The following is a 57,671-nucleotide window of genomic DNA, read 5'->3' on the forward strand; positions in this document are numbered from 1 at the left end:
CAAGTCGATAGATTCCACCATGTCGCCGGTCGAGCCACCAGATGTACCCACAATGTGCGTTGATTCGTAATGCACGTTGTAGAAGTTAAACGGTACTTTGAATTTTTTATCCGTAGGGCCAGCGAAGAAGTTCAAGCAGCCATCGTTACCCAACAGCTCATCGGCTTGTTCTAGCACTTGCGATACCGCTGCATACACCATCACATCGTCGTAGCCTTTACCATCGTTCAGCGCTTTCAGATAAGTCACAGGATCATCGACTTGAGCTGTGTTCACGTAATGCAGTTCAATGCCCTGCTCTTTTGCTTTCTCAACTGGAATTAAGCACTCTGCTCGGTCCAAACGTGCGGCGTCGATGTCTGTTACCACAATCAACTTTGGCTTCACCGGACCATTAATCGCGTAGTCAATCGCGCCAATCCCCATAGGGCCAGCACACGCTAGTAGCGCTAATGCTCCGCCCTCTTTGATGCCCATATCGTGCTCGTACACGTATTGCGTCGTGTGGTAACTCGCATGGTAAGCACCGATGATGCATGACATTGGTTCAGCCAAAGACGCATCTGCAAAGTAGTCTCCGTGGTAAGGCAGCACACAACCTAAGTCGATAGCAATTTTAGGAATGATAGAATACGTTGCGTTGCCACCAAAGGTTTCGTAGCTGTAACCCGCAGAGTAACCGCTAGGCAAACCCATTGCTGGTTGCAGTACAAAGTAATCGCCTGCTTTGTATTGGTCTTTTAGGTTCTCACCGACTTCAACAATCACACCTGCGTATTCATGACCCGTCATCACTGGCACTTCACCGATGTTCTCAGGTACGCGTTTGTGTTTGCTACCCAACAATGCTGCTTTGTAAGTGGACAGGCAAATGCTGTTTGAAATGTTTTTAACCAGAAGTTCATCGGCTGAAATGCTTGGCAAATCAAAGGTTCTTAGTTGAACGTCTTTCTCGCCACAGATAACCGCTGCCGTTGTTTGTACCATGATTTCTCTCCTAAATGGGGTGGTAGGTGCCACCCCATACTGCATTGTTAGGCTGGTTGCTCAGTCGCGACCGCTTGTTGCTTAATCGTATCCATCAGCTCATTGAGCGCTGGGTCATTGAGGAAGTTCTTAATCGTTACCACTGGCAAGCCTGTTGCTTTGATGGCTCGACTTTCCAAGCTTTCGTGCGTCACGACAATATCGGCTTCACTTGGGACTTTTTCGATGGCGAAGTTCTTCACTTCAATATCAATCCCGGCTTGAACTAACTTGCGTTTGAAGGTTGAAGCGCCCATCGCACTTGAGCCCATACCCGCATCACAAGCGAATGCGACAAATGAAATTGGTTTGTTTACTTCTTGTGTTGCAGCAGCAACTGGTTTGATTGTGCCTTCTGCTTTCATGTCTTTCATATCAGAGACTGATTGTTCAAACTCGTCTTCTTTGTCTTCGGCTTTGCTCATCTTCAGAATCGCACTTGCGACAAGGAAGGAAACAATCGTTGCAGTTGTGACACCTGCGATGGTCGCTAGGAAGCTGCCTTTCGGAGTCAATGCTAGGTAAGAGAAGATTGAGCCTGGACTTGGACCTGCTACCAAACCTGCATCAAGTAGATTGAAGGTTGCGATACCTGTCGCTGCACCCGCAATCATTGCCAAGATCATGATTGGCTTCATTAGCACGTACGGGAAGTACAGCTCATGAATACCACCGAAGAAGTGAATGATGATGGCACTTGGCGCAGAACGTTTAGACAGACCTTGACCAAACTTCGCGTAAGCCAGCAGCATACCAAGACCTGGACCTGGGTTAGATGCCACCATAAAGAAGATAGATTTACCTGTTTCAGCGGCCGCCTGCAGACCTAGTGGGTAGTAAATACCTTGGTCGATAGCGTTGTTTAGGAACAGCACTTTCGCAGGCTCGTTGATGATAGCGAGCAGAGGAAGGAATCCCGTTGCCACCAAGGCTTCGATGCCTGATTTTACAAACAAGTTTGCCGCTGTTACTGCAGGGCCAACAATCTCGTAGGCGAACAGGCACAGGATCATGCCCACAATACCTAATGAGAAGTTGTTCACCACCATCTCAAAGCCAGAAGGAATACGGTGTTGGATTCGCTTATCCATTTGTACCACAACCCAAGCACTGAGTGGGCCCATGATCATCGCGCCAACGAACATTGGGATGTCCGCACCAACGATAACACCCATGGTACCAATGGCACCGGCTACCGCGCCGCGTTTATCACCAACAATCTGACCGCCAGTATAACCGATCAACAGTGGTAATAAGTAAGTTATCATTGGACCAACGAGTTCCCCAAACGCTTCGTTTGGCATCCAACCTGTTGGGATAAAGAGTGCAGTAATAAAGCCCCAAGCGATGAAGGCTCCGATATTTGGCAGCACCATGGCGGTCAAATGACCCCCGAAGGCTTGCACATTGGCTCGCATGTTTGCTTTCACGTTATGTTCCTTTTAGTATGCTTTTATTATGTCTAGCACTTGTTCCTTAGATGAAGCTTGTGCCAGTTTTGCAATGTTCTCTTCGTCCACAAACATCTCGCTCAGCGCTTGAATCACCTCAATGTGGGTATCAGAGTCTTTTGCAGCTAGGGTAATAAGAATGTTGGCAGGACCAAGGTCCGAACCAAAATCAACTGGTGAAGGGAAAATATGAATGCCCAAGCCCGTTTTTAGGACACCGGTTTCTGGGCGAGCATGTGGCATCGCCAGTCCAGGGCACAACACATAGTAAGGACCATTTTCTTCGGTCGATTGGATTATGGCATCCGCGTATTGCTGAGAAACGTAACCTTTGTCTTCTAGGTATTGCGTTGTCTTTTTAACTGCATCTTGCCATTGGTAAGCGCGGTCATTAATAACATCTACTAGTTCGTGGTCGATTAATTCATACAGCATTTTTAAACCCTATCAACAGTTCGGTTTCGATGGGTTAATTATCAATAAGAGTCGTAGAACCGCGCAAGCACGCCTCTTTTGTGCAACAAATCACAATTAAATGGCTGTCAATTTGTTTTAATGAACATAGCTCAAAAATAGACAAAGAAAGTTAGCAACAAATTTTCTTTCAGCAACATGTCAATAGGCATAATTTGAACCTCCGCACCTATCCAAACATTTCTAGAAATTCGCAATAATTTACCTCGATCACATTACGACTCTTGACTCGCTATTTATCGTGATTAGATTCAAACTTCATTTTCCACTAATTCGGCGCTAGTGAGTTTCAAACAGGGATAATCATCACACTTGTTTGCTAAAAGAAATCGAAACGTTGCTTAGTTTCAACATATAGCGAGCAGAAGGTCGGAAGAGAAAAGACACAAAAAACCCGCCGAGTGGCGGGTTTAAAATGAAATGCGTAATATCGCGCTTACGACTTATGACGTTTTGCCACCAGCGTAAACTTATAGTCGGTCGATTTAAAATAGTTGCGACTGTATTCAAACACCACATCCCCTTGCAAGAAACCACGCGTGCGCTTTTCGATGATCGGCTCAGCCGGATCAATATCTAGCAGCTCTGCAATGTCTTGCGGTGGCAGTACTGGGATGATTTCTTGTTCACTGCGATCAATCACCATGCCCTTCTCTTTCTCGATAAAGTGGTACTTAGAACCTTGCATCACTTGGTAGGTGAGATCAGGGAACATGTCTGTCGGCAGCCAAGTTTCTTCTACTGTGATTGGGTTGTCGTCAAGGTAACGAACACGTTTCACGTAAAAGACTTTGTCATCTTCATTGATGTTCAGCGCATCCGCCATCGTGAGCGATGCTTTGGTAATCTCGAACGCGACCACATCACTGTGTGTCACTGCATTTAGGTGCGCCCACTTCTCTGCAAAGCTGGTCTGCTGGTAAATGTCGTAGTTAACCTTGTTCTCTTTCACATAGGTACCACTACCCTGCACACTTTCCAGTTCACCATTTTCAATCAGCAATTTTAACGCTTGGCGAACCGTGACTCGGCTACAGGAAAATTCTTCGCGTAACTGAGCTTCGGTAGGAAGAGCCGTTCCTACTTTGTATTCGCCATCGCTGATCTTCTCGCGAATCGCATCCGCGATCTGGCGATACATTGGCAGTCTTGCCATGTTTACCTCTATAAAAACAATACAAATGACCAATCAAGTGAACTTGTTTGAGACAACTCAAGAACCGAGCACACTGGTGTGAACTATCATTGCAAGAAAGACTTGGTTTATGAGCTCTATAATACGAATTCAGGTCAACATGACAAGCACTTGTTCGCATATCGGCATACAAAAACAAGCCAAACCAATACAACAATAATACATATTTTAATTCAACTGCGATCCTGATCACGGATCATTTGTATTCAAAAGGTATTATTCACATCATTGTTGAATGCACAACAATGTCGAATGTGACAATGGGACAAAAGTTATGAAATTAACCTCTCTTACAAACCCATCGCTGATAAACCTACAAACGACGTTCGAAAGTCGTGACGCAGCGATTCGTGCACTTGCCGACCAGCTAGACCAGCAAGGCAAACTGCATAACAAGGAAGAATACCTACAAGCAGTGTTTGCTCGTGAAGAGCAAGGCCCGACGGCGCTAGGCGAAGGCTTAGCAGTACCGCACGGTAAGACAGATGCAGTAAAAGAGGCGGCGTTTGCCGTAGCCACACTAAAACAAGACTTAAAGTGGCAAGGTCTGGATGAAGACGAAGACGTAAACCTAATCTTCCTAATCGCAATTCCAAATGCGGAAGCAGGTTCAACACACATGCACCTGTTGACCGAACTGACCACAACGTTAGTGGATGACGATGTTCGTGAAGCAGTGCTCAATGCTACAAATGTAGAACAAATTTTCGCTTTGCTTGATGGTCAAGCAGAGCAAGAAGAAAAACAAGACCAATTAGATACAAATGCACCAACTATCGTTTGTGTGACGGCTTGCCCTGCGGGTATTGCACACACCTACATGGCAGCAGAATACCTAGAGAAGACAGGTAAGAAGCTGGGTTACAACGTGCATGTTGAAAAGCAAGGCGCAAACGGTATTGAAGATCGTCTGACTGCTGAACAGCTCAACAGTGCAACAGCGGTCGTTTTCGCGGCTGAAGTGGCAATCAAAGAGTTAGAGCGTTTTGACGGTATTCCTCGTGTAGAAGTGCCAGTTGCTGAGCCAATCAAGCACTCTGAGCGCATTCTTAACGAAGCGGTTGAAGCAGGTAAAGCAGGTCGAAGCGCTGGTGCTGCAGTTGCAACCAACGACAAACCGAAGAAACTACCACTTAAAACTGAACTGAAACAAGCACTTCTATCAGGTATCTCTTACGCAGTTCCTCTTATCGTTGCTGGCGGTACCGTACTTGCTGTTGCCGTGCTATTGGCACAAATGTTCAACCTACAAGATTTGTATGCAGAAGAAGGCTCTTGGCTGTGGATGTACCGCAAGCTAGGTGGTGGTCTACTGGGTACATTGATGGTTCCCGTACTGGCGGCATACACCGCTTACTCATTGGCAGATAAACCAGCACTTGGTCCAGGCTTTGCCGCAGGTATCGCTGCGAACCTTATCGGCTCTGGCTTCCTTGGTGGTGTTGTCGGTGGTTTGATTGCTGGTTACGTCATGCGTTGGGTAAAAGAAAACGTACGTCTAAACCCTGCGTTCAATGGCTTCCTAACTTTCTACCTATACCCGGTTATCGGTACTTTGGTTGCTGGCTCATTGATGCTGTTCGTTATCGGTAAACCTGTTGCTTGGCTAAACCAAGGTTTGACGGATTGGCTAAACGGCATGTCTGGCACCAACGCCCTACTGCTAGGCGCAGTAATTGGTTTATTCGTATCGTTCGACCTTGGTGGTCCAGTTAACAAAGCAGCTTACGCATTCTGTCTCGGTGCAATGGCGAACGGTGTCTACGGCCCATACGCTATCTTCGGTTCGGTGAAAATGGTCTCAGCGTTCACAGTAACGGCTTCAACCATGCTTGCACCTCGCCTGTTCAAAGACTTTGAAATCGAGACGGGTAAGTCAACTTGGTTGCTTGGTCTTGCGGGTATCACTGAAGGTGCGATTCCGATGGCTATCGAAGATCCAATCCGCGTTATTGGCTCGTTCCTACTTGGCTCTGTCGTAACAGGCGCAATGGTGGGTGCTGCTGGCGTAGGTCTATCGACTCCAGGTGCAGGTATCTTCTCAATCTTCCTACTACACGATGCAGGTCTAGGCGCATTCACTGCTGCGGCAATCTGGTTTGGCGCTGCGCTGATTGGTGCAACTATCTCGACCATCACTCTCATCATGTGGCGAGCACACGCAGTAAAAAAGGGCAAATTTGTCACTGAGGCTGCTGCTCAGCCATAACCCGAATCACTCATAGATTCGCTCAACACAAACTTTGGGCGTGGGATTTCTGCGCCCTAAATATTCGTCGGCAAACATAAACGCCGCAAAAACGAATAGAAAACAATCAAATTTAAAACAAATTAACGGCAATTATTGCCTAAGACGGTAAAAGTTATGACTACATCTCGCGTTCATATTACTCCTCACATGCACTGGGATCGTGAATGGTACTTCACTACAGAAGAGTCTCGCATTCTGCTAGTGAACAACATGGAAGAAATCATGACTCGTCTGGAAAACGATCCAGACTACAAATACTACGTTCTAGACGGTCAAACCGCAGTTCTGGAAGATTACTTCGCAATCAAACCAGAGAACAAAGAGCGCGTACGTGAGCTAGTACAAGCTGGCAAACTGATTGTTGGTCCTTGGTACTCTCAAACGGATACGATGCAAGTATCTGGCGAATCTATCGTACGTAACATGCTTTACGGATTGCGCGACTGTCTAGCGCTAGGCGAGCCAATGAAGATTGGTTACCTACCAGATTCATTCTCTATGAGCTCTCAGCTACCAGCTATCTACAACGGTTTTGGCATCAATCGCGCGATGTTCTGGCGTGGTTGTTCAGAGCGTCACGGCACAGATAAAACCGAATTCTTGTGGCAATCAAACGATGGTAGCGAAGTCTCTGCGCAAGTACTGCCATTGGGCTACGCGATTGGTAAATACCTACCGCAAGACGAAGAAGGTCTGCGCGCACGTCTAGATAAATACTTCCCAGTGCTAGAAAAACCGTCGGTAACCAAAGACATCTTACTACCAAACGGTCACGACCAAATGCCTATCCAAAAAGACATCTTCGAGGTGATGGATAAGCTACGTGAAATCTACCCAGACAAAGAATTCAAAATGAGCCGCTTTGAAGAAGTGTTCGAGCGTATTGAAGCCGAGCGCGATCAGCTTGATACCATCAGAGGCGAGTTCAACGACGGTAAATACATGCGTGTTCACCGTACTATTTCTTCAACGCGTATGGACATCAAACTGATCCACGCAGAAGTAGAAAACAAGATCGTAAACATCCTTGAGCCATTAGCGTCTATCGCATGGACTCTGGGCTTTGAATACCACCACGGTCTAATCGAGAAGATGTGGAAAGAGAGCATGAAGAACCACGCTCACGACTCGATTGGCTGCTGCTGTTCAGACAAAGTACACGCAGAGATCTTGAACCGTTACATCCTTGCGGACGACATGGCGACCAACCTGATCAACTTCTACAAACGTAAGATTGTTGACCACATGCCTGCACGCGAAGGTTGCGACAAGCTAGCACTATTCAACCTATCGCCATACGCTCGTGAAGAAGTGGTAAACACCACCATCACTATCCGTGCAGAACAGTTCAACCTGTTTGATGAAAACGGCACGCCAGTTGAGTACTTCATCCAAGATCAACGCGTAATCGACCCAGGTAAGATTGACCGTCAAATCGTTCACTACGGTAACTACGACCCGTTCATCGAATACGATATTCAAATCAAACACACTGTGCCAGCGATGGGCTTCACTACCCTACACATTCAAGCGAATGAGAAAGGCACGCAAAAAGTGGCTGAGCAGAAAGCTTTCTCATATGAAAATAGCCTGCTGGAGAACGAATTCTACCGCATCAACGTCAACGCAAACGGCACTCTGAACATCTTCGACAAAGAGACAGAGCACCTTTACGAACAAGCGCTGCGCATTGAAGACGGCTCTGACGATGGCGACGAATACGACTACTCACCTTCGCGTAAAGAGTGGCTGCTGTACTCAGACGAATTCGACGCTGAAGTGAATGTGAAGCACGAAGGCTTCCAATCTGTCGCAACCATCAAACTGCGCATGAACTTGCCTGAGAACCTACAACAACGTGAAGAGCGCACAGGTCAAAACGGTTACCTAGACGTGAACTGCCAAGTGGTTCTAAAACAAGGTACACGCCGTATTGAAGTTCGCATGGAGCTGGATAACCAAGCTGACGATCACCGCGTTCGCGTATTAGTACCAACGCCGTTTGTGTCTGAAACCGTAGTAGCAGACAACCAGTTCGGTTTGATCACTCGTCCAACGAACGATCCAGAAATGGCGAACTGGGAAGCAGACGGCTGGAAAGAAGCACCAGTGCCGGTTTACCAGCTAATGAACTTTGCCGCGGTTGAGAACGCACAAGGTGGTATGGCGCTGATGAGCAACGGTCTGCGTGAGTTTGAAGTGATTTCAAGCCAAGGCAATGAAGAGCGTGACACATTCGCCCTAACCCTTCTGCGTGGTATCGGCGTGTTAGGCAAAGAAGAGTTGTTGCTTCGTCCGGGTCGTCCATCTGGTATCAAGATCCCGACGCCAGATTCACAAGTACGCGGCAAGATCGTTTGTGAGTTCGCACTATTCGGTTTCGCGGGCAACCACATCGAAGCAAACGTAATGGCGGCGGCGCGTGACAACGTGACTCCAATCCAGTGCTACAACAAGATCCCTTACAACGCGATGAAGCTGAACGTAGGCGAGCAAAATTTACCGCTAACGCACAGCTTGCTAAACAAATCGCTAGAAGGCGCAGTACTGAGCGTACTGAAGAAAGCGGAAGACGAGGATGCACTCATCCTACGCGTCTACAACCCATCAGAGAGCGAAGTGATTAACGACACAGTGGCGTTTACTTCAGAAGTAACGTCATGGAAAGAAACACAGCTAGACGAGAAAGTACTATCAAACGAGGTAGACGCAGCATCGTTCGGTACGCTGAAACCGTGTCAGGTTAAATCTTTCCAAGTGAAGTTCTAATCCGGTTCTCAGGATAAGGCCATCGACTAGATAACCCGTCCAAACCGACTCAGGCTTGCTCTCATCGTGGAGCAAGCCTCTCCTCTTCTTTCGTTCCAATCAAGAGAATATCGCCATGCAACACGCTCTATTCAAACTGGACAATGTGATTCAAAACTACGCTTGGGGCAGCCACACCTCGATTCATGATTTATTCGGCATCGACAATCCAGCGAACGAGCCACAAGCAGAAATCTGGATGGGTGCTCATCCAAACGGGTGTTCAAAGCTTGCTGACACCAAACAACTGCTATCAGAAGTCATTAACCAAAACAAAACGCAATCGCTGGGTGATTACACCGCGGCACGTTTTGGTGAACTGCCATTCCTATTCAAAGTCCTGGCCGCTGAAACACCGCTGTCTATTCAAGTACACCCAAGTAAGCACAAGGCAGAAATAGGCTTCGCTCGTGAAAACGAACAAGGTATCCCGCTTAATGCTGCAAACCGTAACTACAAAGATCCAAACCATAAACCGGAGCTGGTTTACGCGCTGACATTTTACAAAGCGATGAACGGCTTCCGCCCAATTGAACAGATCTTATCTCTGTTTGAGCAAGCGAACATCACTGCTCTAGAGACTGAAATCAACGCACTGAAAGCCACACCAAACAGTGAAGGTCTTAAAGTGTTCTTCTCTGCAATTATGTCGTTAGAAGGCGAGCGCAAACAGCAGGCTTTGAATGAGCTTTACGCAAGTCTAGAGCGCCCTGCAAAAACCGCTATGGCACGAGAAGCTTACGGTTATATTCAGGACTTCCGTCAGCATTACGCGGACGATATTGGTCTGTTTTCGCCATTGATTTTGAACACGATTGAACTCGCTCCGGGCGAAGCGATGTTCCTCCATGCTGAAACGCCACACGCATACGTCCAAGGAACAGGTTTGGAGATCATGGCGAACTCAGACAACGTGCTGCGTGCTGGCTTAACCCCAAAGTACATCGACGTTCCTGAGCTTATCGACAACACCATCTTCAACGCGATTGACCCAGAACAAATCAAGCTCGCGCCCGTACATAAGCAAGGCAAGCTTAGTTACCCAATTCCGGTGGATGATTTCGGTTTTGAAGTGATGGCCGTTGAAGGTACAGCAACCACTCAATTCGTGCGCAGCGCAGAGATTTTGTTTTGTATCGAAGGGGAAATCTCGGTTTCTAGCCAAGACGATCACATCACTTTGAAAGCGGGTGAATCGGTATTCGTCTGCAGCAACTCAGTAAAGTACGTTTGCCAAGGTCACGGAACCTTTGCTCGCGCCTTTAACTGATTGGCAAAATAAACTGACAGCTTATTGGATAGCGGCTTTCTGTTATCCAGTAAGCACGCTCCTAACCTAGGTTTGCGCTGATTTTGTCAGTGGTCAGCAATAACCACCTTGTCACGCTCCACTTCGATGACGCTTTTCGAAGGCGAGCAGGCATTTACCGTTGATATTCGTGGTCAACTCCATCATTTTGACCATCCCCACCAATGTCTAGCGAAGAGCATTGGTGGGATTTTTTGTTTACAGCGCTTTTAATACTTCCATCGCAAGCGCTTCATCGTCTTGCTCTGCTAAACCACTGATACCAATTGCACCGACGACTTTCCCTTCTTGTTCTACAGGTACTCCGCCCATAAAGCCCGTGATCTTTGGGTCAGTCCAATAGCTCAACTGCTTACCCGTTTCACGAGCCCAAGCGCCCAGATTGCCACTAGGCTGACGGTCTCTAGCCGAGGTGTAGGCTTTGTTTTGTGCCAACAAACCAGCTTGCACACTCACATCATCCATTCGGGCAAAACCGAGCAATTCGCCATGTGTATCAACCACGGAAACTGCAATGTTTTGCTTGCGATCAGCAGCAATTTCCAATGCCGTTTGAATCAGAGTTTGAACTTGTACGTATTTCATTTTTCTCTCCTACGGGATCTCATGACCAAGGGTTTTCTCAAACAAGCCATACCAATGGCTGCGCGACAGCGTGACGTTCTCTACTTGAGCACAAGCGCGAATACGCTGTGGGTTCGCAGTACCAACAACAGGCTGAATTTGGTTTGGATGACGCGTCAGGAAGGCTAAAACAATCGCCTCAGACGACACGCCATAATCAGCTGCAAGCGCCATCACCATCTCCGCCGTCTGTCTGGTGTTGTGATCATCAGAATGTAAGCCACGCTCTGAGAATCTTCCCTGCGCCATACTGCCCCACGCTTGCAGTTGGATATTGTGCCTACGGGCATGTTCCAGTGTTCCCGCAACGTGGTCAGATGCAGACGAAGGAAGCCCCATGCCCTGCTTGATGAAGTCAGACTTAGCCAGACTCATTTCCAACTGGTTCGCCACAACAACTTCGCCCGTTGCTTGTTGGAGAAGATCAATTTGAGCACTGTTCATGTTAGAAACACCGAAGTGGTTAACTTTGCCAGCTTGTTTCAGGGCTTGTAGCGCTGTGCCAAGTTCTTCAAATTCAACCAAAGGATCCGGGCGATGCAGCATCAAAACATCAAGGTTTTCCACGCCAAGGCGCTCAAGAATGCCCTCAACAGAAGCCGTCACCCATTTAGCAGAGAAGTCATACTGCTTAACATCTTGCTCATCTCCTAGACGGATGCCGCACTTGGATTGCAGATAAATTCGTTCTCGTAACGTTGAGTCATTGGCTAAGATGCGCCCAAATACTTCTTCTGCCTTACCGAATTTGTAGATATCCGCATGATCAAAGAGATTAATGCCTACCTCTAATGCTGCCTCTACAGCGGCATAAGCTTGGTTTTCATCTTGGGCGGTTAATGGGTTGCGATTCCACTCCCCTCCAAGCCCCATGCAGCCGAAGACCAAGCGGCTAACGTTAGGTAAGGTTTTGGCGAGCGGTAGTGTTGGATTGTTCATCGTTGTTCTCACTTTTCCGATTTCTGCATTTTCAATTTCTGAAATTAACTCGAACCATCTTACCGTTCGTAAAAATTAGTTTAATACCGTAAAATCGAATTCATTATCCTCGTTAGCGAACAATCGAGATGACAGATTACAAAAGAATTGAAAAACTGATGCTGTTTGCCGAAGTGGCTCAAACACTCAACTTTTCTAGGGCAGCGGAGCAACTTGGCATTTCTAAAAGTTACCTGTCGGAACAAATCAAACGATTGGAATCGGAACTCGCTACGCCTTTGATTGTTCGAACCACACGCAGCGTGAGATTAACGGCAGAGGGTGAGTCAATCTTTGCACAAGCGGAAGATCTCAAACGCCGCGTAATGGAAATGGAAAAGAGTTTAAGTCAGCAATCTGAGCAAGTAGACGGTCTGATTCGTCTCACCGCTCCCAAGATGTTTGCTGAAGCGGTGCTGCATGATTTGTGTGTGGCGTTTCGCGCTCTACATCCAAACGTAGAATTCGAAATACTTTCTAGCTATCAAGCATTTAATCTGACAGAAACCAGCGTCGACTTTGCATTTCGAGCGACAAGAACGCCGCCCGAGAATATGATTGCGCATCACCTTTTGGACTACTACCACTGGCTGGTTTCCTCCCCTCAGTATCTGCAAGAAGAAGGCACCCCGAAGACATTAGATGATTTACAACATCATCAATGTTTAACCACACTGCACCAAAAAGAGTGGCCTTTAAAAACGGGAGCGGTTCAAACCCAAGGTTGGCTTTCTAGCAATGAAAACCGCTTACTCAAAGAATCAGCCCTGTCTGGCAATGGCATTGCACGATTAGCAAGTTACTTTGTCGAGCAAGACGTTGATAATGGCCGACTAGTGCAGGTTCTGTCGGAAGAAACTGACCACCAACACAACGCAGTATACTTAGTGTATCCGCAACTCATCTATCAATCGGCGAAAACCAAAGCCTTCATTGAATTCGTGAAGCAGTACTTTGCTCAATAACTGAGGCAGTTAATCCGCTGACCACACCGAGCGAATATCTGGCCAACCCCAGTTAGTTAAAGCGACGTCTTCTAACACACCTTGGAAGCGCAAAGTTTGTGTATGGTGGAACATAGGTGCAATCCAGTATTCGCTGACGAGTGTGGAAGCAATAGGTTCAAGCGCTTTGAGGTAACCTTCTAGCGAGGTATACGCGCGCACTTTCTCTAATTGCTCATCCAACCAAGTCGCATTCTCTTCCCCCAAGGTGTGGTGCAACACGGTATTGCTAAAGAAGTTGGTAAACGCTGATGCATGACGGTTGTCATCTAAGTTGATGTTCGTCACCACCAAGGTTTCATCTAGCGTGCCGTTTTTGGCTTTTTCGCTTAGCTCTCGGTAGGAATACATCACAATGCCGACTTTGCTTCCCGTCCCTTCAAGTAGGTTAGCAATTGCACGCGCACATCGTCTCAATGCCGTGTAGTTGTACCCCGCGATGGTGATATGTTTAGGCAGTTTGCTCTCTTCACCAAACGGTCTTAGTACGGGCTTCCACGTTGGCAGCATGTTGTAAGCAGGTACGCTGCCAAACACGATCTTTTCTTTGCGCATCACATCGGCAAGTCGTTCCGGTTGAATCAGTTCGGCGATATAACGGCGCTGCGCTTGAGACAGCGGGTACTTGGCATGTTGATTGAACAAGGCGAACAAGCAGCCGTCCTCGGTGCGACTGTGCTGACTCGCCGGGGCAGTCTCGGCATCTTGTGTCGACATGTAATGCCCGCACATGCTGTCGGCAAGCTCATCGTCTGCTTTTTCTACCTGTTTAGGCGGTGTATTCGCGGCTAGAGATGGGTTCTCCATTTTCTCATCATTGACGATCCAGATTGTCACCATGTCGGTCAGTACTCGACAGGCGTAATAGCCGTCAAAAGCTTGCAGTTTTAATCGATGAGCACTGTGTTCAATCACAGAAAAAGGGCCACTACCAATGACCAAATTGTTATTGGCAACGTTCACTTGGCTAACAGGTTGAATGCCGTACTTCACGCCAGAAATAAGCCCAGCAAAACCCAAATCTGGCTTGCTGAGGGTAAACACAACCTTGAGTGGGTTTGGCGCGGTAATGTTATCGACATGAGCTAGCTCTTTCTCATACAACTCAAGAGAACTGAGTTTGGCAAACAGGCTAACAACGGTATCAGCATCAATCGGTGCGCCATTGTGAAAAGTTAAGCCTGGGCGCAGATAAAAGGTCCATTCATAACTTTTCTCGTCATAACGCCAATGATGAGCAAGTTCTGGCTTCACCACTCCGTTGTAGTCACTCGATACCAAACAACAGTAGATTTGACGCAAGAAGAAGCGCTCACTGCTGCGGTGCAGTTGATGAGGAACAATACGCTCAAACATACGTTTATAGGTGAGCTGAATGTTGAGTCGACCTTCTTGAACAGACGCTCCCGAAGTCGTTTTGAGCAAACGTCCAAATGCCGCTTCATCTTCATCGAGGATCGCCAACGCTTTTTCGTATTTACCCAGCTTGATCCGCTCCAGTGCGAGGCTTTCTTTTAACGCACTCAACTCGATGTTCAGCAATAGCGTTGAACGCTGATTTCGTCCCGCTTTTGGGAGCCAACTTAACCACGCTTGCTCCTGCATTTGCGACAGTAAGCTGCGTGCATGGCGAGGAGAAGTGAACAGCAAGTCAGCGACTTCCTGCAATGTGGTTTTGGCTTCACTCCCCACACCAAATGGAGTGAGTCGTTGGTAGTAGCGGAACAAATTGAGATCAGACACCGCGCGCCCTCAAAAAGTGGATATAGGTTTATTTTACTCAACTTATCCGAGAGAAAATAAGAAAACTTCCAAACACTTTGTTCCCCTTTTTACCCTCACTAACGCAAAAATCGGTGAGTTAGCGCACCTTCTGGGGCTAACTAGGAATAAACCACAGAAATCTACTCTCTTTTTCAGCTCCTCTTTTCTTCGCATACTGACCCTGTCAGCAACAAGGAGGAAACACTATGCGATTCCAAATTCGATCAGCGAAAGACATGCCTACAATGGCAACCTATTTCCGAGAGCGCGTTGCGCATTCGGACAACAAGCTTGAAGTTATGGCTCTGGTAACAATGAACGATTTCTTCAACTGGTAAACGAACCTTAAGCAGAACTTAGCTCCTGATACTACACCCCCACTTCGTTGTATCTTTAAGTTCTGCTTTCCTCTTCTAACTGTTTCTTTTTCTTGCCATTCATTATCTAGGTTACCAAAAGTTAACTAGTTGAAATGCCGCAAAACTGGGTCTACATTGAAGTCTCACCCCCTACACAATCGCTTTTATTGAGAAGGGGAATCCATGGATATATACCACCAATTCGGGAGTCATTATGGCAACTTCAGTGAAACTTAAAGCGGGCGACAGCTTCCCTTCTCTTCAAGCAACCTTGCTAGATGGTTCAAGCGTGACGTTAGGTCAGCCGCAAGGTGATGCGACTTGGCAAGCCGTATTCGTTTATCGTGGTAAACATTGTCCTCTTTGTACCAAATACCTCAATGAGTTAGAGGGCTACAAACAAGCTTTTGCAGAAGCAGGCGTTGATATTCTTGCGGTTTCAGGCGATTCAAAAGAGCAGCTTGAGGGACATCTAGAGAAACTCGAAATCAGCTTCCCGATTGCTTACGGCCTAACCGAAGAACAAATGAAAACATTGGGTCTGTACATTTCACTGCCTCGTTCAGAGCAAGAAACTGACCATAACTTCGCAGAACCAGGTCTGTTTGTAGTAAATGAACACGGCAACTTGCACGTGGTGGATATTTCAAACAACCCGTTTGTTCGCCCTGAGCTTGGCGCGCTATCACGTGGTTTGGCTTGGATTCGTAATCCAGACAACAACTACCCTATCCGTGGTACGTTGGACTACTAAGCGGATTACGCCTAATCAGTCCCAGACAACAATCAAACATAAAAAATGCCAGCGATATGCTGGCATTTTTATTGGCTTAAACCGTTAAGCGATGATGAGATACAAAAGGCCACGTTATTTACGCAACTCAATCTGGTGAGTCTCAGACCAAATTCGCAAATCATCAAGAATCTTAAGTGCGGTACGGCCGAACTCTGTTAGCTCATAGCTTACTGCAATTGGGCGATCGCTAATCACTTTACGCACCACCATGCCTTCCGCTTCTAGCTCTTTGAGGCGTTGGTCGATCATCTTTTTGCTTGCGCCGCCTAGCATGCGTGCTAGGTCATTGAAGCGAACTGGGCCATCTTTCAAATGAAAAATCAAAGAGCCTTTCCATTTACCACCAATTAGACGCATCCCTTTCTCGATAGCACATGGCTCTGCACATACGTTCGCCACTGACTTACGACCTTTGCTATCAACACTGATTCTGCTTTCCACAATACACCTCAAGACACGCACCCAATCTAGGTAACGAAAAGTAAGCTAGATACATTTAGTACTTTAGAGTAATAAAAACGTCACCTCGCCGCAAACAAATAAAAATGGACCGCATGCAGCAGTCCATCTCAATTCATCATTCAGTTCGCACTATGTTTCTAAAAGGATTAGAAGTTTTCGTTAATGTGCGCTTCGAAACGAACAAAATCGTTTTCGATATCTGCGTTCTTCATCACGTCGTAACAAGCGAATGTAGGCAGTGCTGACATACCAAAGAAGCGGAAGTTAGCGTGCATGTGGAACATCAAATCGTCCACGCCTTTACCTTGGAATAGGTATTCGTTCTCATCATCAAACGATTCTTCTGGCGCGTTGAATGTCAGTGACAGCATGTATTTGCTGTTGGTTTGAGTACCGCCTGTACCATAGTTTTTCTTTGGTTCTTCTGCGCTACGACCATCGAATGCACACAGTGCGCCGCCCATACCCGCAGTAAACACATCGTCCATGTATTTTTTGAATGACCAAGGCACAGACATCCAGTTGATTGGGCTTTGGATGATCACGCGATCAGCCCATTCAAAGTGTGCGAGTTGCTCATCTACGTTGATCTCATCTTGCATTGTCACAACGCGAACCTCATGGCCTTTTGCTTGCAGAAGCGTCTGTGCTTTGTCGACAAGAGAAGCGTTTAAACGACCTTCTGAATATGGTGATGGTTCGTGTGCATTGATGATCAGTACGTTGCTCATGGGATTACCTTTAAATAAGTTCACAAGATGACGCAATAACCATTGTGCGTCGGATGTGGTTTATTATGGTAACCTAGAAATATAGTGCAATTAGTTAACTTTTAGTAACCTAATTAATTTTTTACTATATCACTGTTTTTTAAAAGATATATTTTTTCAACTTTTTATCCATCGTTATTTCCCGATTAATTTTTCATCGATTTGTTGCATCTTCCACAGAGCAGGCGTACACTTTATCGCAATTCGACGATTAACTATTAAGGCCAGCGAATGAGTGATAAGTGCAACGACACTTGCGAAGTTGTTTTTCAGACAACGCAACAACAGCTCGAGAAAGAACAAACTCTAGCAGCACAAGCAAAAGCTTTGTCACATCCAGCACGTTTGCGCATTCTGCATATCCTGCACACGCTCGATACCATGGGCGGTTGTTTGAACAGTGATTTGGTTTCTGAACTGGGTCTTGCGCAATCTACTGTTTCCGAGCACTTGCGCATTCTAAAGCAAGCTGGCTTTATCAGCGCCGAACCAAACCCACCTAAGGTGTGTTACCGCATTCAACGCGACGCGTTTGATAAATTCAATCTAGGATTTTCCAAGTTATTTGATTAATTCCCTTTGCACGCTGGTCAGGCGTGCAGAGATAAACTATACCTTTAACTATCGCCTTTCGACGATAAACGAATAAGAGAACACTATGACTACTCAAGTTTTAAATAGTGCCAGCGACAAAATGAGCTTCTTGGACCGTTACCTAACGGTGTGGATTTTTGTTGCAATGGCAATCGGTGTAGGTATTGGCGCAGCATTCCCTCAAGTTGCTGAGTGGAACGAGTCAATGTCAGTTGGTAGCACAAACGTGCCGCTAGCGATTGGTTTGATTTTGATGATGTACCCGCCACTCGCAAAGGTGAACTACAACCTGCTAGGTACAGTGACGAAAGACAAAAAAGCGATCACGCTGTCTTTGGTCATGAACTGGATTGTCGGCCCTATTTTGATGTTTATCCTTGCATTGACTTTCCTAGGTGATCATCCGGGTTACATGGTCGGTATCATTCTGATCGGTCTTGCTCGTTGCATTGCAATGGTACTGGTATGGAACGATATCGGTGGTGGTAACAAAGAATACGGCGCAGCCCTAGTTGCACTAAACAGCGCTTTCCAAATCGTGACTTACAGTGTGATGGCATGGTTGTTCATCACTGTATTGCCACCAGTCTTTGGTTACGAAGGTTTCGTGGTTGATATCTCGATGATGGACATCGCGGAAAGCGTTTTGATTTACCTTGGTATCCCATTCCTAGCGGGCTTCCTAAGCCGCAAATGGCTGGTCGCTGCGAAAGGTGAACAATGGTACAACGACGTGTTCATCCCACGCATTTCACCAATTACGCTTATCGCCCTGCTTGCGACCATCGTACTGATGTTCAGCTTGAAAGGTGAAATGATTCTTGAACTGCCAATGGATGTATTCCGTGTAGCAATTCCACTGGCTATCTACTTTGTGTTGATGTTCTTTGTCAGCTTCTTCGTTGGTAAGAAAATGGGCATCGACTACGACAGAAATGCATCGATTGCTTTCACGGCAACAGGCAACAACTTTGAATTGGCAATAGCGGTTTCTATCGCGGTGTTTGGCCTAAACTCAGACCAAGCTTTTGCTGGTGTCATTGGTCCACTGATCGAAGTGCCTGTATTGATTGCTTTGGTGAACGTAGCACTCAAAATGAAGAAGAAATACTACAAATAACTATAGGTTTTAGTGACTTGAGAGCGCCCGTCGTTAAAGCGATGGGCGCTTTTTTATATCCGCTCTAGGCATAGGCTTATTAACAAATTCCTATTTGCTAACTCAAAGTTTTGAACAATGTTTTAAATTAATCATTCACATAGGAGTTTGAGTATGAATTTAGAATATAAAAAACTGAAGTGGCATGCTGTTCTCAAGCTTTCACAACAGACAATTAAATACCTTGAAGAAGAAAACAGTACGAGTTGGAGTGACGTTGATAAAGTAAAAGCGAACGTCCACGCTGCAGAATTATTGCAACAGCTTTTGTCTGATTTGGCGATTGCAGATTCGAAAGCACCCACTGCGTTGCACTCGGTAAAACGCGCGTAAGCTATTAAACGCGCACAAGCAATTTTTCGCTAGCGCTAACTGACCACAACCGTTTTGATGTAGTCACTCGGAGTCAATCCGAATTTGCCTTTAAAGCGTTGACTAAAACGCCCCTCGGATTGATAGCCGCAAGACTGAGCCAACAGCGCGACGTTGTAGTGGCCATTCTGCATCAAATACAAGGCATGATTTAAGCGCACTTCCGCCAGCACTTCCCGATACTGAGTGCCCTCTTGCTTGAGCTTGCGAATCATGGTCGCGCGGCTCATGGCAAAACGTTCAGCCACCAGTTCTAGTGGGTGTTCCTCTCCCGGAGAATGCGACAAATAACGGCTCAGCTTCTGGCTGAATGTTGTGTTCGTACTCGCAAACAAGTGATGCAACACACCACGCTCAGCAAGTTGTTGATACAACCCCATTACCCAGAAGGTTTGGGTCTCTTTACTCATGCTTTGTTGGTCAAACGAGAACAAAGCATTGAGCGTGTCTTCCAAGGCTTTATCGGCTTCTAATGTCGGCTTTTCTTCACCACCGTCAATGCTTGCACTCAGTTCAAGCATTGCTTCTGACGGAAAACAATGAAAGCTGAACATTCTAGAGAGAAACTTACCTTTTTGCGGTAAGTTCTCAAAACTCAGCGATGCGGAAGCCTCACAAAGCAGCAACTCAGAATGGGAAAGATCCAGCGCCGATTCTTTCCAGAAAAGACGCTTACTGCCCGTGATGATCTGAATGATACTTGGGGAATGGATCTTCACATTACGCAGTTTCTGTAACTGCTCGGCACGAAACAACGTGACTCGATATTGATGGCTCATCTATTCCCCTCGTTTTCTATCATCTACCCATTACGGCTTAACGTGTGTACGTCGCCGTCAGTTTTGCTTTGTCTAGTGCCATGCTGTTAAGGGTAAAACCAACCACAGCAGCCGGCGTGTTTTCATCTAGGTTTAGTTTCTCTGTTGGTAATGCCCAAACCGTAAATTGGTAGCGGTGCATGCCGTCTGCTTCTGGTGGGCAAACGCCACCAAAACCAACTGTTCCGTAGTCAATACGCGACTCTTTACCGCCCAATTTTTCAATGTTCACTGCGCGTGGCAATTCGCTAACTGAAGCTGGAATATTAAACGCAACCCAGTGCCAGAAACCACTGCCAGTAGGTGCATCAGGGTCATAAGCCGTGATTGCAAAGCTCTTAGTTCCTGCTGGCGCATCCTTCCACATCAATTGTGGAGATTGGTTGCCGCCATTACAGCCCCAGCTGTTGTATTCGAAAGTCTTCGCCATAGGATGACCTTCTTGGATGTCTTTACTGGTTAACTCAAATGCTTGAGCTGAACCCACTGCCAATAAGCTTAACGCCAAAACCGATGTAGTGATTGCTTTCATGATGATGCTCCTATTTCTTAAGTTCGGAATAAGTGTATGCCCCAAAAGAAACAGCAACCCACCATTAAGTATCAACAGCGCTCATTTTAAGCCAATCGGTGATACTTTGCGTAATATTTTCAAATTCGTGCTTATCGGCGACTTATTTGGTTTATGCTGATTAGCCCAAAAGCAAACAAGGAAGCGTAAATGGAACTGGATATCTACGTGGTGGACGCCTTCACCGATACGCAATTCAAAGGCAACTCTGCAGCAGTGGTACCGTTAGAGGAATGGCCTGCTCCAGAGCTGATGCAAAGTATCGCGACAGAAAACAACTTATCGGAAACGGCCTTTCTAAAATCCATTGGCGCAAACCAATATGAGATTCGTTGGTTCTCTCCTATAACTGAAATCGACTTTTGTGGACACGCCACACTGGCCTCGTCGTTAGTACTGTTTGATGAGCTTGGCATTGGTGGCACGATTGAATTCCATACTCAAGAAGTAGGAACGCTCACCGTAGAAAAGAATGCGCAAGGTAAGATTGAAATGACGTTCCCTGCTCGTCCTCCAAAAGCCGTTTCTGATATTCCCCCAGCATTGATTGAAGGCTTAAGTTGCAATGTGGAACGCGTACTGCTTAGCCCTCAAGCGTACTTCGTGGTGGTCGGCAGCCAGCAGGAGGTACTTGAGGTTCAATACCGTTCAGAACATCTCAAGACTCTCGCTCCTTACGATGTGGTCGTTACTGCGAAAGGCGGTCAACAAGACTTTGTATCGCGTTACTTTTGGCCTGCAAATGGTGGCGACGAAGACCCCGTAACCGGCTCGATTCACGCTGGATTAGCACCGTTCTGGGCAGAAGAATTAGGCAAAACATCACTGGTTGCTTATCAAGCTTCTCAGCGCGGAGGCATTTTGCATTGTGAAGTTACTGGCAAACAAGTAAGAGTATCTGGCGACGGCGTGCTTTACATGAAAGGTAAGATTTTTGTGTAGAACTTTAGCCTGTCTTTAGCATTAGCCCAATAGAACAAAGCCCGGCGTTATTGAGCTATATAACGCTGAGCTTGATGGTTTGAGTAGAGTGATGTCGAACTACTGGAACTTCTCACCCGCAGCAGCAACGAACGCCATTTCTACCAACAGTTCAGGGTTCGCCAATTCAACTTTGACGCAAGCACGGCTTGGTGCGCAGCCCACAGGGAACCACGCATCCCACACTTCGTTAAGCGCATCGAAGTTAGCAAAATCCGTCACGTAAATCGTCACAGATAGAATGCGCGACTTGTCGCTATCAACACTGGCTAGCATTTGCTCGGCTTGGTCGAAAATCTGTTGTACTTGCCCTTTCATATCCGCAGTGGTGTCAGCTTCCGCCACTTCAACAAAGTTGGCGATGCCATTGAACACCGTTACATCTGACCAACGTTTGCATGGATTAATACGATGAATTGTCATGTTATTTCTCTTAATTACGGCTTCTCAACCAAACACACAGGCGCACCGATGTCGCACGAATATCCGGTTGGAGTGATGGCGCCAGTTTCCGGATTCCTATGGAAGCTAACGACATTATGTGAATGTTGATTAGCAACGAGCATCCACTGCCCGTCACGGGATAAAACAAAATCTCTTGGGAACGCGCCACCACAATCGGACGCCGCAATTTGAACCGGAGTATTACTCGTTACATCAAATGTACTGATCAGATTTTGCGCGCGGCATGAGACATAGACAAAGCGCTCATCCGCAGAGAGACGAATCGCAGACGCCGCTTCTTTGTTCTCTTCATCGGCTAGCAGTTTAACTTGCTGAGTCAGATTCCATTGTCCGTTTTGCTTGCGAAGTACCACCAGCGTTTCAGATAATTCGCAAACAACGTACGCGACAGATTCATCACGATTGAAGATCAAATGACGAGGCCCTGAGCCAGCAGGCATAGCGACACTTTGAGAAAGTGGAAACTTAACTGTCTCACCATCATTGCCGTAGTCATAAAAGTGAACACTGTCTGTACCTAAATCGACCACAGCCAATTGAGCGGAATGCTCTAGAAAAGTGACTTGATGGGCATGAGGTGAAGTTTGACGGTCAATATTCGGCCCATTGCCTTCCACATACAATTCTGCAGTGGATTTCAAAGGCTTACCTTGCTCATCAAGTTGGTAAACACTTACATTGCCGGAACCGTAGTTTGCAACAGCGAGTAACGGTTCTTTAATTTCGATATGGCAAGGGTAGTCACCTTCAATTGGCAATGCATAGCTGTCTGTTTTTTCAGCAAATATCAGCTCTGCACCTGCCAAGCGATCGACTTCATTAAAGGTATATAAACCCTCTCCTTTGAGCGCAAGGTAAGAAGGGTTACGAACCGTTTTCACCGCTTCTGGAACAAGTTCATTGGTGAGCGTTAATGCGCCAGTAGCAGTATCGAGAGAAACACACGCAATGCCCTGACTTTGGCTTGGTGAATCGGTATAGGTGCCTACATAAAAATGTAAGTGACCATTTACTATCATGGGAAACCTTTGGGAGATAAAAGAGTGCTTAACCGATAAGATGCCGCCTGCGTTACCAGACGGCAATCCCTTTTAGTTATCAATCGGTTAAAGTGTGAAGCAACTGCTCGGTTGGTACTACGATGGCGACAATCGTTTCATCAAAAATAATCGCATTTTCATCGATAGTGCGTTGATACGCTTCAGCGTCAGATTGGCTAATGTCACTGCCCTGCTTGGTGAGCTCAATTAAGGTTAAACCTAAATCGGCAACTTTGATTGCGGCTTCTGCAACTGGCACCGTTTCTACCGACGCCACGTTTGCAGCGAAAATAGGTTTGGCTTGCTGCGCCGCTAACTTAACGCTTTGATAATGCATCACCAACGCATCCAAGGCTGCTGTATCACCTTGAGCATAAGCCGCGACCAAATCTTGCATCTCATACACTGCTAGGCTTTCTACAGGCAATGCATCCGCAAAGCGGTTTAGTCGCTCATACTGGTTGTACAAATCGCCTTCGTTTGGCGTAGAAATCCACTTCTCCCAATGACGAGCGTAGTATTGAGCCGGTTCGATGTACTTCGCTAACGTTTGTAGCGGCGTTTCATCTGCACCATTAGCAAGGCGTTTCAACATCATATGGGCGTCAGCATGATGGCGTAGACCAAGCGAAATCTCAGACCATGTATCCATCACCTTCATGCGCTTGTACATGCTGCGCTCATCGGTCAGTTCTTGACTCGACCATAGACGCTCAGCAATCGCGTAGCTTCTCGGCCATAAGCGTTGCTCGATGGTCATTGAATCGAGGTTCTCACCCCAAATGGTGATTTCTCCGCCTAAGATTAGCTGCTGTTCTTTCTCGGTCAGTTCAGCCGGATAGCCACCGTTCGGCTCAGGAATGACACTCCCCTGCATGTCACTACTCGCGACCAATTCTCCAGTCGCAGGCCAACGAACATTGCCAATCAATTGGTAACTGGTGTCTTTCAACTTGCCATCCGCAAAGTCATAGTTGAATTCGGTGTAAGACATAAAGTTATCGAAATGCCCTTTAAACTTCACACCCGGCACGTACTCGATGATGAACACCTCTTCACGAGACTTACCGTTGTAATCGGTAAACGCACGGTAGCTGCCGTCTGTCGCTTCAATAATGGTTAGATTACCTGTACGTGGACCACCTTTGTTGCGTGGTTTCACCCAATCATAAGTCGCGAATTTCTCACCTTGATGAAGTTGATCATCAACGGTTATTCCTGTCGGCATTGGATCATTGCGGTAGTGGTAACTGGTTGGTTGTGGCTGGTCTAGGTAATAGCCTGTTGAGAGAATGCCTTGGTAGCCCTCTTTTGCTGCTCGACCGATACTGTCATGCCCTTGCCAGCTTTGAATCACAATCGAGGTTGGAAGGTCTTTGTGCCAGATTTCATCCCAGCCAGTCATCTTCTTACCGCGCTGTTCCAGCATCTGTTCAACCTTAGTGTTCAGATAAGATTGCAGACCACGCTCACCATCCAGATTGTTGTCTTTGATGAATTGCTGAATCTTCGGGTTGTCTTTCCACTGTTGGTAATTTGGTTCATCGCCGCCGATATGGAAGTACTCATCAGGGAAGAGCTCAACCACTTCGTCGAACACGCTCGCCAGCATCTTGTAAAGTTCGGGATTGGTCGGGTCCATTAACGGCTCAAACACACCCCAGCCACGTTGGTGCGGATAAGATTGCTCCCCCATACCAGACATTAATTCAGGGTAAGCGTGCACCACTGCCGAAGCATGTCCCGGCAAAGAGATTTCAGGGATAACTCGAATGCCAAGGTTACGCGCGTAATTCACCACATAGCGGATTTCATCTTTGGTGTAGTAATCACCGTCCGCGGTGTCTTGCCAAAGCTTTTGGTAATTATCGAGCTGAATACGAATCGCTTGGTCATCCCAAATATGCCAATGGAAGACGTTCATTTTTGCTGATGCCATCGCATCGAGTTGGCGAAGAATCACATCAAGTTCAATGAAGTGACGGGAAGTGTCGTAAGAAACGCCACGCCAAGGAAAGCGAGGCTCATCTTGAATCGACACAGCAGGCACAAAGTACCCAGTCGCGTCCGTTGTTACCAGCTGCAAAAAGGTTTCTAAACCATGGAAAGCACCGTAAGGGCGTTCGGAGCGAATGATGATCTGACCATTACGCGATTCAAGTTGATACGATTCATCACTGTTAATGTCTTGCACCTCTGACTTGGGTGCATTCCGAATATCAATCACCAAGGTCGCGTCTTTTTCCGACTCGGCATGCCAGTTCAACATCGGTAAGCCGGTTTGGCGATACAGACGGTCCATAGTGCGCTTTGCGTTGAACTGCACGCGCGGTGAATCGTAGCCTTTGATGTAAATGCTGAAGGATTTATCCAGTGTGATTTTACCCTGCCCCAACTCTACATTTTGTGGGTAAGGCATTAGGTTAAGATCGGTGTTGGGAGTCATCGCCATCGCTGCCGTTGGAATTGTGATTAAGCCTGAAATGAGTAGTGCTAATGTACCTTTGTTCATCCGTGCCATCCTGTCGTTGTTATTATTGTTCAACCCAAGTCACGCTATTTAATGGGGTCTCGTGACTTGGGTAAAAGAGCTCAGTTTGAGTTACGCAACCAGCTCTACTGCTTCACGAACCAGCTTGCCAATTTCGTCCCACTGCTCGTTTTCAATTAAGCTCGGTGCCACCATCCAAGTACCACCGCAGCAAACCACACGGTCGATGGCTAGGTAATCATTGACGTTGCTTTTACCGATACCACCTGTCGGCATCAGACTCACATCAACATAAGGTGCTAGTAGCGACTTCACCATCGCGATACCACCGCTCGCCTCCGCCGGGAAGAATTTGAGAAAGTTCAAACCCAGCTCAAGAGCTTGTTCAACCTGACTTGGGTTATTCACACCCGGAACGATTGGCATATTGATTTCTTGGCAGCAACGCACGGTATTTGGGTTCAACCCCGGCGCGACAATAAACTCTGCACCCGCGTCTTTCGCTTGAGTAATTTGCTCCGGCGTCAGTACCGTGCCAGCACCGATGCACATTTGCGGATAAGCATCACGCATGGCTTTAATCGCATCGGCAGCGGCTTCTGTTCGAAACGTTACTTCTGCGACTGGCAGACCGTTTTCTACTAACACTTTCGCCAGTGGAATCGCGTGCTCAACCTTATTGATTTGGATAACAGGAATAACTTTAAATTGCTGAAGTTGCTTAATCATTGCTTGGGACATAATACGTTCTCGGAAATTATCGAATTAGATGAGTCATGGCGTCGTTTGGAATGATCGCGCCAGGATATTGAATAACGGTTGCTGCTAGTGCGTGACCGAGTTGGGCAGATTGCTCACAGCTTTGCCCGGTCAATCGACCTGCAAGGTAACCAGCAGCAAAAGAGTCGCCAGCGGCACAGGTGTCGATTACTTTGACAACCTTTTCTGCAGCTACGTAAGCGGTTTGCTTGTCATCACCATGCGACCAAACCAGTTTGCAAGGCTCACAGCCACGTTTAATCACTATTTCTTGGCAACCAAAGCGAAGGCAGCGCTGCTCGGCACTTTCCTCTTCACCCCATACCAAGACATCATCGTCTTCAGTGATAAGCGCAATGTCGACTAAAGGCAGAATTTGGCTGTACCAATGCTTTGCCTCTTGTGCAGACCAAAGTTGAGGACGGAAGTTATTATCGAAGATAACCTTGCCTCCAGCTTGTGAGAACTGACTTAACGCCTTTTTAAGCCTTACTTTGCTATCGTCATTTAGAATCGCAATGCTGATGCCACTCAGATAGAGATAATGCAGCTCTCGGTTCGCAATCGCGGCTTCTAATTTGTTGAGTGAAGAGGTAGAGAAGTAACTTTTGACGGCTGCGCTGTCACGCCAGTATAGAAAGCTGCGTTCGCCTTCTTGGTCGGTCTGCACCATGTACAAACCCGGAAGTTGAGCTGGGAATATCTCGACAAGATCAGTCGCGATGCCTTCTTGTTGCCAGTTTTCCAGAAGCTCTTGGGAAAGTACGTCTTCTCCAAGGCCAGTCGCATAAGACACTTGGACAGGCTGCTGAGCAGTGAGTCGAGAGAGGTAAAGTGCGGTATTGAGCGTGTCGCCACCAAAGCCTTTGCGAATTGGGTCGCCGCTCAGTTCAATCATGCATTCGCCAAAGAAAGCAATTTTAGTCTGGGATGAATCGGTCATCGTTCACCTACTTTGGATAAATTTAGAATGGTGGCTCGGGGGAGCCACCAGTTTGTCAGGAGCTTATGAGCGAGTTTCTGTTCGAGCCGAAACTCTTTGCTGCTAAGCGTTTTGATTTGCTGTTGTGCGGTTTTTTAATGAAACATCTTCTTCCAGAACGCCTTTGTCAGACAGTTCCATTTCCATCAGAGCACGCTCATCATCAAGGATTGCTCGTGCCATTTCTGGTGACACTTGGTTAGCTGGAGTCACTAGGCTTACTGCCACACCAGCGGTTAGGGCAAACAAGCAAGATGGAATCACTGGGTTGCCCCAGAAAGCGGTCAGGTCAGGGCTAAGCATTACTGCAAATGAAGCAATAGACGCACCTGCCAATGTTGCCAATGCACCTTGCCAGTTGTAACGCTTCCAGAAGCGACCCAACATACCGCACACGAACATGCCAGACATAACTGTCGAGATCATCTTAGTGATGTAGCCGATGATGTCGTTAGAGGTCAGCGCGAACAGCAATGCACAACCGATCACTACAACCAAAGCCAAGCGAGAGTAATTCAACATGGATTCTTTGTTTGGTACGCGACCGGTGAACATAACGTATACATCACGCAGCAAGATAGACACGCCCGCAATCGCATCGGAACTCGCACTCGACATGGTTGCTGATAGACCTGCAATCAGAACGATAAGACCAACACCTACTGGCAATACCGTTGCCGCGATGTATGGGAAAGCAAAGTTTGCGTTGTTTAGTTCAGGGTCAATCGCATGCGCCGCCATACCAATGACTGCTGGAATGATAGAGAAGAACAAGTACAGCACACCAGAAGCCACGAATGAGCGACGGATGGTTGATACATCTTTGCCTGAGTAGATGCGTTGGCGGAATGAAGGCGTTGCAAGTACACCCACACCAATCACAACAGCAAGAGAAACCGCTGGGATTAAACCAAGCTTATCAATCGCAAGGAAGCTCACCGCTTCTGGGTCCATGGCAGAATACAGGTTATCCAAGCCGCCAATGTGTTGCACAGACAGTACCGCCATCAGGATGAAGCCAACAAATAAGATGATAGCTTGAATGGTGTCTGTCCAAACCACCGCAGTGTAGCCGCCAATAACCACGTAAATAGTAAACGCTGCTGCGATGATCATCTTCGCAGTGCTCAGCTCAATATCGGCAATCCACGCTAGGTACATACCACCACCAAGGATGTGTGCGCCCAACCAGCCAATAGAAGCGATAAAGATAAGCAGACCAACCACGTTCTTCACGATGCGGTTTGCGCCTACGTAGTATGCGAGCTCTTCACTCATGGTCATAAAGTTGAGTTTACGAACTGGCGCGAACCACAGTGCCAATAACAAGATACCAATTGCGCCGCCAATGCCGTAAAGCGCACCAGCCCAACCGTTTGAGTAACCAAAGCCAACCGCGCCCATACTAGAGCCCGTGCCAACCATGGTTGCTACCGTGGTACCTAATACGAGGAACAGAGGTAAGCCTCGACCACCGAGTAGAAAGTCTTCACCTGATTTTTGGTTGCGAGAGACAAACCATCCCAACCAAATTAAAAATAAGACATACGCACCGAAGCCGGTAAGAAAAAGTGTACTGTTCATTGAACACCTCTCATATCAAAATCCATCTTTCAGATTGATATAATTCCAGCAGCAAGTATTAGATTTTATTCCAGAAATTATCTAATTTTATTTTTTATAGCTTTTGCTAAATATATTAGGCACTACTGCTTTATGAAATTATATTTATGTAGGGAGTGAGAGTGCCAAAAAGATAATAACAGGAAAGTAATTATTTCCGGCACTCTATTTTATTTAATTAGGTAAAGTGTGATTTCTATCGGCGATCTTCGCGGTAGCAAGTCACATCGACTTCGACTTTCACGTCCACCACGAGATCACACACCATGCAAATACGTGCAGGGGGATGGTCACCAAAGAACTCTCTGAACACTTTATTGAACGATTGGAAGTAACGAGAATCCGTTAGTACCACTTTTACGTGTACCACGTCAGCTAGCGTGTAGCCTGCTTCTTCCATGATATCGACACAGTTTTGAATCGCTAGGCGAGACTGGTCAACGATACCGCCTTCTACCACTTCGCCGTCAGTCATTGGTGTTTGACCCGATACGTATAAGAAGCCGCCCGCTTCTGTTGCACGTGCAAATGGTAAATGTTGACCGCCAGTACCTACGCCGCCTTCTACACCATAACGTTTAATTGACATAATATTCTCCAGTGATAATGCTTAATCTATAAAATTAATTAATTTAATAAGTTATTGATGGGTATTATTTCTATAAATAAATACGCCATTTCTATTTTCGGTGACTTTATCTTTTAAATAAGATAGCTCGCCATTTACAAATACAGATTCAATACCTTGCGCGACGGAAATTGGATTTTCGAACGTTGCAGTATCTTTAATTGTCTTTGGGTTAAATAAAACCAAGTCTGCGTAAGCGCCTGTTTTTATTTCCCCACGATCTTTCAATTGGTAGCGTGTTGCTGACATCCCCGTCATCTTGTGAATCGCTTCTGCCAATGGGAAAAGCTGCTCTTCACGACAGTAATGCCCCAAGACTTTCGGGAATGTGCCCCACAAACGTGGATGTGGATGCGGGTCGTTTGGTAATCCGTCCGAGCCCACCATGGTCAACTTATACTTAAGAACACGTTTGACGTCGTTTTCATCCATGCAGTGATAAACCGCGCCCGCAGGTTGCAACGCTTTTGCAGCTTCCATAAGAGGCAGTTGCATCTCGTCAGCAATGTCTTTCAGCATCTTGCCAGCGTGTTCAGGTTTACTTTCAGACCAAGTGATGAAGATGTCGATTTCATCCGTCACCTGTTTTAAATCCAGCGTTGAAGAACTGGCGGAGTATGGGTAGCAATCGCAAGACACGTCTTGATGCTCAGAAACCTTATCCATCAAATCCAGCACTTCTACCGTGCGTCCCCAGTTGCCTGCGCCTGCACACTTAAGATGAGAAATCACCACTGGCACTTTGGCGTACTGCCCAGTTTCAAAGGCTTCTTCCATTGCGCTGATGATTTCTTCAAACTCGGTGCGCATGTGTGTGGTGTAGATACCACCGTGATGACCGAGAATTTCCGCTAAGCGCATCACTTCATCCGCGTTGGCTTGCTTGGCACTCGCATAAGCAAGACCCGAGCTCAAACCCAATGCGCCCTCTTCCATCGCTTGTGCCAGTGTTTGGCGCATTTGCTCGATTTCTTCATCGGTTGCCGTGCGCAGTAAGTCGTCCATCACGTTGTTACGTAAAGTTGTGTGACCGACCAACGCAGCAACATTGACTGCAGGGTTCGCCGCTTGCACCGCCTTCGCATACTCCGCAAAGGTTGGGTATTTGAAGTCTTCCTGCTTGCCCAATAGATTCATTGGGTCTGGCGGAGTATCACTGAGTACCGCAGGGCTCGCGCTAATTCCGCAATTGCCTACGATTACCGTCGTCACGCCTTGGCTAATCTTTGGCAAGCAGTCAGGGTAACGAATCACATTGGTGTCATCGTGCGTGTGCACATCAATAAATCCCGGAGCCAACGCAAGACCCTGACCGTTGATAACCTTCTTTGCAGAAAGCTCGTCTAGCTGCCCTACTTGCTCAATACGATCTTGACGAATCGCAACATCAGCAATGAATGGTGCTGCACCCGTACCGTCAAATACCTCTACGCTTTTGATAATGGTATCGAACAACATACTTCACTCTCTTCGTCCGTCGTTAACATGATTCCATCTTAATAATTCTTGAAATTTAAACAGTGAAGAAACACACAAAAAACTCAGATTTGTTTGATACTTTCTAACATATTATTTATGGTAGTTAGCAACAAACACTTAATATCAATCACTTAGACCATGTTAGAAGTAGGTGCGCCATGAAAGACAATCGCCAAAAGTGTGATAAAAACTATCATAATGAGTGTGTTACCACGCCAGGTTACGGAGAGAAGGCTCAACCTGTTGCGTGCAATTCCGATGGGTTACACAGTTTGATCCATGAAGAGATCACCTTGCCAGCTGCGGTGATCAAATCTTCTTCATTGAAGAACAACCTCGATTGGATGCAACGTTTTGCCAATCAGCACAAAGTGAAGCTGTCACCGCACGGTAAAACCACCATGACTCCCGCTTTCTTTCAGCAGCAATTAGAAAACGGCGCTTGGGGCATTACCGTCGCAACGCCGGCTCAGGCAGAGATTGCGGCGCTAGGCGGAGCGAAAAACATCATCATGGCGAACCAACTAGTCGGGCGTGCTAACATGACCATCATCGCCAACTTAATTGAAACCCACGGGGTCAACTTCTATTGCTGTGTAGACTCAAGCCGAAACGTCAAAGCGCTAGAGCGTGCCTTCGCTGAACATCAATTACCGCTTAATGTACTGATTGAGTTTGGTGTCGAAGGTGGTCGCTGTGGATGCCGAAACCAACAAGATGTGGTTGAACTCGCCACACTCATCCACCAGCAACCTCACCTTACACTCAAAGGTATCGAGGTCTACGAAGGTGTCATTCATGGTGACAATGCTGAGCAGGACATCCGTGACTTCCTCAACACCACATTAGAAATCGCAGCCCAACTACAAAACGACAAGTTGATTGAGTCCAAACCTCTTGTTACTGGCGCAGGCTCTGCTTGGTATGACGTAGTTTCTGAATGCTTTGCCAACCTAGAGGATTTTGATGCCGTCATTCGCCCAGGTTGTTACGCAATTCATGACACAGGCATTTACCTAGACGCACAAAACAAAGTCATGCAGCGCGCTGAAAACAACCAAGGTGTGGCGTGTGATTTAGGTGGTGACTTGGAATCAGCACTAGAGCTTTGGGCTTATGTCATTTCTCGCCCCGAGCCAACCAAGCTAGTTGCCGGCTTTGGCAAACGTGACGTGGCGTTTGATGCTGGATTGCCAATCCCCGAGCGTGCTTACCGCGATGGTGAGTCAATCTCTATTGAAAGTGCGGTAACGACCGCGGTGATGGATCAGCATGCGTTCATCGAAGTAGACGCAAACAGCGACCTTCAAGTGGGTGATATGATTGCCTTCTCAACCTCTCACCCATGTTTAACGTTTGATAAGTGGCGTGCCGTGGCGGTTTGTGATGATGAGTATCAAGTCACTCATTGGGTGAAAACCCGTTTCTGATGATGAGCTTAGTGAGGCTTTTCGTTATACTTCATGCCAAACCAGTAGAGGCGGCACAATCGCCTCCATGCAATAGATAGGAACACAGCTTGAGTTTAGAAGTTGATATTATCTCTCAAATCACTGAACGTTTCAGTGCGCTGCGCGATGCCGAAAAGAAGGTCGCGAAGTTGATCATGGACGACATTCAAACTGCCGTCAATGCCAGCATTACTGAACTGGCAGAAAGCGCAGAAGTGAGTGAAGCCACCATCACCCGTTTTGCTAAAGCTGTTGGCTGCAAAAACGTGCGTGATATGAAGATCAAACTGGCACAAACCTTAACGGTTGGACAACGATTCATCCTTGAGCCGCCTGACCAAAGTGGCTACCAAGGCATTTATGAGTCGATCAAGCAATCCCTTGATGTAAACCGCAGTTTGATTGTTGAAGAAGATATCGACACTGCTGTGAACTGGCTGCACAACGCAAGACAAGTGATCTGTATTGGTATGGGTGGTGGCTCAACCATTGTAGCACAGGAGATGCAGCATCGTTTATTCCGTCTGGGCTACCCTGTTGTGGCGTACAACGATGGCTTGTTATCGCGCATGATTGCGGCGACGGCAGATGCGAACGATGTGTTGGTGATGATCTCAGCCACTGGCTATACCCCGGCCATCATAGAAACCGCGCAATTAGCCAAGCAGTACGGCGTAAAAGTCATTGTGATTACTCCGAAAGACACGCCTTTGACTGAGCAAGCCGATTTGGTTCTGCCTATTGAGCACCAAGAGACGGACTTCATCTACAAGCCATCCGCTTCTCGTTACGCGATGTTGGCTTTGGTTGATGTACTTTCGATGGCATTAGCCGTTAATCATAAGCGACGCTCGCGCGATAAACTTCGCCGACTCAAAGTTGCCCTCGACTCTTATCGTGGCGGTTTGGAAAGACAGCCTCTCGGTGATTAAACCAACGTTGTCTAGATACCCAAAATCTCGCTCATAAAACTCAAACAATGAAGCCCGATGTTCAGCATCGGGCTTTTATTTTACCGAGATAATACTTCAATTCGGTACGATGTCTTGTTTTAATATTTAGGAAAACTTGCTAACACATAAATAACGAAATTCATCAATAAGAAAATTCTGATTGAATGTAAGGTTATCAAGATTAATACCAATTCGTACTCGAAATAATTTATAAGTTAATTAATTATTTTCCCCATCAATAGTGATTAACTATTAACTTATTTTCAAACGAAATATGAACATTAAGTTTCCATTTTATTTTGGTTTCCGATAAAACTATTTGAGACTTTCATCACACTAAATTTCAAATCTCAGGAATAGACTCCGAGCCTTTCAAGCCCCCCCAATTTGCAGTGAGTCTATGAAACTTTCTAACCTAAGTATTAAAAGTAAAATCAGTGCGTTGATACTTGTTATCTCCGCTGCCGTCATTGCGTTATCTTTCTTCTTTACCTCTCAAATAAAACTTATTGATGGCAAGATGACAGAATTTTCTGACACAACAGTGCCAAGTATTTTATTGGTAAAAAATATTGAAATCGAAATTGGCACCTTAAGAAAAGACGAATTCTCTTTACTGACCAATGTAAACCATGCTGAATTTAACACTTGGCTTAAAGGTTTGGATGAATCAGAAAATAAAATCGACAACTATATTGAACAATACGGTAAATCACTTTGGGATCAGCGCGACCGTGATGCTTATAATGAAGTATCGAGTGCATGGTCAAAATACCGTAGCTTCAACGACAAATATTCAGAGCTACTAACCACGAAACGCATTGATGAAGCCAACGCTATGCTGCTGGATGGTTTTTCAACGTTCCAAGCACTTTCTAGCTCGATTAAAGATCTGGTTGAGTTAAACCAAACTTTCATCAAAGAAGACATCAACAGCACTCACGATGTGGTTGCAGACGCCATCACTTATAGCATTATCGCGATTGTTGCTTTATTGGCTTTGAGCTTTGTACTTGGCTTATTCCTCACAAAACAAATCTGCTCTCCACTGCAATACGTGGTCGAAATGGCCTCTAAGATTGCCTCCGGCGATCTAACCTACAAACTTCCGCGCAATAAAATTGGTAATGATGAGCTCGGTTTATTGGCAGACGCCTGTGAAGATATGCAAGCCAAGCTGCTGAGTCTGGTCGATAGCATCTCTTCCACTACCGCTCAAGTGAGCACCGCTACCGAGGAAGTGAGCGCCATTTCAGAACAAACCTCTTCTGGCATGGATGAACAGCAGCAACAACTTAACCTGATTGCAACCGCCATGAACGAAATGCAAGCAACGGTGCATGATGTAGCAAGCAACACAGAAGCCGCTTCAGAAACTGCAAACAGTGCCTCTCAAGAAGCCAAAGAAGGCTTAGAAGTGGTTCAAGAATGTATTGAGCAGATCAACGAAGCTTCAGTCGCGATTCAATCTGTAGGCACCATGGTAAGTGAGCTAGAGCAAGACGCATCGAACATTAGCGTGGTGGTTGACGTGATTCAGGACATCGCAGAGCAAACTAACCTGCTTGCTCTCAATGCTGCAATTGAAGCTGCCCGAGCGGGTGAACAAGGCCGTGGATTTGCCGTTGTAGCTGATGAAGTTCGTACGCTAGCGAGTCGCACACAAGCATCGACAGAAGAGATCGTTGCCATTATCAGTAAACTTCAGAATTGCTCGAAAACCGCTGTATCGGCAACAAACAACAGCAGCGATTTGATTCAAGTGTGTGTTGAACAAGCTCAGCGAGCAGGTACGACGATTGGTCACATCGAACAAAGCGCTGACAACATCGCTGAAAAGAGCATCCAAATCGCGAGTGCGTGCAGTGAGCAGAGCTCTGTGACTGAAGAGCTGCATCGCAATGTTGAACACATCAACCAATTCTCTAGTGAAGTCGCAACAGGCTCTCGTCAAACCGCGATAGCGTGCCGAGACTTAAGTGAACTGGCAGTTGGTCTACAAGAAATCGTCAGTCAATTTAAAACGGCTTAAACAGCCATTAAAGGTTGCGTTAACTTTGTCCTAGCGCGCTCTGTAAAGCCCGATGCTCAACCATCGGGCTTTGCTTTATCTAGCCGTTTCTTTACGCGTGCACGGTAAACCTGATCCTTGTCTCGATTCTTTAATTTATCTTTCCTAATCCCAACAACATCACGGTAACCCACTATATTTGAATGAGAATATTCTTAGAGACGCATTCAAGTGTGAGGCCAGTTTCAATAATTAATCAATTGATGAATATTGAAGAAATTAACTTCCTAGCCGGACAAAACTGACTCACGTTACACTGAATGCAGTCCCACACTCTTCTATAGCTTGATACGATTTCGAGCTCACCTTCTTAGAGGAAGCGTCGCATGATGAAGCGAATCATTCTTGGCACCCTAGCCCTGACTCTTTTAACTGCTTGTTCCAAAGATGACGGACAGCAAGCCCTTGGCACACTAGAACGTGACCGCGTCACCTTTACTGCAACCTCTAGCGAGATAATTCGTGCCCTACCCATCAAGGAAGGCAGCCAAGTCACCGAAGGAGAAGTGCTGGTTCAGCTCGATACAAAGAACCAAGAAGCCGTTTTAGCTCACGCCGTAGCCGAACAAGCCAAGGCTGACGCCTATCTTTTGAAATTGACCAATGGTGAGCGACCAGAAGACATTGCTGCAGCGCAAGCACGTGTTGCCAGAGCGGAAGCTCAATTGGTTGAAGCGCAAAAGAACTACCAACGTAAAGCAGAGTTAGTTCGTAAGAAACTCATCAGCCAATCAGAGAAAGACACCGCTTTAGCAGCCAGAGATTCTGCCCGTGCAGAGCTAGACTCCTCACAAGAAGAGTTCAGCAAACTGACCGCTGGCTCTCGTCCTGAAGATATTGAACAAGCGAAAGCAGCACTCATGGCAGCAAAAGCCGATGTGGCACTACAAGAACAGAAACTGGCAGAACTCACCATCACGGCCACGCGAGATGGCTTGTTAGATAACCTACCGTTTAACCTTGGCGAACGCGTCCCTGTGAATGGTGTGGTTGCTGTAATACAAGCCAGCCGCGTCCCATACGCTCGTGTTTATGTTCCTGCTAACTATCGCGTCGACTTTGTGCCGGGCAAAACGGTTAACGTGCATGTAGATGGCGTTGAGCAACCATATAGCGGCACCGTTCGTTGGGTAGCGACTGAACCTTCATTCACGCCTTATTTCGCGCTCACCGAGGAAGAACGCTCGCGTTTGATGTACTTAGCAGAAGTCGACCTTCAAGACTCAGCACAATCCTTGCCTTCAGGTATTCCAGCGCAAGTGGATTTGGTGGAGTAAGCCAATGACCGAATACGCGATTCAAGCTGAAAATGTAGTGAAGAAGTTTGGTGGCTTCACCGCCATCAACAACATCACGCTCAATGTACCCAAAGGCAGTATTTATGGTTTTCTTGGCCCCAACGGCTGCGGTAAATCGACAACCATTCGTGTGCTGACGGGCTTGCTTAGCCCAAGTGAGGGCAACGTGGACGTGCTTGGGTTAGAGATCCCAAAACAATCGGAACTGCTGCGCCTTAAGATAGGCTACATGACACAAAAGTTCTCGCTTTATGATGATCTGACGGTTCAAGAGAATCTTGAGTTTATTGGACAAATCTTTGGTATGGAAACCAAGGCGCTGAAAGCTCGCATCGAAGAACAGCTATCCACCTACGGTCTCGACCAGTTGCGTAAACAGCGCGTCGGTGGAATGAGTGGCGGCCAGAAACAACGCTTGTCTCTCGCCGCAGCCACTATGCACAAACCAGAACTGTTGTTTCTCGATGAACCCACATCTGCGGTTGACCCAGAAAACCGACGCGATTTCTGGGAGCAATTGTTTGATCTCTCTGACCAAGGCACCACGATTTTGGTCACTACGCACTACATGGATGAAGCAGAGCGCTGTCATCGTCTGGCGATTATGGAAGCTGGGGAAATCCGCGCCGATGGTGAGCCAGAAGAACTCATGGCGCAAATGGGCGTTAACATCGTCGAAGTCAAAGCGGATAACTTACGCGAGCTAAAAGAGAAAGTCATTCAGCGCGAAGAAGTCCGTTCTGCCGCACAGCTCGGCATTCGCTTACGCATTTTAATCCACCAGCACATCGAAGAACCGATCGAATGGTTAACCCAAACCTTTCCTGAGCTTGATGGCTGCGAGATGAACATTGCTCGCCCGAGCTTGGAAGATGTGTTTGTCAGCGTTACGGGAGAAGGTCGCCAATGATGAAATCTATTGCCCGTATGAAAGCGGTGATGCTCAAAGAGATCCGTCAGCTTTCACGTGACCGAATTACCTTTGGCATGGTCGTGATGATCCCGTTGATTCAGCTTTTGCTGTTCGGCTTTGCCATTAATACGGATATTCGCAACATTCCCGTTGGCGTCGTCGATCAAAGTGGCAGCACTGCTGGGCGTGTGATCACCGAGTCCGTCAAAGTCACACAAGTGGTCGATGTGGTCGAAACCTTCGCTACCGCATCAGAAGCCGAGCAAGCCATTCAAGACGGTTTGGTGCGAGCAGCTTTAATTCTACCTAGCGACCTAACACAACGTATGGTGCAAGGTAGAGAGCTTGGCCAGTGGATTGTGGATGGTTCAGACACCATGATCAGCTCTGCGATTCTCTCGCTACAAACCATGCCGTTAACGGATTTTGAGATACGCCCTGCTCCAACCAAAACCTTTGAAGTTGCGCTGTATTACAACCCGAGTCGGCGCTCGGCGGTGAACATTGTCCCTGGTTTATTGGGCGTGATTCTGACCATGACGATGATCTTATTCACCAGTGCAGCCATTGTTCGAGAACGAGAACGTGGCAATTTAGAGTTACTGATTACTACGCCAATCCATTCCATAGAACTCATGGTAGCGAAGATCATCCCCTACATCTTTGTTGGTCTGATACAGGTGTTTATCATTTTAGGCTTGGGTCACTGGATATTTGGCGTGCCGATAAACGGCGCCATTAGTCAGATACTGTTTGGCACACTGCTGTTTATCGCCGCGAGTTTAACCTTAGGTCTAGTGATATCCACCATTGCGACGACACAACTTCAGGCAATGCAGATGACGGTGTTTATTCTTTTGCCATCGATTCTTCTGTCCGGATTTATGTTCCCTTATGAAGGTATGCCCGTCGCGGCACAATGGATATCAGAAGCCCTACCAGCCACTCACTTTATGCGCATTATTCGTGGTGTGGTGCTGCGCGGTGCAGACTTGATGGAGTTATGGCGAGATACAGTCTGGCTACTGGGCTTTACGGTGATAGGTTTAGTTGTTGCGTCATTACGCTTCAAAAAATCACTCGATTAATCCATCAGATTCCAAAACTAAAAACGCCTCCGGATTTGGAGGCGTTTTTATTGAATCATCAATTATCGTAGCGAGATCAGTAATACTCACCCAGAGAACAATCGTGCAAATCTGAAATGCTATAACTTCTTAGCGAATTGATTTTGAAGTTGAAAACCACTTGTTTGCATACGTTTCGACTGCGGTCGCTATAGGTAATGTAACCTTCGCTGTATGCACGTTTACCGCTGGTTGAGGTAATGTCTGCGTTCAACTCCAGATGCGCCTTGTGCGCTTCTACACGTTCCATCATCTCATGTACGTCAAGCCACTCTTCACGATTGGCCATTTGGATCAGCATCGATTCCGCCTGTGTTTCTAGCTTTTGCGGATAAACGTAAAAACGGTTATAGGCAAAATAGGCGCTCATTAAAATAAGTATTAACACTGCTGAGGTAGTTCTTGTCATACAAGTTGCCTCTTATCATTATGAATTTCTGCTTTTCTCTATATTCTCAGTATAGGAAGCGGATGGAGTTTAGGTTAAAGAATTCACCCAAATAACAACTTAAGGTCAGAGTCCGTCAATTCCATGACAACCCACACCGCGATTTAACCTAATTCTAAATAACTAGACACTTTGCCAATAGAAAGTACTAACTCATTGCCCGATTAAAGTCGTCACCAACCTGTGATCAGAGCCATTCGGTTGATCTGTCGATGCTCTTGAACAGATTCTCCGATTTGAGTTTTCTGACTTAAGCCAGAGGTGATCAATCCCTATCATGGCGAAAGCAGGAACCGGCAAGCCTTTCACTGATGTTGGCCAACTGGCAACAGGTTGAGTTTGGAAACGAGAAAACAGCCCATCAAACCTCGGGCTTGAAGCAGAAAGATTGAAATCCCCTATCACGATCATTTCCGGTGTTGGATACAAATCAGTAAGGGTTTCTATGGTTCGAATCAGTGCATTGCGGCGTTGCCATAACGGCTCAGTTCTTGGCGAAGGAGGATGCGCCGTCATCAGGGTAAGAGGGTTGTCCACTTGCCATGTGGCTCGAATCACCTCTTGACCATCTGGGGTGTGATAAATCGAAACAGGCTCCAAAGGATAGCGACTCAAAATCATCTGATTTGACGGGTAACCAACACCGCGCTGGCCGCCATAATAGAAAGGATAAATATCGTCGAGAAGATGAAGCTTCTCCCCAACTTGAGGCGAGAGCTCTTGCATCACTACCAAATCCGCAGGGTGTTTAAGCAAGTAATTGATGAACTGATTGATGTCCGGATTTTCGTAGAACAGGTTGAATTGGACTATCGTCAGCGGTTTTTCGCAGGTTTGGTTATTTGTGATTTGAGTGGGTAAGAGAAACGCAATAGAAGCGGAGCCGATTAAAGCAGAGAAAATGGCTTTCGCCCAGTGACGACAAACCAAAAGTACCAGAGCAAATCCTAGGTAGACGAATAAAAGGAGAGCGGGAATCGAGGTTAGATTCTCCGCCCACCAAATATCATGATATTGCCTTGCCACCAGCCAAATTGAAGCGGGTAAAAACAACACAATCCATTTAATGACTTTCAGCACACGCACGGCTCATTTAGCGATTACATATCATAAGCTTATATGTAATCGCCCAACTCGCCAGTGCGCTGCTGAACTGTATATAAACAGATTGGCTTAAATGGAATGAACCGCTTCCGCTGCAGGCTCTGTGAGCAGCGCTTTTTCGCTCACTTCCACTTTAACCGCAGCGACCTTGAACTCAGGGATCTTCGCATGCGGGTCAGTCGCGGTTGTCGTTAAACGGTTGACTGGTGACTCAACAAAGTGGAAAGGAATGAACACCACACCTTTTTGAATACGCTTAGTCACAAAGGCATCAATCTCAATGCTCCCGCGACGTGTAGATACCGTCAGACGCTGACCATTACTGATACCTAACGCTTCTGCGTCTTCCACGCTCACCATCGCACGAGGGCCAGCAAGATTATCCAACCCTTTGGTTTTGCGCGTCATGGTTCCAGTATGGAACTGCTCAAGTACGCGACCCGTCGTTAACACAAGTGGGTACTCTTCATCTGGCAGCTCAGCCGCATAACGGAACGGTACACCCACCATTTGCCCTTTACCACGAGTAAACTGGGTTTGGTGCATGATGCGAGTACCCGCAGGGTTGTTCTTGTTGCTCGGCCATTGCACACCGTTTGGCGTAATGGCATCCCAACGAAGACCCGCGTATTGAGGTGTCACTCGTGCGATTTCATTAGTGATATCAGACACGCAGTGGTAATCCCAATCACTGCCCATTGCATTGGCGATCTCTTGGATAATCCACCAATCTTCTTTCGCTTCACCCGGTGCCGTTACGACCGGATTCACGCGTTGAACACGACGCTCCGTATTGGTGAAGTGACCCGCTTTCTCAGCAAACGAGCAAGAAGGCAGAACTACATCCGCGTATTGTGCAGTCTCCGTTAGGAAGATGTCTTGAACCACCAAGAAGTCGAGCGTTTCTAAACCTTCAATCACATGCGCTTGGTTCGGGTCACTCAACACTGGGTTCTCACCCATGATGTACATACCACGAACGTCACGATGGCAAGCCGCATCAATGATTTCTGTCAGGGTTAGACCTTGCTCAGAAGGCAGATTTGGTGCGTTCCATTCAATCGCAAACTTCTGACGCACAATTGGGTTGTATACCTTTTGGTAGCCCGGGAAGCTGTTTGGCAAAGCGCCCATATCACACGCGCCTTGCACGTTTGATTGACCACGCAACGGGTTGATACCGCCACCTTCAATGCCGATGTTGCCACACAGCAATTGCAGGTTAGCGATAGAACGCACGTTGTCATGACCTGTCGTGTGCTGAGTAATCCCCATCGAGTAGTACACAGCGGTACGATCTGCCGTGCCAATCATACGCGCCATTGCTTGAATGTCTTCGGCTTTAACACCCGTAACCAATTCCACTTTATCGAGGTTGTAAGCTGGCGACATCACCTCTTGCAGTAAGGTATCAAAGCCATCGACACGTTCTTCGATGTACTCTTGATCGTACCAACCGTTCTTGATGATCTGCTGCATGACGCCATTTAGGAGCATCACATCCGTACCCGGACGGTGCGCCATATACAGCTCAGCATGCTCTGCCATATCGACACGTTTCGGGTCAGCCACAATCAAACGTGAGCCATGGTGACGAATTGCTTGCTTGATGTGTGAAGCGATGATCGGGTGTGCCGATGTAGTATCCGAACCGATAATAAAGATCACATCCGAGTGCTTAATACTTGGAATGTCGTTGGTCATTGCACCACTACCCAGCGACGCCTCAAGACCGGTTACACTCGATGCGTGACACAAGCGCGCACAGTGGTCGACGTTATTGGTGCCCAGTTCACGACGGACAAATTTTTGGAACGCGTAGTTGTCTTCATTGGTGGTTTTCGCTGAAGAGAAGCCCGCTAATGCGTTGCTGCCAAAATCTTGCTTGATGCCGGAGAACTTGCTCGCAATCAGTTGAATCGCCTCTTCCCAGCTTGCTGGCTGCAACCAACCGTCTTTGCGGATCAATGGCGTGGTAAGACGCTCTTCACTGCCAATGAAATCAAAACCAAAGCGCCCTTTCACACACAGCATGCCTTGGTTCACCGGCGAGTCACCGCCTTTCACGTAACGAATCGTATTGGTTGCTTCGTCCACGAACATGGTCAACTTACAACCCACACCACAGTACGTACAGATGGTGTCGACCGCTTTCAGATTTTCAGTACGGCCTTGCGAACGGTCACGACTATCGACCATCGCACCCGTTGGACACACTTGAACACACGCACCACATTGCACGCAGTTCGAATCGCCCATTAGGGTTAAGCGATTCTTGTTACTTCCAAAGTGTGGACGATCGTCAGGACGTAATGCCGGGCGACCTTGTTTGTCGCACACAAAGTTCAGTACACCGTGCACGGCTTTGTCGCGACACGCTTGGATGCACTGACCACAACTAATACAGCGGTTGGCATCAAACTCAATAAACTCAGAGCTACGGTCAACTTCGTACTTATGACGCAGGTCTTTCGCACGAAGATCTAACCAATCTTGATGCGATTTAATCTGCAAGGAGAAGTCAAAGCTTTGCTCAGCCTCATATTCGGTGGAGTAATCACGCAGCGAACAATCGGTATTTGCCTGACAGCCACATTCTAGACAGCGCGCGGCTTCCTTCATTGCTTCTTCGTTATCAAAGCCCAACTCCACTTCAGCGAAGCTTTGCTCGCGTTGTGTTGGAGTCAGCTCTGGCATGATAGAGCGAGCGACTTTTTGGATGTTCTCGAAGTGAAGCGGATCGACTTGAGAGAGCTTCTTCTCTTTACGCGAGTTGAACGCTGCCTTTGGCATATCCGCCATATCACCATTCAAAAACAGGTCAATCGCTTTTGCCGCAACGCGGCCATCACCCACCGCTTCAACTGCCGTTGCAGGACCACGGCGGAAATCACCAATACTGAAGATGTTGCCCGTGCCGGTGTGCATGGTCTTTTCATCTGCATCAGAGGTGTTCCAGCGCGTTAGCGGAATAGATAAGTCTTCACCTTCTAGGAAGCTCAGGTCTGGCTTTTGCGATACTGCCGCAATTACGGTGTCGAACTCTTCGGTGAAGAACTCGCCGGTTGGTTTAGGGCTTCGACGACCAGATGCATCCGGCTCACCCAACGCCATGCGCTCTAGACGAATCGCACTCACGCGTCCGGTTTCATCGGCAAGGTTTTCTGCAGGGTTGGTCAAGAAGTGGAATTTCACCCCTTCGTGTTCCGCTTCGACAATCTCGTAGTCTTCTGCTGGCATTTCGTCACGGGTACGACGGTAAATCAACGTGGTGTCTGCACCAGCACGACGCGCAGTACGAGCACAGTCAATTGCCGTGTTACCACCACCGATCACCGCGACTTTTTGACCCGTTACATAGTTTTGCTCAGTGACGTAATCTTTTAGGTAATCAACGCCTAAGTAGCAACCTTCAAGGTCGCTGCCTGTGTAATGCATTTCGACCGCTTGAGACGCACCGACCGCCAAACACACTGCATCGTATTCTTCACTCAATTGAGAGAGCGTGAAATCCACACCCAACTTTTGATTAGTGCGAACTTGCATGCCATTGCGGCACATCAGTTCGATTTCTTTATCGAGAATGTCTTTTGGTAAACGGTATTCTGGGATGCCATAACGCAACCAACCGCCCGCTTTTGGCATGGATTCAAAGACCGTAACGTCGTAGCCTTCGTTCGATAGGTAGTAGCCAGCTGTCAGACCACCAGGGCCACTGCCGACGACGGCAATGTTAAAACCTTTGCTTGGTTTCTTTTCTGGCACATAGGCTTCATGCGCTGACAAATCCGCATCCGCGGCGTGACGTTTAAGCTGACGAATAGCGATAGGCTCATCGACTAAAGAGCGACGACATTCACTCTCACAAAATGCCGGGCACACACGGCCAATCGATAGCGGCATAGGCAGTGTACGCTTAATCACTTCAATCGCTTTTTGATGATCGTTTTGTGCGATGTGATAAAGGTACGATTGGATATCCACGCCCGCTGGACATGCGGTTTTACATGGCGCTTCACAATCGGCGTAATGGTCCGTCATGATGCGGTTGAGTGCTTTTCTTCGGTGCTCGCTTAATTGTTCTGATTGCGTGACCACATTAAGGCCGCGGTAAACTTCGAGTTCACACGCTCGCTTAGTACCGCCACTTTCGACTTCAACTACACACAAGTCACACGGTACTTTTTCATTACTTTTGTTCATTCCGCACAGCGATGGGATCTCGACCCCACACACTTTTGCTGCTTCTAAAAGGGTTAGACCCTCTTCTACAATTCTATATTTTCCATCGATGACAATTTCTATCATGCAACCCCCGCAGCAAAGCAAATCCAAATCTGCACAAGTAAAACCATGCATTCTATAAGGATAATCATTTGTAAGACAAGTTAGTGTGATGTAAAACTTATAAACCACATTTTTCACGTGTCATAAAAAGCGAGGGCTTCTTTCGCTAACTTTCAACACTCGGTGTTTAACAAACGTTTTACTCCCTCGAAAGTGCGAAAACTGAAGGGGTGGACTATTTTGATAATAAGAGCAATAAATGATTGACCTTACCCTTAGGTTAACCTTTAGAATCGAAGGGTTTTCATCATTTTCATCAAACACATGGGAAAGGGTATGCACTTAAAATCGCTGCATACAATCTGGTTAACTCTCTTCACGACGCTAGTGCTATTGGTATCTAGTGTGGCGAACAGTGAGCCGTTGATGAATATTCAAATGATGTCTACTGGCATGGCACATCATTCGTCTATGATGAGTGAAAGTGAACACTGCGGTATGCCTGGCATGATGGACGTCTCCATGACAGACGTTTCTATGTCCGAAGCTTCCGTAGCAGAAAATAGCGATGCAAGAGAAACCAGCATGAACTGTGGTGGAGGCTCCGGCATGGTTCATACCTGCTGTACTGCCGCGTGTACGATAGTTTTCGTCCCCCTACCGAATCCTGTCAATAGCCCGATGCCCGTCGTCTATCGCGCAACTATTACTCCTGAAGTTGCTTCCCCAGTCGTACACGTCAGCCGCGACCTGTACCGACCTCCAATAGCCTAAATCCGTCCTAGCATTCGACCCTGCGCCTGTATCGCAGGTTGTTTTAATGCGCCTGAACGATGAGGTAACAAGGCTTTACTGTTCCCGCAATAAAATCCGCACCTCCATCGATCCGGCGAACACTGGATTTAGATTATGGATATCAAACCATACCGCTTAGCTGCACCTATTTTTATGGTGGCTCTGGTCGCTGCGCCAACCTTGGTTAACGCCGCAGGTAAAGAGACGCACGCAGCGCAAAATTCCGCATCAAGTGAGCGAGCTTCAACGACCAAGCTTGCCCAACTGATCAACGTCGCTTTGAGTAACGATGGCAATCGTAAACAATACTCAGCGCAATCTGCTGCCATGCGTGAAACGGGCGTCGCGAGTGCGACCTTGATGGACCCAAAACTGAAAGTGGGTTTTGGTGGCTTGCCTGTCGACAGCTTCAAATTCGATGAAGACCCAATGACCAATATCTCCGTTGGTTTAATGCAACAGTTTGAGCGTGGCTCTACGCTTGATTTACAGCAGAAGAAAGCCAATCAACAAGCCGACGGCCTTGGGCTTCAAGTTCATGCTCGTGAGCTTGAGGTAGCCAACAGCATGACTCAACTTTGGTTAGAACTTGGTTACCAGCAACGCGCGGAGCAAATCATGCTTGAGAACCGCAAGTTGATGAAGGAAATGGAAAGCTTTATTCAAACCAACTATTCGATTGGTAAGAGTGAAGCGCAAGATCTGCTCAACGCCCAACTTCAAGTCAGCAAGTTGGATGAGAAACTGCAAGCCAATGCACAAATGCAACGTCGTCTTATCTCTCAACTCTCCGAATGGTTGGGGTCAGATTGGTTGGCAAACGAACAGGCTCTGCACGCAAGCAATCAATTGAACTGGGACATGCTGAACAACAAACTTGCTTCCAGCATCGACTCCACCAAGCACTACCAGCAACTCAGCCAACACCCGATGGTTAAGATGGCCGACGTCAGCATTTCTGCCAATAAAACTCAGGTAGAAATTGCGGAGCAAGCCTACAACCCGCAATTTGGCGTCGAAGTAATGTATGCCTACCGTCAAGCTGACAACATGATGGGAGAGCCCGCTTCCGATTTGGTCAGCGCTTACCTCACCATGGACATTCCGTTGTTCACAGGGGACCGCCAAGACCGCAATCTCGCGGCCGCTCAATACCAAGTTGGCGCGGCACAATCACAAAAGGACACCTTACTAACGCAGATGAATGCCAAGGTGAACACTTTGCTGGTTGATCGCGGCAACTTAACCCAGCGTTTAGAACGTTATCAAACCACCTTATTGCCTCAAGCGAAAGCGCGCATTCAAGCCGTTGAGCGGGGTTATCAAAACAACACAGCGCAGTTTAACGATGTGATTTCTGCCACGACTGACGAGTTAGCACTGCAATTAGAGCAACAACGTCTGCTGACCGATCTCAACATCGCAAACAGCAATTTAGCCACCCTACTCGGTGGTTTCGACTATCAAGTGGCTTCACCGGAATCTCGCTCTATTTCGACATATTAATTTGTGATTCCCCAAGACAGTTGGGGCTACAGCTAGGCGGCAAACGAGAGAATCCCATGAGCACTTTCCCTAACAAACTAAGGGATCTGCTATGTGATTTGGGTGAACGAGAGCAGGCAACAACGCTGTAGCGTCAAATGTGAAGGGAAAAATAAGGTAAAACAATGAAAACATTTAAGATTGCAACCATCGCGCTGATTGTTGGTGGTGCTTTAGGGTTTGGTGCTAATCATTTTATTACGGGCTCGGCTCACGACATGAGTGCGATGGGTGGCGAATCTGCTGCAAGCTCTAACGATCCGCTTTACTGGGTTGCCCCAATGGATCCGAACTACAAACGCGACAAGCCGGGGAAATCCCCAATGGGCATGGATTTAATTCCGGTTTACGCGGAAGATCTATCTGGTGAGAAAAGTGCACCGGGTACTATCACTATCGACCCTTCCGTTGAAAACAACCTGGGTGTAAAGACAGCAAAAGTCACCTTGGAAAAACTGTCCCCACGTATCGAGACCGTTGGTTATATCGCCTTCGATGAAAGTCTGTTGTGGCAGACCAACGTACGTGTTGCGGGTTGGGTTGAGAAACTCTACATCAACGCCGTCGGTGAAAAAGTGAAGAAAGGCGATGTTCTTTTCACTCTCTACTCTCCAGAACTGGTTAAAGCACAAGAAGAATTGCTGAATGCTTACCGTACAGGCCGCCAAGGTCTAGTGAAAGGCGCGACCGAACGCTTGGTAACGCTTGGGGTTGACCGTGCTCAAATCAAATCCATTACTCGTCGTGGCAAAGCATCGCAAACCATTGAAATCAAAGCACCGGCTGACGGTGTTATCGCAAGTTTAAACGTGCGTGAAGGTGGCTATTTATCCCCGGCTCAAGCGGTGATCAGTGCAGGTCCTTTGGACAATGTTTGGGTTGATGCGGAAGTCTTTGAGCGTCAAGCGCACTGGATGAAAGCGGGTTCTCAAGCCACGATGACCCTTGATGCGATTCCGGGCAATGAATGGCAGGGTGTCGTGGATTACGTGTACCCAATCCTTGATCCGAAAACACGTACATTGCGTGTTCGCCTTAAATTCCCTAACCCAAATGGCGAATTAAAACCAAACATGTTTGCTAACATCGCGCTGCAACCCGTGACCGACGATGCCGTATTAACCATTCCTAAGTCCTCCGTCATTCGTTCCGGTGGTATGACTCGTGTGGTCCTGGCAGAAGGCGATGGTAAATACCGCTCAGCTCGAATTGAAGTCGGTCGTGAAGCCGGAGAGCAAATCGAGGTATTACAAGGTCTGAAGCAAGATGACAAGATTGTCACCTCTGCGCACTTCATGCTCGATTCTGAATCTAGCCAATCTGCAGATCTATCTCGTATTAACGGTGTCGAACCAGAAGCAGAAACGGCATGGGCAAAAGGTGAAATCACCGATGTAATGAAAGATCACCGCATGCTGACCATCAACCACCAGCCGGTACCAGAGTGGGATTGGCCTGGCATGGTGATGAACTTCACTTTAGCTGATGGCGTCGAGATGGGTGACTTGAAAAAAGGTCAGGCTATCGAATTTGAAATGCAAAAGACAGAATCTGGCCAGTACCAAATCATCGACTACAAGGCAGATGAAAGCGTCATTGCAGCAGAAGTTTGGCTAACTGGTGACATCACGATGCTGATGGCTGATTTCGGCATGATCACTTTAAACCATCTGCCAGTAGCTGAATGGAACTGGGATGCAGGCGAGATGAACTTCTCTGTCGGTGAAGAGGTGGATTTATCCGGTTTTGAAGAAGGACAAAAGGTTCGATTTCTAGTTGAAAAACAAGGGTCTGACTATGTTCTTAAACAGCTAGAGGCCGTTGAGGAGTAATTATGATCAGTGCAATTATTCGTTGGTCGCTCAACAACCGCTTTCTAGTGTTGATCGCCACTCTAGCGCTCGTTCTGGGTGGACTTTACAGTGTAAAGAATACACCTGTTGACGCCATTCCGGATCTTTCTGATGTGCAAGTGATCATCAAGACAAGCTATCCGGGCCAAGCTCCTCAAGTTGTCGAGGATCAAGTTACTTACCCACTCACCACCGCCATGCTTGCCGTGCCGGGTGCTGAGACAGTTCGTGGCTACTCCTTCTTTGGTGACTCTTACGTTTATATCATTTTCAACGATGATACCGACATGTACTGGGCACGTTCACGCGTGTTGGAGTACTTAAGCCAAGTAGCACCAAAGCTACCACCAAACGCAAAACCGACGTTAGGTCCTGATGCAACGGGTGTGGGCTGGGTTTACAGCTACGTATTACAAGACAAAACCGGTAAGCACGATTTAGCCGAACTTCGTAGCCTGCAAGACTGGTTCTTGAAGTACGAACTGCAAACCGTTGATGGCGTTTCTGAAGTCGCGACCGTTGGCGGCATGGTTAAGCAGTACCAAGTACAAATTGATCCTGCCAAGCTGCGTGCGTACAACCTCACTTTGCAGCAAGTGAATATGGCAATCCAAAATGGTAACCAAGAAACCGGCGCGTCCGTTATCGAAGTGGCCGAAGCTGAACACATGGTTCGTACCACGGGTTACCTAACCAGCATTGAAGACATCAAATCACTGCCTCTAAAAGTCACTGAGAAAGGCACGCCGTTGCTACTAGGCGACATCGCTGACATTAACCTTGGTCCACAAATGCGCCGTGGTATCTCAGAGCTCAATGGCGAAGGAGAAGCGGTAGGTGGCGTTATCGTAATGCGCTTTGGCGAGAACGCGAGTGAAGTCATTGCAAAAGTAAAAGACAAGCTTGCAGACCTACAGCGCGGCCTACCAGAAGGTGTTGAAATTGTTGCGACTTACGACCGTTCGACTCTGATTGATGCAGCAGTAGAAAACCTATGGAAGAAACTTGCAGAAGAGTTCATCGTCGTTGCGATTGTGTGTGCGTTGTTCTTATTCCACATTCGTTCTTCGTTGGTTATCGCTCTGAGCCTACCGGTCGGCATTCTCACTGCGTTTATCGTAATGCATTGGCAAGGTATTAATGCCAACATTATGTCCCTTGGTGGTATCGCGATTGCTATCGGCGCCATGGTGGATGGTGCAATCGTTATGATCGAAAACGTTCACAAGCACATTGAACGAACGCCACTGACCGATAAAAACCGATGGCAAGTCATCAGTAAGGCGGCCGAAGAAGTCGGCGCTCCACTGTTCTTCTCATTGCTGATCATTACTCTAAGCTTCGTGCCTGTGTTCGCCTTAGAAGGTCAGGAAGGCAAGATGTTCTCGCCACTTGCCTTCACTAAGACGTACGCCATGGCAGCGGCAGCAGGTTTGGCAATCACACTCGTCCCTGTACTTATGGGCTACTTCATTCGCGGTAAGGTATTACCGGAGCACAAAACCCCGGTTAACCGCGGCTTGGTCGCGTTGTACCGTCCGCTGTTGAACCCCAGCTTAAAATCCCCTAAGACCATGATTGTTATCGCATTAGGTCTAATGGCGTCGGCTTATTACCCAACCAGTAAGCTGGGTAGCGAGTTCATCCCGCCGCTGGATGAAGGTGACTTAATGTACATGCCAACAACCTATCCGGGCATCTCGATTGGTAAGGCTCGTGAGCTGCTACAGCAAACCAATAAGCTGATCAAAACCGTCCCAGAAGTACAGACGGTATGGGGCAAGATTGGTCGAGCTGAGACCGCAACCGATCCAGCGCCACTCACCATGATTGAAACCGTGATTCAGTTGAAGCCACGTGATCAATGGCGTGAAGGGGTGACGACAGAATCACTGCGTAAAGAGTTCGATGATCTAGTGCAATTCCCAGGATTAACCAACGCTTGGGTAATGCCGATCAAAACGCGTATCGACATGCTGGCAACGGGCATCAAAACCCCTATCGGCATTAAGATCGCCGGTCCCGATCTGAAAGTGATTGAGAAGATCGGTTCTCAGTTGGAGCCAATTCTTAATGGCGTTCAAGGCACAGCATCGGTTTATGCAGAACGTGTAGCAGGAGGTCGCTATGTCACGATCGACATTAAACGTCGTGCCGCAGCACGTTACGGCTTGAGCATCAAAGACGTTCAGCAAGTGATCTCCACTGCGGTGGGCGGCATGAATGTGGGTGAAACCATCGAAGGCTTGGAGCGTTACCCAATCAACGTTCGTTACCCACAAGACTACCGCGACTCAGTGGTTAAACTGCAAAACCTGCCGTTAGTCACTCCAAATGGCGCTCGTATTGCACTGGCTGATGTCGCGGACATTCGTTATGAAGACGGGCCTCCGATGATCAAGACAGAAAACGCACGCCCGAACGGCTGGGTATTTGTCGACATCGATGGTCGTGACCTTGGATCTTACGTCGTAGAAGCGCAACAGGTTGTTGCTGATCAATTGGAACTTCCTGCGGGTTACTCGCTGGCTTGGTCTGGTCAATACGAATACATGGAGCGTGCAAAAGACCGCTTGAGTGTCGTGGTACCAATCACCATCGCCATCATTATGCTGCTGCTTTACTTCAGCTTCCGTCGTGTCGGCGAAGTGATGATCATCATGCTTACCCTACCGCTCGCTATGGTCGGTGGTTTGTGGCTTATGCATATCCTCAACTATAACTTCTCGATTGCCGTTGGGGTCGGCTTTATTGCCCTAGCAGGTGTCGCGGTTGAAATTGGGGTCATCATGCTCGTCTACCTCAACCAAGCATGGCACTACAAGAAGCTAGATGCGGAAGAGAGCCAACAGAAGCTTGAGGCGAAAGACCTAACCGATGCCATTCGTGAAGGTGCAGGCCTGCGTGTCCGCCCAGTAATGATGACGGTACTGACGGTCATTATTGGCCTTATTCCAATCATGTACGGCGAAGGTACAGGGTCAGAAGTAATGCAACGTATCGCTGCACCAATGATTGGAGGTATGGCATCAGCACTACTACTGACGCTATTAGTACTGCCAGCCATCTTCAAGCTGTGGAAACAACGTGAGTTGTGCCAAAGCAATGCGACTAATCACCAAGCTAGCACACAAGCTAGTGATGTAAACAACAACGCTTAATCCCTACTTTCCCCTCAAACGTTAAGTTTTGAGGGGAAACAACCAAATTATTAATGAATTAAAACAAGGATATAAAAGATGAAAAAGACACTAATCACTCTTGCTCTAGCTTTAACAACAACGACTGCTTTTGCACAAATGGATCATTCAAACATGGATCATGGCGATATGGATCATAGCAATATGAAGCATGAAAACATGGACCACGGCAGCATGAAGATGGATCACAGCAAAATGGACCACTCCAACATGATGGATATGCCAGGCATGTCTGCGGTAGGTATGCCAGCAAAAGGCGCAAAGCCAGATAAAGTGGTACACGTACTCTTGAGTGATGACATGACGATCAAGTTCAAGAAAGACGTCAAGATTGAGCCAAACGATGTGGTGCAGTTTGTAGTCATGAACACGGGTAAAATCAACCACGAGTTTACGATCGGTTCTGCCAAAGAGCAGCTAGAACATCGTGAAATGATGAAGAACATGAGTGGTGACCACATGCACGATTCAGGCAACGCAGTCACGGTTGAGCCGGGTAAAGCCAAGCAATTACTGTGGCACTTCCACGGAGACAACAAGGTTGAGTTCGCTTGTAACATTCCAGGTCACGCAGAAGCGGGAATGGTTAAAAAGATTGAACTGTAAATAATGACCTGAGGAAACAAAGGAGCTGACAGTTAAGCTCCTTTTTTCTATTTGAGCCAATAACAGTGAGGGGAAACTCAGAAGTTATAAGCCGCCATCACGCGAATTGCGGTTTCCTCTTCTTCTGAAAGACTCAGGTCTTCATCTATTTTGTATCCTTCCACAATCAAACCAACGCGAGCAATATCGACTTTGACTCCCAGCGTTGGTGTGATGTTGTTCTGATTTAAAGATTCCACATGTTCGCTGGTTTCTTCATTAAAGTACTCGATCTCGACATCGTTGTAGTTCACACCAATACGCGGCGTAATCGCGAGCATGTCGCTCAAACGGATTTCATACCCCAGTGCAGTATGCAGCCCCCATACTTGCTTTTCAGCCGAGTAAATTCCATTTTCCTCTTTTTCTCCACTGTCTAAGGGCGCATTAAATCCGATTGACCAGTTAAGGTTAGGTAACACCTCAGCACCGATTTCCACACTCAAGACCTCATGATCATCCATAAAAGTGACGCCACCCGCGACAAATGGGTCCTGCTCTTTCGCAAAAACAGGCGCACTGACTAGTAGCACCAAAATGAATAAGCCAAATAGATCTTTAAGCATGACACCTCCGGATAGTGAATACGTTAATTTGCCACTATCAGAATACGTGGATTACATGCGCATTTTTGAAGGTTAAGAAGCTCAAATTTGAACCTTTGAACACCACACAATGTCGTAACCAACGACGTAAATTTATGCTTAAGGCGCTTTGTGAAACACTCCATAGACCTCAACCTGTATCGCTTTTTAAACCTGATTTTTGAACAGAAGTCGTTGCCCAAGGTGTGCCATACGCTCGATATCAGCCGAGCCACGTTTAATCGCCAGCTGGCCGACTGCCGCGAGCTATTTGGCAACGAGCTTTTCATTGCCAACAAAGGGCTGTATTTCCCAACCCTGTTTTGCAGTCAACTCATGAGCATTATCGAGGAGCCGTTAGAACAACTGGAGTCTGCTCAAACTCAAGTCAACGTCCTTGAAGCCGCTACACAACCGACCCAATTTCGCTTTTTTGTACCGAACCCTCTTAGCGCTATTCTCACCACTCCGTTACTCGAATTGCTCAGCCAACACGACAATATCGCTGACTTCTCAATGGTGGATTGGAATCTTGAAGGCATCGAATTTCCAAAAGCGGGTTCACTCGCCGTCGGCATTTCTGGTTACCCTTCCGTCATGAATGAACGCGTGGTTGAGCGGAAAATCGGTGAACTAGGTTTGTATCTCTATACCTCGCAGAACAACCCGCTTTGGCAACATGAACGTATTGATATTCAGCGCCTACAAAACGAAAAACTGGTGCGAGTGTCGATGGGCGCACTGGATGACGCCATTTACTACGAGAGGGTGAAACGCCAACTTGGGTTTGCTTTGGAAAGACGCTTAACCGTGCCATCGGTTCATGCCGCTTTGGATTGGTTAATCAAAACCGATTATGTTCTGATTTGCTTTGCCCTGCCCGATTCGGCTTTGCCGCAAGGCATCAAGAAGATTCCGCTGATTCAGGATAACGCTCAGATGTTCTTTGATATCGGCTTGCAGTTTCACCGTGGCTATTATCAACACCCAACGATAGTGAAATTAGAAAAGCACCTGTCCGATATTCTCAACGATTTATAACTTCGTTGGTCATTCTGGGCACATAATGGAAACAAAAAAGCCGCCCGGTACAGGCGGCAAACAAGCAGTATGTGCAATAAAACGATAAAAATATAAAGGTCGATGAAAAACGTTAGAAGTTGAAGCTCAACGTAGCGCGAACCACATCTTCTTCAAATTCTTTACCATTGATCGGGTTAACCGCTGAGTCGTTGATCTTACCGTAATCAACCGTTAGGCCAACCATACGCCAGTTAACCGTACCGCCAACAGAAGCGTAAACACTATCAATGTTCATGCTCTGGCCAGAGTGAGTGCCACTATTGATATCAACGTCCGCATTAAAGTAGTTGATACCAAGCTTAGGAATGATATCGAACTCAGCAATTTCAAAGCGGTAACCAATGTTCGCGTACATACCCCAAGCGTCTTGATCGTTCTTTACGGGCATATCAATTGCGTCAGAACCAACGAAAATACCACCACCAGTGACGATGTTGTTGCCCACATCACGGCTGTAACCCAAGGTGTACATTTCGTGGTCACCAACGAAGGTCGCACCCGCTTCAATTGAGTTGTTGCGGCCTTCTGCCAATGCGTGGCCAGAAGCGGTCACTGTTGCCAATGTTGTTAGCGCTAGAATGCGTTTTGATGTGATAGTCATCTTTACTCTCTCGGTTTGGATTTGCTTATTACCCTACCCATTTCTGAATATCGAAATTGAGGCTTAAAAAGCTCACCACTGAGCTAACTTATGACTAACAATCTTGACACTTAGCGCATAATAAATAGCTCTTCGTGATAACTCTGCTCAATATTAAATTGATGCGCATCTAGCTCTTTTTTCAGTGTTTTTGAGAACGCTTCTGGTCCACAGAAATACATTTCATACTGGTTCAAATCACCACACTGAGCAGCAATACGTTCAGCATTCAAACGTGGCGATGTCATGGTATCTATCACATGCAGTTTGACGCTTGCTTGGTGCGCTAAGTGCCAAAGTTCATCAACCAACTGGCCGTCGATACCGCGACTGCAGTAAAACAAATGAACGTCATTAGTTTGCGCTTGCACTTTCAATGCTTCCAAAGCGGCAAAGAAAGAAGCAATCCCTACCCCACCAGCAATCCAGATTTGAGGTTTCTCTAAATCAAATTCCAAACATCCGTAAGGCCCCTCTACCATTACCGCATCGCCCGCTTTTACGCGCTCATACAAGCCGGTAGTAAAGTCGCCTAGCTCTTTGATTAAGAAACGTAATTCATCACTTTCACTGCCAGAGACGATAGTGAACGGATGGGCATCTTCATCACCAAAACGCAAGTAAGCAAATTGCCCTGCTTTGTGACCTTGCCAAGACGCATTTGGTTTAACGACCAATTCCATCACTTCAGCTTGAGGGAAGTAACGTGTCGACGCGACAACCGCAGAATGTTTATTACGACGACCAACGAAGCCAAACAAACTGTAAAGTGCAGCAATCGAACCCACAACTGCGAATGCTACTGTGAGATAGTAAACAGGCTCGCCCCAATACGCGCGCTTGAGCAGCAGTACGGAGTGAATCGCAATCAGCAAATACGCCACAGACATAAAGCGGTGCGATAGTTTAAAGGGTTTGTACTTCACAGCGCCCCATAGAGAAACCACTAGCAAAACCAACAGCATGTAGAAACCCCACTCACCCATGCCTTGAGCAAGATCGCGCAGACCATGAATCCAAGCTTCGATTCCAGAGAGATTACCCTCAGGGCCTGCACCTGTGTGTTTCTCCGGTCTTGCTAATACACCAGACATGACTAGCCACTTCGGCACTTGGTACCAAAGCCAGTGTGCTAAACCTAATGCAACGCCACCGATGCCGAGCCATTTGTGCACTCGATACGCTTTGTCCATGCCATGTAGCCAGTTTTCAACCACAGGAAGGCGCATTGCCAACACCATGGTTATCGACATCAGCATCAAAGACAGAATGCCTGAATATTGGATCATGGCAGATCGCCATTCAAAGACATTGGTAGAAGAGAAAAGCTGCGGTTCCATCGCAAACCATAATAAGGACATCGCGGCGATCATTGCCCAGATGAGATTGCGGAATGTTTTCATGATTGGTTACTCGGTTAATCGACAACTTTACTTTAGCGCTTCACATGTAAAGCAACGTCAATAAGAGTAAAAGCGGGTAAAGCTCGACATATGCAAGGATTCCTACAGAAAAAAGACAAGAATCTAACAGTCATTAGAGTATTCACTCGTTATAGTTCCGGTTAAATTCGCCAAGGTGCGAACTGGAATAAATAACACTAAGAAAATCAATAATGAAAAAGCTATTTCTGCTACTCGGATTGTTAGCCTGTTCGAGTGCAACGTACGCCGCCAAACTGAATGAAGACCTCTCCGCAATTGAAGACCACATTACGGGTCGCATTGGCGTTTCTGTTTGGGACACGCAAACAGACGAAAAGTGGGATTATCGTGGCGACGAGCGCTTCCCAATGATGAGTACCTTTAAAACGCTGGCGTGCGCGGCCATGCTGAAAGACATGGACAGCGAAAAGCTTGATAAAAACGCCACCGCGAAAGTCGAAGAGCGCAGCATGGTGGTGTGGTCACCTGTCATGGATCGAATGGCAGGCCAAACCACGCGTATTGAACATGCCTGTGAAGCCGCAATGCTGATGAGCGACAACACCGCCGCCAACATTGTTTTACGCAGCATTGGTGGTCCGCATGGCGTAACCAGATTCTTGCGTTCTATTGGTGATAAGGCCACTCGCCTTGACCGTTTTGAACCAAGATTGAATGAAGCAAAACCTGGCGACAAGCAAGATACAACAACGCCTAACGCCATGGTAAACACTCTACACACCTTGTTAGAAGGCGATGCACTATCCTACGAGTCACGTATTCAGTTAAAGATTTGGATGCAAGACAACAAAGTCTCTGATTCTTTGATGCGCTCTGTGTTGCCAAAAGGCTGGTCGATTGCCGATCGTTCTGGTGCTGGCGGGTTTGGCTCGCGTGGTATCACGGCGATGATCTGGAAAGAAAACCATAAACCGGTTTACATCAGCATTTACATTACTGAGACCGATTTATCGTTGCAGGCGCGCGACCAAGTCATCGCTCAAATTAGCCAGTTGG

48 protein-coding genes (2 of these 48 cut by a window edge) are annotated in these 57,671 nt (G+C 47.1%); 23 read left to right on the forward strand and 25 right to left on the reverse strand.

Annotated elements, in window-relative coordinates:
- The 4 genes from ATB78_RS00260 to ATB78_RS00275 all read right to left on the reverse strand — a co-directional run.
- A protein-coding gene (locus ATB78_RS00260) for a zinc-binding dehydrogenase (protein ID WP_061007462.1) crosses the window boundary here: on the reverse strand, positions 1–987 show its 5' portion. It extends 285 nt beyond the left edge of the window; the window shows 987 of its 1,272 coding nt (coding positions 1–987); its start codon is at positions 985–987; its stop codon lies beyond the left edge, outside the window.
- 47 nt (positions 988–1,034) lie between these two features.
- Complete coding sequence (locus tag ATB78_RS00265) at positions 1,035–2,456, reverse strand: PTS mannitol transporter subunit IICB (protein WP_086027683.1); 1,422 nt, start codon at positions 2,454–2,456, stop codon at positions 1,035–1,037.
- 12 nt (positions 2,457–2,468) lie between these two features.
- Positions 2,469–2,912 (reverse strand): PTS sugar transporter subunit IIA, encoded by a 444-nt coding sequence (locus tag ATB78_RS00270; protein WP_005425097.1) that lies wholly within the window; start codon positions 2,910–2,912, stop codon positions 2,469–2,471.
- Between the two features lie 475 nt (positions 2,913–3,387).
- Positions 3,388–4,107 (reverse strand): GntR family transcriptional regulator, encoded by a 720-nt coding sequence (locus ATB78_RS00275; protein ID WP_020194774.1) that lies wholly within the window; start codon positions 4,105–4,107, stop codon positions 3,388–3,390.
- A 313-nt stretch (positions 4,108–4,420) separates the two neighbouring features.
- Between ATB78_RS00275 and mngA the strand changes: the two genes are divergently transcribed.
- The 3 genes from mngA to manA all read left to right on the forward strand — a co-directional run bounded on the left by mngA (position 4,421) and on the right by manA (position 10,475).
- On the forward strand, positions 4,421–6,355 hold the full coding sequence (mngA, locus tag ATB78_RS00280) for a PTS 2-O-a-mannosyl-D-glycerate transporter subunit IIABC (protein ID WP_005435514.1): 1,935 nt from the start codon (positions 4,421–4,423) through the stop codon (positions 6,353–6,355).
- A 156-nt stretch (positions 6,356–6,511) separates the two neighbouring features.
- The gene (mngB, locus tag ATB78_RS00285; protein ID WP_061007463.1) at positions 6,512–9,166 is read left to right on the forward strand and encodes a mannosylglycerate hydrolase; all 2,655 of its coding nucleotides are present in this window, start codon (positions 6,512–6,514) and stop codon (positions 9,164–9,166) included.
- A 115-nt stretch (positions 9,167–9,281) separates the two neighbouring features.
- A complete protein-coding gene (manA, locus tag ATB78_RS00290) occupies positions 9,282–10,475 on the forward strand; it encodes a mannose-6-phosphate isomerase, class I (protein WP_061007464.1) in 1,194 nt (397 codons plus the stop codon).
- A gap of 237 nt (positions 10,476–10,712) precedes the next feature.
- Here manA and ATB78_RS00295 read toward each other — a convergent pair whose 3' ends face one another.
- Positions 10,713–11,099: a heme-binding protein gene (locus ATB78_RS00295; protein WP_061007465.1), complete on the reverse strand. Its 387-nt coding sequence runs from the start codon at positions 11,097–11,099 to the stop codon at positions 10,713–10,715.
- 9 nt (positions 11,100–11,108) lie between these two features.
- Entirely contained in the window at positions 11,109–12,077 is a 969-nt protein-coding gene (locus tag ATB78_RS00300; protein ID WP_061007466.1) for an aldo/keto reductase, read from the reverse strand.
- A 128-nt stretch (positions 12,078–12,205) separates the two neighbouring features.
- On the opposite strand from ATB78_RS00300, the gene ATB78_RS00305 reads away from it, so the two are divergent.
- Positions 12,206–13,081 (forward strand): LysR family transcriptional regulator, encoded by an 876-nt coding sequence (locus ATB78_RS00305; protein WP_061007467.1) that lies wholly within the window; start codon positions 12,206–12,208, stop codon positions 13,079–13,081.
- Between the two features lie 9 nt (positions 13,082–13,090).
- On the opposite strand, the gene ATB78_RS00310 is transcribed toward ATB78_RS00305, so the two are convergent.
- Positions 13,091–14,863, reverse strand: coding sequence for an SgrR family transcriptional regulator (locus ATB78_RS00310; protein WP_061007468.1), 1,773 nt, complete (start codon positions 14,861–14,863; stop codon positions 13,091–13,093).
- A 227-nt stretch (positions 14,864–15,090) separates the two neighbouring features.
- Between ATB78_RS00310 and ATB78_RS30240 the strand changes: the two genes are divergently transcribed.
- Together ATB78_RS30240 and ATB78_RS00315 are read left to right on the forward strand one after the other, a co-directional pair.
- Entirely contained in the window at positions 15,091–15,222 is a 132-nt protein-coding gene (locus tag ATB78_RS30240) for a hypothetical protein (RefSeq protein WP_009706196.1), read from the forward strand.
- A 235-nt stretch (positions 15,223–15,457) separates the two neighbouring features.
- Positions 15,458–15,997 carry a peroxiredoxin family protein gene (locus ATB78_RS00315; RefSeq protein ID WP_005435499.1) on the forward strand — a complete coding sequence of 180 codons (540 nt, stop codon included), beginning with the start codon at positions 15,458–15,460 and terminating at the stop codon, positions 15,995–15,997.
- A gap of 114 nt (positions 15,998–16,111) precedes the next feature.
- On the opposite strand, the gene ATB78_RS00320 is transcribed toward ATB78_RS00315, so the two are convergent.
- Positions 16,112–16,480, reverse strand: coding sequence for a helix-turn-helix domain-containing protein (locus ATB78_RS00320; RefSeq protein ID WP_005435493.1), 369 nt, complete (start codon positions 16,478–16,480; stop codon positions 16,112–16,114).
- A gap of 167 nt (positions 16,481–16,647) precedes the next feature.
- The gene (locus tag ATB78_RS00325; protein ID WP_005375454.1) at positions 16,648–17,232 is read right to left on the reverse strand and encodes an NAD(P)H-dependent oxidoreductase; all 585 of its coding nucleotides are present in this window, start codon (positions 17,230–17,232) and stop codon (positions 16,648–16,650) included.
- Between the two features lie 270 nt (positions 17,233–17,502).
- Between ATB78_RS00325 and ATB78_RS00330 the strand changes: the two genes are divergently transcribed.
- The 3 genes from ATB78_RS00330 (at position 17,503) to ATB78_RS00340 (ending at position 19,357) form a co-directional block, all read left to right on the forward strand.
- The gene (locus ATB78_RS00330; protein ID WP_038865258.1) at positions 17,503–17,844 is read left to right on the forward strand and encodes a winged helix-turn-helix domain-containing protein; all 342 of its coding nucleotides are present in this window, start codon (positions 17,503–17,505) and stop codon (positions 17,842–17,844) included.
- An 85-nt stretch (positions 17,845–17,929) separates the two neighbouring features.
- Entirely contained in the window at positions 17,930–18,985 is a 1,056-nt protein-coding gene (arsB, locus tag ATB78_RS00335) for an ACR3 family arsenite efflux transporter (protein WP_061007469.1), read from the forward strand.
- Between the two features lie 153 nt (positions 18,986–19,138).
- The gene (locus ATB78_RS00340) at positions 19,139–19,357 is read left to right on the forward strand and encodes a hypothetical protein (protein ID WP_005435487.1); all 219 of its coding nucleotides are present in this window, start codon (positions 19,139–19,141) and stop codon (positions 19,355–19,357) included.
- Between the two features lie 35 nt (positions 19,358–19,392).
- Here ATB78_RS00340 and ATB78_RS00345 read toward each other — a convergent pair whose 3' ends face one another.
- Together ATB78_RS00345 and ATB78_RS00350 are read right to left on the reverse strand one after the other, a co-directional pair.
- Positions 19,393–20,175, reverse strand: coding sequence for a helix-turn-helix transcriptional regulator (locus ATB78_RS00345; RefSeq protein WP_061007470.1), 783 nt, complete (start codon positions 20,173–20,175; stop codon positions 19,393–19,395).
- A gap of 37 nt (positions 20,176–20,212) precedes the next feature.
- Positions 20,213–20,746 (reverse strand): YbhB/YbcL family Raf kinase inhibitor-like protein, encoded by a 534-nt coding sequence (locus tag ATB78_RS00350; protein WP_005435484.1) that lies wholly within the window; start codon positions 20,744–20,746, stop codon positions 20,213–20,215.
- A 189-nt stretch (positions 20,747–20,935) separates the two neighbouring features.
- Here ATB78_RS00350 and ATB78_RS00355 point away from each other — a divergent pair, with 189 nt between their 5' ends.
- Positions 20,936–21,727 (forward strand): PhzF family phenazine biosynthesis protein, encoded by a 792-nt coding sequence (locus ATB78_RS00355; protein WP_061007471.1) that lies wholly within the window; start codon positions 20,936–20,938, stop codon positions 21,725–21,727.
- 99 nt (positions 21,728–21,826) lie between these two features.
- Here the strand turns inward: ATB78_RS00355 and ATB78_RS00360 are convergent, their stop codons facing one another.
- The 8 genes from ATB78_RS00360 to ATB78_RS00395 form a co-directional block, all read right to left on the reverse strand.
- Positions 21,827–22,189, reverse strand: coding sequence for a RidA family protein (locus tag ATB78_RS00360; RefSeq protein ID WP_061007472.1), 363 nt, complete (start codon positions 22,187–22,189; stop codon positions 21,827–21,829).
- A 14-nt stretch (positions 22,190–22,203) separates the two neighbouring features.
- Entirely contained in the window at positions 22,204–23,250 is a 1,047-nt protein-coding gene (locus ATB78_RS00365; RefSeq protein WP_061007473.1) for a lactonase family protein, read from the reverse strand.
- 79 nt (positions 23,251–23,329) lie between these two features.
- Positions 23,330–25,783, reverse strand: coding sequence for a beta-N-acetylhexosaminidase (locus ATB78_RS00370; protein WP_061007474.1), 2,454 nt, complete (start codon positions 25,781–25,783; stop codon positions 23,330–23,332).
- A gap of 90 nt (positions 25,784–25,873) precedes the next feature.
- Positions 25,874–26,503: a bifunctional 4-hydroxy-2-oxoglutarate aldolase/2-dehydro-3-deoxy-phosphogluconate aldolase gene (locus tag ATB78_RS00375; protein ID WP_061007475.1), complete on the reverse strand. Its 630-nt coding sequence runs from the start codon at positions 26,501–26,503 to the stop codon at positions 25,874–25,876.
- A 16-nt stretch (positions 26,504–26,519) separates the two neighbouring features.
- Complete coding sequence (locus tag ATB78_RS00380) at positions 26,520–27,464, reverse strand: sugar kinase (RefSeq protein ID WP_061007476.1); 945 nt, start codon at positions 27,462–27,464, stop codon at positions 26,520–26,522.
- Positions 27,465–27,566: 102 nt separating this feature from the next.
- Entirely contained in the window at positions 27,567–29,087 is a 1,521-nt protein-coding gene (locus ATB78_RS00385; RefSeq protein WP_038899555.1) for a sodium:solute symporter family protein, read from the reverse strand.
- Between the two features lie 235 nt (positions 29,088–29,322).
- Positions 29,323–29,715, reverse strand: coding sequence for a RidA family protein (locus ATB78_RS00390; protein WP_005425100.1), 393 nt, complete (start codon positions 29,713–29,715; stop codon positions 29,323–29,325).
- Between the two features lie 51 nt (positions 29,716–29,766).
- Positions 29,767–31,212, reverse strand: coding sequence for a D-aminoacylase (locus tag ATB78_RS00395; protein ID WP_061007477.1), 1,446 nt, complete (start codon positions 31,210–31,212; stop codon positions 29,767–29,769).
- Between the two features lie 179 nt (positions 31,213–31,391).
- Between ATB78_RS00395 and ATB78_RS00400 the strand changes: the two genes are divergently transcribed.
- From ATB78_RS00400 to ATB78_RS00425, 6 genes are all read left to right on the forward strand, one after another.
- The gene (locus ATB78_RS00400) at positions 31,392–32,663 is read left to right on the forward strand and encodes an amino acid deaminase (RefSeq protein WP_061007478.1); all 1,272 of its coding nucleotides are present in this window, start codon (positions 31,392–31,394) and stop codon (positions 32,661–32,663) included.
- Positions 32,664–32,752: 89 nt separating this feature from the next.
- Positions 32,753–33,616, forward strand: a complete 864-nt coding sequence (locus tag ATB78_RS00405; protein WP_061007479.1) for a MurR/RpiR family transcriptional regulator — start codon at positions 32,753–32,755, stop codon at positions 33,614–33,616.
- 421 nt (positions 33,617–34,037) lie between these two features.
- On the forward strand, positions 34,038–35,669 hold the full coding sequence (locus ATB78_RS00410) for a methyl-accepting chemotaxis protein (RefSeq protein ID WP_050918945.1): 1,632 nt from the start codon (positions 34,038–34,040) through the stop codon (positions 35,667–35,669).
- A 368-nt stretch (positions 35,670–36,037) separates the two neighbouring features.
- The gene (locus tag ATB78_RS00415; protein WP_029561139.1) at positions 36,038–36,985 is read left to right on the forward strand and encodes an HlyD family efflux transporter periplasmic adaptor subunit; all 948 of its coding nucleotides are present in this window, start codon (positions 36,038–36,040) and stop codon (positions 36,983–36,985) included.
- Between the two features lie 4 nt (positions 36,986–36,989).
- Positions 36,990–37,916 (forward strand): ABC transporter ATP-binding protein, encoded by a 927-nt coding sequence (locus tag ATB78_RS00420; protein WP_061007480.1) that lies wholly within the window; start codon positions 36,990–36,992, stop codon positions 37,914–37,916.
- Positions 37,916–39,007, forward strand: a complete 1,092-nt coding sequence (locus tag ATB78_RS00425) for an ABC transporter permease (RefSeq protein WP_061007725.1) — start codon at positions 37,916–37,918, stop codon at positions 39,005–39,007. The genes ATB78_RS00420 and ATB78_RS00425 overlap by 1 nt, the downstream gene beginning before the upstream one ends.
- Before the next feature lie 76 nt (positions 39,008–39,083).
- On the opposite strand, the gene ATB78_RS00430 is transcribed toward ATB78_RS00425, so the two are convergent.
- From ATB78_RS00430 to fdhF, 3 genes are all read right to left on the reverse strand, one after another.
- Positions 39,084–39,455, reverse strand: coding sequence for a hypothetical protein (locus ATB78_RS00430; RefSeq protein ID WP_027726579.1), 372 nt, complete (start codon positions 39,453–39,455; stop codon positions 39,084–39,086).
- 192 nt (positions 39,456–39,647) lie between these two features.
- Positions 39,648–40,574 (reverse strand): endonuclease/exonuclease/phosphatase family protein, encoded by a 927-nt coding sequence (locus tag ATB78_RS00435; RefSeq protein WP_061007481.1) that lies wholly within the window; start codon positions 40,572–40,574, stop codon positions 39,648–39,650.
- A gap of 93 nt (positions 40,575–40,667) precedes the next feature.
- Positions 40,668–44,906: a formate dehydrogenase subunit alpha gene (fdhF, locus tag ATB78_RS00440; protein WP_061007482.1), complete on the reverse strand. Its 4,239-nt coding sequence runs from the start codon at positions 44,904–44,906 to the stop codon at positions 40,668–40,670.
- A 315-nt stretch (positions 44,907–45,221) separates the two neighbouring features.
- Between fdhF and ATB78_RS30030 the strand changes: the two genes are divergently transcribed.
- The 5 genes from ATB78_RS30030 (at position 45,222) to ATB78_RS00465 (ending at position 52,884) form a co-directional block, all read left to right on the forward strand.
- Entirely contained in the window at positions 45,222–45,659 is a 438-nt protein-coding gene (locus ATB78_RS30030; protein WP_061007483.1) for a hypothetical protein, read from the forward strand.
- Positions 45,660–45,794: 135 nt separating this feature from the next.
- Positions 45,795–47,186 (forward strand): TolC family protein, encoded by a 1,392-nt coding sequence (locus tag ATB78_RS00450; RefSeq protein WP_061007484.1) that lies wholly within the window; start codon positions 45,795–45,797, stop codon positions 47,184–47,186.
- A 164-nt stretch (positions 47,187–47,350) separates the two neighbouring features.
- Positions 47,351–49,057, forward strand: coding sequence for an efflux RND transporter periplasmic adaptor subunit (locus ATB78_RS00455; protein ID WP_061007485.1), 1,707 nt, complete (start codon positions 47,351–47,353; stop codon positions 49,055–49,057).
- 2 nt (positions 49,058–49,059) lie between these two features.
- Positions 49,060–52,239 (forward strand): efflux RND transporter permease subunit, encoded by a 3,180-nt coding sequence (locus ATB78_RS00460; RefSeq protein WP_061007486.1) that lies wholly within the window; start codon positions 49,060–49,062, stop codon positions 52,237–52,239.
- 78 nt (positions 52,240–52,317) lie between these two features.
- On the forward strand, positions 52,318–52,884 hold the full coding sequence (locus ATB78_RS00465) for a cupredoxin family protein (RefSeq protein ID WP_005425081.1): 567 nt from the start codon (positions 52,318–52,320) through the stop codon (positions 52,882–52,884).
- A gap of 77 nt (positions 52,885–52,961) precedes the next feature.
- Here ATB78_RS00465 and ATB78_RS00470 read toward each other — a convergent pair whose 3' ends face one another.
- On the reverse strand, positions 52,962–53,489 hold the full coding sequence (locus ATB78_RS00470; protein ID WP_005425112.1) for an autotransporter domain-containing protein: 528 nt from the start codon (positions 53,487–53,489) through the stop codon (positions 52,962–52,964).
- Between the two features lie 150 nt (positions 53,490–53,639).
- Here ATB78_RS00470 and ATB78_RS00475 point away from each other — a divergent pair, with 150 nt between their 5' ends.
- Positions 53,640–54,548, forward strand: coding sequence for a LysR family transcriptional regulator (locus ATB78_RS00475; RefSeq protein ID WP_061007487.1), 909 nt, complete (start codon positions 53,640–53,642; stop codon positions 54,546–54,548).
- 112 nt (positions 54,549–54,660) lie between these two features.
- On the opposite strand, the gene ATB78_RS00480 is transcribed toward ATB78_RS00475, so the two are convergent.
- Positions 54,661–55,191, reverse strand: coding sequence for a hypothetical protein (locus ATB78_RS00480; protein WP_041056864.1), 531 nt, complete (start codon positions 55,189–55,191; stop codon positions 54,661–54,663).
- 110 nt (positions 55,192–55,301) lie between these two features.
- Positions 55,302–56,633: a ferric reductase-like transmembrane domain-containing protein gene (locus ATB78_RS00485; RefSeq protein ID WP_061007488.1), complete on the reverse strand. Its 1,332-nt coding sequence runs from the start codon at positions 56,631–56,633 to the stop codon at positions 55,302–55,304.
- A gap of 212 nt (positions 56,634–56,845) precedes the next feature.
- Here ATB78_RS00485 and blaCARB point away from each other — a divergent pair, with 212 nt between their 5' ends.
- Positions 56,846–57,671: the 5' portion of a CARB/PSE/RTG family carbenicillin-hydrolyzing class A beta-lactamase gene (gene blaCARB, locus ATB78_RS00490; RefSeq protein ID WP_061007489.1), read on the forward strand. 26 nt of this gene lie beyond the right edge of the window; 826 of the gene's 852 nt are visible here — the first part of the coding sequence; it begins with the start codon at positions 56,846–56,848; its stop codon lies off the right edge, out of view.

Source organism: Vibrio sp. CUB2 (genome assembly GCF_001557945.1).
GTDB classification, from domain to species: Bacteria; Pseudomonadota; Gammaproteobacteria; order Enterobacterales; family Vibrionaceae; genus Vibrio; species Vibrio owensii.

Coding starts and splice junctions, on each gene's coding strand:
- ATB78_RS00295 (WP_061007465.1), bottom strand. CDS start 11,099: ATGAAATACGTACAAGTTCAAACTCTGATTCAAACGGCATTGGAAATT.
- ATB78_RS00485 (WP_061007488.1), bottom strand. CDS start 56,633: ATGAAAACATTCCGCAATCTCATCTGGGCAATGATCGCCGCGATGTCC.
- ATB78_RS00385 (WP_038899555.1), bottom strand. CDS start 29,087: ATGAACAGTACACTTTTTCTTACCGGCTTCGGTGCGTATGTCTTATTT.
- ATB78_RS00460 (WP_061007486.1), top strand. CDS start 49,060: ATGATCAGTGCAATTATTCGTTGGTCGCTCAACAACCGCTTTCTAGTG.
- ATB78_RS00305 (WP_061007467.1), top strand. CDS start 12,206: ATGACAGATTACAAAAGAATTGAAAAACTGATGCTGTTTGCCGAAGTG.
- fdhF (WP_061007482.1), bottom strand. CDS start 44,906: ATGATAGAAATTGTCATCGATGGAAAATATAGAATTGTAGAAGAGGGT.
- arsB (WP_061007469.1), top strand. CDS start 17,930: ATGACTACTCAAGTTTTAAATAGTGCCAGCGACAAAATGAGCTTCTTG.
- ATB78_RS00330 (WP_038865258.1), top strand. CDS start 17,503: ATGAGTGATAAGTGCAACGACACTTGCGAAGTTGTTTTTCAGACAACG.
- ATB78_RS00425 (WP_061007725.1), top strand. CDS start 37,916: ATGAAATCTATTGCCCGTATGAAAGCGGTGATGCTCAAAGAGATCCGT.
- ATB78_RS00410 (WP_050918945.1), top strand. CDS start 34,038: ATGAAACTTTCTAACCTAAGTATTAAAAGTAAAATCAGTGCGTTGATA.
- ATB78_RS00370 (WP_061007474.1), bottom strand. CDS start 25,783: ATGAACAAAGGTACATTAGCACTACTCATTTCAGGCTTAATCACAATT.
- ATB78_RS00480 (WP_041056864.1), bottom strand. CDS start 55,191: ATGACTATCACATCAAAACGCATTCTAGCGCTAACAACATTGGCAACA.
- ATB78_RS00470 (WP_005425112.1), bottom strand. CDS start 53,489: ATGCTTAAAGATCTATTTGGCTTATTCATTTTGGTGCTACTAGTCAGT.
- ATB78_RS00415 (WP_029561139.1), top strand. CDS start 36,038: ATGAAGCGAATCATTCTTGGCACCCTAGCCCTGACTCTTTTAACTGCT.
- ATB78_RS00300 (WP_061007466.1), bottom strand. CDS start 12,077: ATGAACAATCCAACACTACCGCTCGCCAAAACCTTACCTAACGTTAGC.
- ATB78_RS00430 (WP_027726579.1), bottom strand. CDS start 39,455: ATGACAAGAACTACCTCAGCAGTGTTAATACTTATTTTAATGAGCGCC.
- ATB78_RS00455 (WP_061007485.1), top strand. CDS start 47,351: ATGAAAACATTTAAGATTGCAACCATCGCGCTGATTGTTGGTGGTGCT.
- ATB78_RS00365 (WP_061007473.1), bottom strand. CDS start 23,250: ATGATAGTAAATGGTCACTTACATTTTTATGTAGGCACCTATACCGAT.
- ATB78_RS00380 (WP_061007476.1), bottom strand. CDS start 27,464: ATGACCGATTCATCCCAGACTAAAATTGCTTTCTTTGGCGAATGCATG.
- mngA (WP_005435514.1), top strand. CDS start 4,421: ATGAAATTAACCTCTCTTACAAACCCATCGCTGATAAACCTACAAACG.
- ATB78_RS00275 (WP_020194774.1), bottom strand. CDS start 4,107: ATGGCAAGACTGCCAATGTATCGCCAGATCGCGGATGCGATTCGCGAG.
- manA (WP_061007464.1), top strand. CDS start 9,282: ATGCAACACGCTCTATTCAAACTGGACAATGTGATTCAAAACTACGCT.
- ATB78_RS00355 (WP_061007471.1), top strand. CDS start 20,936: ATGGAACTGGATATCTACGTGGTGGACGCCTTCACCGATACGCAATTC.
- mngB (WP_061007463.1), top strand. CDS start 6,512: ATGACTACATCTCGCGTTCATATTACTCCTCACATGCACTGGGATCGT.
- ATB78_RS00315 (WP_005435499.1), top strand. CDS start 15,458: ATGGCAACTTCAGTGAAACTTAAAGCGGGCGACAGCTTCCCTTCTCTT.
- ATB78_RS00360 (WP_061007472.1), bottom strand. CDS start 22,189: ATGACAATTCATCGTATTAATCCATGCAAACGTTGGTCAGATGTAACG.
- ATB78_RS00375 (WP_061007475.1), bottom strand. CDS start 26,503: ATGTCCCAAGCAATGATTAAGCAACTTCAGCAATTTAAAGTTATTCCT.
- ATB78_RS00390 (WP_005425100.1), bottom strand. CDS start 29,715: ATGTCAATTAAACGTTATGGTGTAGAAGGCGGCGTAGGTACTGGCGGT.
- ATB78_RS00270 (WP_005425097.1), bottom strand. CDS start 2,912: ATGCTGTATGAATTAATCGACCACGAACTAGTAGATGTTATTAATGAC.
- ATB78_RS30240 (WP_009706196.1), top strand. CDS start 15,091: ATGCGATTCCAAATTCGATCAGCGAAAGACATGCCTACAATGGCAACC.
- ATB78_RS00395 (WP_061007477.1), bottom strand. CDS start 31,212: ATGTTGTTCGATACCATTATCAAAAGCGTAGAGGTATTTGACGGTACG.
- ATB78_RS00325 (WP_005375454.1), bottom strand. CDS start 17,232: ATGAGCAACGTACTGATCATCAATGCACACGAACCATCACCATATTCA.
- ATB78_RS00340 (WP_005435487.1), top strand. CDS start 19,139: ATGAATTTAGAATATAAAAAACTGAAGTGGCATGCTGTTCTCAAGCTT.
- ATB78_RS00350 (WP_005435484.1), bottom strand. CDS start 20,746: ATGAAAGCAATCACTACATCGGTTTTGGCGTTAAGCTTATTGGCAGTG.
- ATB78_RS00465 (WP_005425081.1), top strand. CDS start 52,318: ATGAAAAAGACACTAATCACTCTTGCTCTAGCTTTAACAACAACGACT.
- ATB78_RS30030 (WP_061007483.1), top strand. CDS start 45,222: ATGCACTTAAAATCGCTGCATACAATCTGGTTAACTCTCTTCACGACG.
- ATB78_RS00420 (WP_061007480.1), top strand. CDS start 36,990: ATGACCGAATACGCGATTCAAGCTGAAAATGTAGTGAAGAAGTTTGGT.
- ATB78_RS00400 (WP_061007478.1), top strand. CDS start 31,392: ATGAAAGACAATCGCCAAAAGTGTGATAAAAACTATCATAATGAGTGT.
- ATB78_RS00345 (WP_061007470.1), bottom strand. CDS start 20,175: ATGAGCCATCAATATCGAGTCACGTTGTTTCGTGCCGAGCAGTTACAG.
- ATB78_RS00450 (WP_061007484.1), top strand. CDS start 45,795: ATGGATATCAAACCATACCGCTTAGCTGCACCTATTTTTATGGTGGCT.